The 57,671-nt window shown below is 56.1% G+C and carries 51 protein-coding genes (3 of these 51 only partly in view); 31 read left to right on the top strand and 20 right to left on the bottom strand.

What is annotated here, in order from left to right:
* The 5 genes from JAO32_RS10730 to JAO32_RS10710 form a co-directional block, all read right to left on the bottom strand.
* A protein-coding gene (locus tag JAO32_RS10730) for a penicillin-binding transpeptidase domain-containing protein (protein WP_334240153.1) crosses the window boundary here: on the bottom strand, positions 1 to 2,289 show its 5' portion. 30 nt of this gene lie to the left of the window's left edge; only the first 2,289 of its 2,319 coding nucleotides appear in the window; its start codon is at positions 2,287 to 2,289; its stop codon lies beyond the left edge, outside the window.
* Positions 2,290 to 2,388: 99 nt separating this feature from the next.
* Complete coding sequence (locus JAO32_RS10725) at positions 2,389 to 2,904, bottom strand: septum formation initiator family protein (RefSeq protein ID WP_334240151.1); 516 nt, start codon at positions 2,902 to 2,904, stop codon at positions 2,389 to 2,391.
* A 299-nt stretch (positions 2,905 to 3,203) separates the two neighbouring features.
* Positions 3,204 to 4,172, bottom strand: a complete 969-nt coding sequence (gene rsmH, locus JAO32_RS10720; RefSeq protein ID WP_334240148.1) for a 16S rRNA (cytosine(1402)-N(4))-methyltransferase RsmH — start codon at positions 4,170 to 4,172, stop codon at positions 3,204 to 3,206.
* 39 nt (positions 4,173 to 4,211) lie between these two features.
* Positions 4,212 to 4,652 (bottom strand): division/cell wall cluster transcriptional repressor MraZ, encoded by a 441-nt coding sequence (locus JAO32_RS10715; protein ID WP_334240145.1) that lies wholly within the window; start codon positions 4,650 to 4,652, stop codon positions 4,212 to 4,214.
* A 455-nt stretch (positions 4,653 to 5,107) separates the two neighbouring features.
* Complete coding sequence (locus JAO32_RS10710) at positions 5,108 to 5,650, bottom strand: DUF2127 domain-containing protein (RefSeq protein WP_334240143.1); 543 nt, start codon at positions 5,648 to 5,650, stop codon at positions 5,108 to 5,110.
* A 140-nt stretch (positions 5,651 to 5,790) separates the two neighbouring features.
* On the opposite strand from JAO32_RS10710, the gene JAO32_RS10705 reads away from it, so the two are divergent.
* Positions 5,791 to 6,342 carry a fasciclin domain-containing protein gene (locus JAO32_RS10705; RefSeq protein WP_334240142.1) on the top strand — a complete coding sequence of 184 codons (552 nt, stop codon included), beginning with the start codon at positions 5,791 to 5,793 and terminating at the stop codon, positions 6,340 to 6,342.
* Positions 6,343 to 6,596: 254 nt separating this feature from the next.
* Here the strand turns inward: JAO32_RS10705 and JAO32_RS10700 are convergent, their stop codons facing one another.
* From JAO32_RS10700 to JAO32_RS10690, 3 genes are read right to left on the bottom strand one after another with little or no spacing between them, the layout of a single operon-like run.
* Entirely contained in the window at positions 6,597 to 7,277 is a 681-nt protein-coding gene (locus tag JAO32_RS10700) for a Fe2+-dependent dioxygenase (protein ID WP_334240139.1), read from the bottom strand.
* 39 nt (positions 7,278 to 7,316) lie between these two features.
* Entirely contained in the window at positions 7,317 to 8,009 is a 693-nt protein-coding gene (locus tag JAO32_RS10695; RefSeq protein ID WP_334240138.1) for a tetratricopeptide repeat protein, read from the bottom strand.
* Entirely contained in the window at positions 8,010 to 10,739 is a 2,730-nt protein-coding gene (locus JAO32_RS10690; protein ID WP_334240136.1) for a TonB-dependent receptor, read from the bottom strand. It lies immediately after the preceding gene.
* Between the two features lie 280 nt (positions 10,740 to 11,019).
* Between JAO32_RS10690 and JAO32_RS10685 the strand changes: the two genes are divergently transcribed.
* Entirely contained in the window at positions 11,020 to 11,565 is a 546-nt protein-coding gene (locus JAO32_RS10685; RefSeq protein ID WP_334240134.1) for an SRPBCC family protein, read from the top strand.
* Here JAO32_RS10685 and JAO32_RS10680 read toward each other — a convergent pair.
* From JAO32_RS10680 to JAO32_RS10670, 3 genes are all read right to left on the bottom strand, one after another.
* Positions 11,562 to 13,013 (bottom strand): GGDEF domain-containing protein, encoded by a 1,452-nt coding sequence (locus tag JAO32_RS10680; protein ID WP_334240132.1) that lies wholly within the window; start codon positions 13,011 to 13,013, stop codon positions 11,562 to 11,564. The genes JAO32_RS10685 and JAO32_RS10680 overlap by 4 nt on opposite strands.
* 114 nt (positions 13,014 to 13,127) lie before the next feature.
* On the bottom strand, positions 13,128 to 15,017 hold the full coding sequence (dxs, locus tag JAO32_RS10675) for a 1-deoxy-D-xylulose-5-phosphate synthase (RefSeq protein WP_334240130.1): 1,890 nt from the start codon (positions 15,015 to 15,017) through the stop codon (positions 13,128 to 13,130).
* 82 nt (positions 15,018 to 15,099) lie between these two features.
* A complete protein-coding gene (locus tag JAO32_RS10670; protein ID WP_334240127.1) occupies positions 15,100 to 16,518 on the bottom strand; it encodes a dicarboxylate/amino acid:cation symporter in 1,419 nt (472 codons plus the stop codon).
* Positions 16,519 to 16,576: 58 nt separating this feature from the next.
* On the opposite strand from JAO32_RS10670, the gene JAO32_RS10665 reads away from it, so the two are divergent.
* The gene (locus JAO32_RS10665) at positions 16,577 to 17,110 is read left to right on the top strand and encodes a YybH family protein (protein WP_334240125.1); all 534 of its coding nucleotides are present in this window, start codon (positions 16,577 to 16,579) and stop codon (positions 17,108 to 17,110) included.
* Positions 17,111 to 17,119: 9 nt separating this feature from the next.
* Positions 17,120 to 19,537 (top strand): PAS domain S-box protein, encoded by a 2,418-nt coding sequence (locus JAO32_RS10660; RefSeq protein WP_334240123.1) that lies wholly within the window; start codon positions 17,120 to 17,122, stop codon positions 19,535 to 19,537.
* Positions 19,538 to 19,559: 22 nt separating this feature from the next.
* Here the strand turns inward: JAO32_RS10660 and acs are convergent, their stop codons facing one another.
* Entirely contained in the window at positions 19,560 to 21,530 is a 1,971-nt protein-coding gene (gene acs / locus JAO32_RS10655) for an acetate--CoA ligase (RefSeq protein WP_334240122.1), read from the bottom strand.
* Between the two features lie 88 nt (positions 21,531 to 21,618).
* Here acs and JAO32_RS10650 point away from each other — a divergent pair, with 88 nt between their 5' ends.
* Positions 21,619 to 21,816: a hypothetical protein gene (locus tag JAO32_RS10650; protein WP_334240120.1), complete on the top strand. Its 198-nt coding sequence runs from the start codon at positions 21,619 to 21,621 to the stop codon at positions 21,814 to 21,816.
* Here the strand turns inward: JAO32_RS10650 and JAO32_RS10645 are convergent, their stop codons facing one another.
* Together JAO32_RS10645 and galE are read right to left on the bottom strand one after the other, a co-directional pair.
* Positions 21,817 to 22,377 carry a DUF421 domain-containing protein gene (locus JAO32_RS10645; protein ID WP_443082588.1) on the bottom strand — a complete coding sequence of 187 codons (561 nt, stop codon included), beginning with the start codon at positions 22,375 to 22,377 and terminating at the stop codon, positions 21,817 to 21,819.
* 23 nt (positions 22,378 to 22,400) lie between these two features.
* Complete coding sequence (galE, locus tag JAO32_RS10640) at positions 22,401 to 23,378, bottom strand: UDP-glucose 4-epimerase GalE (RefSeq protein ID WP_334240116.1); 978 nt, start codon at positions 23,376 to 23,378, stop codon at positions 22,401 to 22,403.
* 495 nt (positions 23,379 to 23,873) lie between these two features.
* Between galE and JAO32_RS10635 the strand changes: the two genes are divergently transcribed.
* From JAO32_RS10635 to JAO32_RS10625, 3 genes are all read left to right on the top strand, one after another.
* The gene (locus JAO32_RS10635) at positions 23,874 to 24,890 is read left to right on the top strand and encodes a TonB family protein (protein WP_334240114.1); all 1,017 of its coding nucleotides are present in this window, start codon (positions 23,874 to 23,876) and stop codon (positions 24,888 to 24,890) included.
* Positions 24,891 to 24,999: 109 nt separating this feature from the next.
* Entirely contained in the window at positions 25,000 to 26,952 is a 1,953-nt protein-coding gene (locus tag JAO32_RS10630) for a hypothetical protein (protein WP_334240112.1), read from the top strand.
* Between the two features lie 153 nt (positions 26,953 to 27,105).
* The gene (locus JAO32_RS10625; protein WP_334240109.1) at positions 27,106 to 27,720 is read left to right on the top strand and encodes an outer membrane beta-barrel protein; all 615 of its coding nucleotides are present in this window, start codon (positions 27,106 to 27,108) and stop codon (positions 27,718 to 27,720) included.
* 74 nt (positions 27,721 to 27,794) lie between these two features.
* Here JAO32_RS10625 and JAO32_RS10620 read toward each other — a convergent pair whose 3' ends face one another.
* On the bottom strand, positions 27,795 to 28,397 hold the full coding sequence (locus JAO32_RS10620; protein WP_334240107.1) for an outer membrane protein: 603 nt from the start codon (positions 28,395 to 28,397) through the stop codon (positions 27,795 to 27,797).
* 152 nt (positions 28,398 to 28,549) lie between these two features.
* The gene (locus JAO32_RS10615; RefSeq protein ID WP_334240106.1) at positions 28,550 to 29,473 is read right to left on the bottom strand and encodes a LysR substrate-binding domain-containing protein; all 924 of its coding nucleotides are present in this window, start codon (positions 29,471 to 29,473) and stop codon (positions 28,550 to 28,552) included.
* A gap of 121 nt (positions 29,474 to 29,594) precedes the next feature.
* On the opposite strand from JAO32_RS10615, the gene JAO32_RS10610 reads away from it, so the two are divergent.
* From JAO32_RS10610 to ilvB, 6 genes are all read left to right on the top strand, one after another.
* Positions 29,595 to 30,761, top strand: a complete 1,167-nt coding sequence (locus JAO32_RS10610) for a 2-isopropylmalate synthase (RefSeq protein WP_334240104.1) — start codon at positions 29,595 to 29,597, stop codon at positions 30,759 to 30,761.
* Positions 30,762 to 30,848: 87 nt separating this feature from the next.
* Entirely contained in the window at positions 30,849 to 31,949 is a 1,101-nt protein-coding gene (gene leuB, locus JAO32_RS10605; RefSeq protein WP_334240102.1) for a 3-isopropylmalate dehydrogenase, read from the top strand.
* Between the two features lie 68 nt (positions 31,950 to 32,017).
* A complete protein-coding gene (gene leuC, locus JAO32_RS10600; RefSeq protein WP_334240100.1) occupies positions 32,018 to 33,442 on the top strand; it encodes a 3-isopropylmalate dehydratase large subunit in 1,425 nt (474 codons plus the stop codon).
* Positions 33,442 to 34,074 carry a 3-isopropylmalate dehydratase small subunit gene (gene leuD / locus JAO32_RS10595; RefSeq protein WP_334240098.1) on the top strand — a complete coding sequence of 211 codons (633 nt, stop codon included), beginning with the start codon at positions 33,442 to 33,444 and terminating at the stop codon, positions 34,072 to 34,074. The genes leuC and leuD overlap by 1 nt, the downstream gene beginning before the upstream one ends.
* An 18-nt stretch (positions 34,075 to 34,092) precedes the next feature.
* Positions 34,093 to 35,793: a dihydroxy-acid dehydratase gene (gene ilvD, locus JAO32_RS10590; RefSeq protein WP_334240096.1), complete on the top strand. Its 1,701-nt coding sequence runs from the start codon at positions 34,093 to 34,095 to the stop codon at positions 35,791 to 35,793.
* Between the two features lie 84 nt (positions 35,794 to 35,877).
* Complete coding sequence (ilvB, locus tag JAO32_RS10585) at positions 35,878 to 37,656, top strand: biosynthetic-type acetolactate synthase large subunit (RefSeq protein WP_334240094.1); 1,779 nt, start codon at positions 35,878 to 35,880, stop codon at positions 37,654 to 37,656.
* 9 nt (positions 37,657 to 37,665) lie between these two features.
* Here the strand turns inward: ilvB and JAO32_RS10580 are convergent, their stop codons facing one another.
* The gene (locus JAO32_RS10580) at positions 37,666 to 38,118 is read right to left on the bottom strand and encodes a transposase (RefSeq protein ID WP_334240091.1); all 453 of its coding nucleotides are present in this window, start codon (positions 38,116 to 38,118) and stop codon (positions 37,666 to 37,668) included.
* 35 nt (positions 38,119 to 38,153) lie between these two features.
* On the opposite strand from JAO32_RS10580, the gene JAO32_RS10575 reads away from it, so the two are divergent.
* From JAO32_RS10575 to JAO32_RS10555, 5 genes are all read left to right on the top strand, one after another.
* Positions 38,154 to 38,729, top strand: coding sequence for a GNAT family N-acetyltransferase (locus JAO32_RS10575; RefSeq protein WP_334240089.1), 576 nt, complete (start codon positions 38,154 to 38,156; stop codon positions 38,727 to 38,729).
* Positions 38,730 to 38,735: 6 nt separating this feature from the next.
* Entirely contained in the window at positions 38,736 to 39,359 is a 624-nt protein-coding gene (ilvN, locus tag JAO32_RS10570) for an acetolactate synthase small subunit (RefSeq protein WP_334240087.1), read from the top strand.
* Between the two features lie 88 nt (positions 39,360 to 39,447).
* Complete coding sequence (ilvC, locus tag JAO32_RS10565) at positions 39,448 to 40,470, top strand: ketol-acid reductoisomerase (protein ID WP_334240085.1); 1,023 nt, start codon at positions 39,448 to 39,450, stop codon at positions 40,468 to 40,470.
* Between the two features lie 149 nt (positions 40,471 to 40,619).
* Positions 40,620 to 41,258, top strand: a complete 639-nt coding sequence (locus JAO32_RS10560) for an NAD(P)-dependent oxidoreductase (protein WP_334240083.1) — start codon at positions 40,620 to 40,622, stop codon at positions 41,256 to 41,258.
* Between the two features lie 79 nt (positions 41,259 to 41,337).
* Positions 41,338 to 42,357 (top strand): zinc-dependent alcohol dehydrogenase family protein, encoded by a 1,020-nt coding sequence (locus JAO32_RS10555; protein ID WP_334240081.1) that lies wholly within the window; start codon positions 41,338 to 41,340, stop codon positions 42,355 to 42,357.
* A 1-nt stretch (position 42,358) separates the two neighbouring features.
* Here the strand turns inward: JAO32_RS10555 and JAO32_RS10550 are convergent, their stop codons facing one another.
* Positions 42,359 to 43,978 (bottom strand): DHA2 family efflux MFS transporter permease subunit, encoded by a 1,620-nt coding sequence (locus JAO32_RS10550; RefSeq protein WP_334240079.1) that lies wholly within the window; start codon positions 43,976 to 43,978, stop codon positions 42,359 to 42,361.
* Positions 43,979 to 44,080: 102 nt separating this feature from the next.
* Here JAO32_RS10550 and JAO32_RS10545 point away from each other — a divergent pair, with 102 nt between their 5' ends.
* The 7 genes from JAO32_RS10545 (at position 44,081) to JAO32_RS10515 (ending at position 50,154) form a co-directional block, all read left to right on the top strand.
* On the top strand, positions 44,081 to 44,665 hold the full coding sequence (locus JAO32_RS10545; protein WP_334240077.1) for a TetR/AcrR family transcriptional regulator: 585 nt from the start codon (positions 44,081 to 44,083) through the stop codon (positions 44,663 to 44,665).
* A gap of 143 nt (positions 44,666 to 44,808) precedes the next feature.
* Positions 44,809 to 46,320: a sensor histidine kinase gene (locus JAO32_RS10540; protein WP_334240074.1), complete on the top strand. Its 1,512-nt coding sequence runs from the start codon at positions 44,809 to 44,811 to the stop codon at positions 46,318 to 46,320.
* A gap of 90 nt (positions 46,321 to 46,410) precedes the next feature.
* Positions 46,411 to 47,325, top strand: coding sequence for an alpha/beta hydrolase (locus tag JAO32_RS10535; RefSeq protein ID WP_334240072.1), 915 nt, complete (start codon positions 46,411 to 46,413; stop codon positions 47,323 to 47,325).
* A gap of 63 nt (positions 47,326 to 47,388) precedes the next feature.
* Complete coding sequence (locus tag JAO32_RS10530; RefSeq protein ID WP_334240069.1) at positions 47,389 to 47,781, top strand: GntR family transcriptional regulator; 393 nt, start codon at positions 47,389 to 47,391, stop codon at positions 47,779 to 47,781.
* Positions 47,778 to 47,924 carry a hypothetical protein gene (locus tag JAO32_RS10525; protein ID WP_334240067.1) on the top strand — a complete coding sequence of 49 codons (147 nt, stop codon included), beginning with the start codon at positions 47,778 to 47,780 and terminating at the stop codon, positions 47,922 to 47,924. The genes JAO32_RS10530 and JAO32_RS10525 overlap by 4 nt, the downstream gene beginning before the upstream one ends.
* 14 nt (positions 47,925 to 47,938) lie before the next feature.
* Complete coding sequence (locus JAO32_RS10520; protein ID WP_334240065.1) at positions 47,939 to 48,688, top strand: ABC transporter ATP-binding protein; 750 nt, start codon at positions 47,939 to 47,941, stop codon at positions 48,686 to 48,688.
* Complete coding sequence (locus JAO32_RS10515; RefSeq protein ID WP_334240063.1) at positions 48,685 to 50,154, top strand: hypothetical protein; 1,470 nt, start codon at positions 48,685 to 48,687, stop codon at positions 50,152 to 50,154. Before JAO32_RS10520 ends, JAO32_RS10515 begins: the two co-directional genes overlap by 4 nt.
* 15 nt (positions 50,155 to 50,169) lie before the next feature.
* Here the strand turns inward: JAO32_RS10515 and JAO32_RS10510 are convergent, their stop codons facing one another.
* Both JAO32_RS10510 and JAO32_RS10505 read right to left on the bottom strand, forming a co-directional pair.
* Complete coding sequence (locus JAO32_RS10510) at positions 50,170 to 50,865, bottom strand: CDGSH iron-sulfur domain-containing protein (RefSeq protein WP_334240061.1); 696 nt, start codon at positions 50,863 to 50,865, stop codon at positions 50,170 to 50,172.
* Between the two features lie 151 nt (positions 50,866 to 51,016).
* On the bottom strand, positions 51,017 to 51,301 hold the full coding sequence (locus JAO32_RS10505; RefSeq protein WP_047489308.1) for a DUF427 domain-containing protein: 285 nt from the start codon (positions 51,299 to 51,301) through the stop codon (positions 51,017 to 51,019).
* Between the two features lie 354 nt (positions 51,302 to 51,655).
* Here JAO32_RS10505 and JAO32_RS10500 point away from each other — a divergent pair, with 354 nt between their 5' ends.
* Complete coding sequence (locus tag JAO32_RS10500; RefSeq protein ID WP_334240058.1) at positions 51,656 to 54,196, top strand: chemotaxis protein CheA; 2,541 nt, start codon at positions 51,656 to 51,658, stop codon at positions 54,194 to 54,196.
* The gene (locus JAO32_RS10495) at positions 54,193 to 54,657 is read left to right on the top strand and encodes a chemotaxis protein CheW (RefSeq protein ID WP_334240056.1); all 465 of its coding nucleotides are present in this window, start codon (positions 54,193 to 54,195) and stop codon (positions 54,655 to 54,657) included. Before JAO32_RS10500 ends, JAO32_RS10495 begins: the two co-directional genes overlap by 4 nt.
* A gap of 29 nt (positions 54,658 to 54,686) precedes the next feature.
* Positions 54,687 to 56,501 carry a methyl-accepting chemotaxis protein gene (locus JAO32_RS10490; RefSeq protein WP_334240054.1) on the top strand — a complete coding sequence of 605 codons (1,815 nt, stop codon included), beginning with the start codon at positions 54,687 to 54,689 and terminating at the stop codon, positions 56,499 to 56,501.
* 92 nt (positions 56,502 to 56,593) lie between these two features.
* Positions 56,594 to 57,671 carry the 5' portion of a chemotaxis-specific protein-glutamate methyltransferase CheB gene (cheB, locus tag JAO32_RS10485; RefSeq protein WP_334240052.1) on the top strand. It continues 2 nt past the right edge of the window, so only the first 1,078 of its 1,080 coding nucleotides appear in the window; it begins with the start codon at positions 56,594 to 56,596; the stop codon is cut by the window's right edge — 1 of its three bases falls inside, at position 57,671.
* Positions 57,666 to 57,671 carry the start of a CheR family methyltransferase gene (locus JAO32_RS10480; protein WP_334240050.1) on the top strand. The gene runs 852 nt beyond the window's last position, so only the first 6 of its 858 coding nucleotides appear in the window; it begins with the start codon at positions 57,666 to 57,668; its stop codon lies beyond the right edge, outside the window. Before cheB ends, JAO32_RS10480 begins: the two co-directional genes overlap by 8 nt.

The raw sequence follows: 57,671 nt of genomic DNA, 5'->3' as shown, positions 1-57,671 counted from the left end.
TCCGATCGGCACCATGGTTCCTGCAGCAGGAACCTGTTCACGCGCCAGTCCGCTGCCTACAGGTTGCACACGCAGACCTGCGGCCGATGCTTTTTGAATGACGGTGCGCAAACCACCATCCAATACAGGCACTGCCACCTTTGCACTGGCGTCTACAACGACTGCTCCATCTGGACGCGATGTGCTTTGTGGCTGTGGAACGGCTTTGGGAAGAGGCTTGGTCTCCGCCTCATCTGTCATGAGAGAGGAACCGCCGTGATCGCGGAATGCCTTCATGATCTTGTCTGGCAGCGCAGCGAAGACGCCCTTCTTCTCTGGAACGGAAGTTTGTATGGGGGCTGCTTTCGCTGTTGCCGTGGCGACGGCTGCATCGTTCTTCTGCTTCAGAGGATCATCGGCCGGCAGCGTGTTCAGTTCTTCGTACAGCGCATTCAAATCGGCTGGATCTTCATTCGGCGTGTCCGTCGAGGCGAGCTCCATCTTTGGCGCTGATGGGTCTTTCTTTGCAGGCTTTAGCGGCTGATCGTGCGGAACGCCGAGGTACTCCAACACCTGTTGCGCAACTTCTGCAAATACAGGTGCACTGGTGGTGCCACCGTAACGTGTGCCCACCTGCGGATCGTCGATGACCACTGCGACCGAGATGGCTGGGTTGTTCACCGGCGCAAAACCAGCGAAGCTGGCGACCGTTCTGGAATGCGAGTAGGTGTGCGTTACAGGATCAATCTTCTGCGCGGTTCCTGTCTTACCGCCGGCGCTGTATCCGTTCAGTGCAGCCTCAGAGCCTGTACCCTCTGTAATCGTTCCATGCATCATCATCCGCATCTTGGCTGCGGTAAGTTCGGTGATGACACGGTGCGCGCCGTCCGGAAGTTTTTCCGGGAGCTGCGTGGAAGGATGATATGCAGCGGGTTGAAGCTGGCCGTCACCCTTGGAGTGTTCCGTTTCATTCAGCAGGATGTGCGGCGGAAGATAGGTTCCGCCGTTGGCGATGGAAGATACCATCGTCACAAGCTGAATGGGAGTCACAGCAACTTCATGGCCGATGGCGATGGAGAGGATGCTGGTGGCTTCCCACTTACGCGGTGCACGCAGCAGTCCGCGCGTTTCGCTGGGAAGCTCTACACCGCTGCGATCACCAAAACCGAAGCCACGAATGTAGTCATAAAACTTTTGATTACCCAGCTTCAGCGCCATCTTTGCAGCGCCAACGTCACTGGAGTGCTCCAAGGCAAACTGAACCGTGACACGGCCGAAGTGATCCGACTTATCGTCGTGCAGCGTACGTCCGAACATGGTCATCGCGCCGCCCTGGCAATCGACGATGTCAGTTGGCTGTACGCCCGCTCCATCCAAGGCGGCTGCGTAAGTTACAAGCTTGAAGGTTGAGCCCGGTTCATAGACGTCGCTGACGGCGAGGTTCTTCAGAATCGCGGGGTCCTGATGCTTCAGATCATTCGGGTTGTAACGTGGCGAAATAGCAAGAGCAAGAATCTGGCCCGTGTGCGGGTCCTGCACCACGACCGTGCCGTGCGCAGCCTTCATCTTTTCCATCTGCGCATCCAGTGCGCGTTCCGCAATGTACTGGATGTTGGTGTCGATGGAGAGAACAAGGTTCTGGCCGGGCAGAGGCTCGCGTTCATCGCTGGTCAGTGCGTGGCGCTTCGCGTCGACGGCCGTTAATACGTGTCCCGGTGTGCCGTGCAGATCATCTTCAAACTCGCGCTCCATGCCACCAAGACCGATATCGTCAATGCCTACGTAACCCAGTGTTTGTGCGGCAAGATCGGTGTTGGGATAGAAGCGCTTGAATTCTTTCTGGGTGTAAACACCTTTCAGATTCAGTTCGCGGATGCGCTGTATCTGCTCCGGCGTTAGCTTCCGCGCAATCCATGCGAAGTTACGCGAAGCATTGAGGCGCGCAAGGATAGCTCCCCGCGACGTGAAGGTATCCGTTGGATCTGTGTGAACGATGCCGGAAACAAGCTCTGCTACGTTAGCTCGGTTGTCGCCTAATTCACTTGGTACGGCGTATACCGACTCCGCAAGAACAGTGACGGCAAGTTCGCGCAGGTTGCGGTCATATAAAACACCGCGACGCGGAGCTACTTCAAAGGTGCGTTGCTGTTGTTTTGCTGCGCGCTCTGTCCAGTCGTGATGACGAATGACCTGCAGCCACACCAGACGCAATCCGATGACACCTGTCCACGCCATGAAAAAAATCGCCATCCAGACGAACCGGATGCGACGGATGGGAGCGGTCAGTGGCTGGCGTGAGGAGGAATTCATCGTTGCTTCCGGCCTTGGTGGTTCAGGGAGAGAAAGTTGTAATAACTTCTCCCCCTCAACTATGTCAGCGAAAGCCCCGAATACGTGCGGCTTTCTTAGTTACTGGAGAATCGCGGGAGATACCTGCGCTTCTGCAAGTACCGGCGCAGAACTCGAGAAGGAACCATCCGGGCGAACCACCTGACCGGGCTGCGGCGTATCCAGGCCAAGCTGGCGCGCAATGCGGTCAATGCGATCCGGATCCGAAAGCTGTGCTTCCGTGAGGTGAAGCTGGCGATTCTCTTCACGAAGCTTTTCCACCTGCAGCTTCTTCGCTTCGATGTTGTAACCCACTTCAATGGACGAGAAGTGCTGCCACACATACGTCATGACCAGAAGAAACAGAATGCTCATGGCGACGGTGAATGAGCGCATTTCCTTACGGCGCTCAGGGTCGTCCGCCTTCACGATGCGGCTGTTATCCAGATGCTTGGTGAAGAAGATTTCTGGCGTGGGGCCGCGGCGCGCGCGACGCTGCTGTTCGAAGACCGTGCGATTGTGATCGCGAAACGACTCGGCGCGTTCGCGCTGTGCGCGGCCTACAACCATACCCGGTGCTGTCATCGTTCCTTCCATCGCTGCCCTCTCCATCTCCGGATTCCCTTAAGTCAGGGAAGGAATCCAGCTTGATTCCCACTTACTTATCTCTGGACGAAGACCGCTTCCTTCCGCTATGGAGGACGTCTTATTACCAGAGCTGATTCGGTAGCTTGCACTTACCGAATCGATGTTGTGCCGCGCACTCTTTCGTCCTTGTCCCCTGAGCGAAATCTGCTCTAACGACAGGGGTGAAAGGGTGCTACTTACTTCTAAGTGGATTTCCTGCGGAGTTATTCACATTGTCCACAGGTTTATCCACAATTTCCTCAACCGACTTATCTGCTAGGACGATATCCCCGACTACTTCCACCTTGCGGAGGTATCTTCCTTGTAACTTCTGAACGTTCTGGTTTGATACGTTCAGCAACTCGTAACTTCGCACTGCGCGACCTAGGATTGCGTCGCTCTTCTTCTTCACTCGCAACCACTGGCTTACGGGTGATGATGTTCCAAATACCTTGCTGCGCACCTTCACGCAGCGCATCTTTTGCAATGCGATCTTCCAGCGAATGAAAGCTGATGACCGCGAGTCTTCCACCGAACTTAAGAAGAGATGGCGCGCTTTCGAGCAGCGACCGGATCTCTCCGAGTTCGTCATTCACGCGAATCCGGATAGCTTGAAAGGTTCTTGTCGCAGGATGAATCTTGTCGGATTTCATTGCTGGGGCAGCGGCAGATATTACTTTGGCTAATTCCGCCGTAGTAAGTATCGGCCGCGCCCTCACAATGGCTCTGGCGATTCTCCGCGACCTCCTTTCCTCTCCGAATTCGTAAATCAGATTGGCGAGTTCTTCTTCGTCCGCCTGATTTACCACTTGCCCGGCAGTTTCACCGCTGCGCGTATCCATACGCATATCCAACGGTGCGTCCTGCCGAAAACTGAATCCTCTGTGCGCCTGATCAAGCTGAAGGCTGCTGACGCCGAAGTCTGCGAGCAAGCCATCGAGCGATGCACGCTCAATCTCTTCTGCTGCCGACGAGAATGCTCGCGGGATCAACCGCAGTTGCGGCATCTCCGCCCCAAGTTCCTCACGCAGCGCTTCAAGATTGGCCTTTGCAATCTCCATGGCCTGCGGGTCGCGATCAAATGCGATCAGCGTTCCCTGCGGTCCCAGCCTGCGCGCAATCGCGCTGGAATGTCCCGCCAGACCCAGCGTGGCATCCGCGTACGTTCCACCGCGGCGCACATTGAGAAGGTCTAAAACCTCTTCGAAAAGAACCGGCACATGTTGCGGATCGCTCATTTCTCCGCCTCCATGCGCGCCCACTCAGGGCGAAAACTTCTACAGACCCAGGTCCGCCAGGGTCGTCAAATCTGCCTCGCTCAATGGCTCGGCGTCGAGCTTGGCCTTGAAGTCGTCATGGTTCACAACTTCGAGGTATGTCTGCGCTCCGAGGACCACTACTTCCGCGGTCACCTTCGCGCTTTCACGCAAAATCTGCGGCAAGAGGAGGCGCCCTGCGGCATCCAGCTCTGCCATCTGGCCGTAATAGTTCGTTACGTCCAGAAACTTCTTGCGGGCGGGGTTCAGGCTGGGAATCTGCTCCAGCTTTGCCTCGACCTTTTCCCACTCGCGGATGGGGTAAATTTCCGCGCGCTTGCCATCTTTACTGGTGATGTAGAACTGCGGTCCGTAGGCCTCGTCCACACGGCGCTTGAACTCGGCAGGCAGCTTGAGCCGCCCCTTCTCGTCCACGCGTGCTGTGTGATTTCCCCGGAACATCGGTTCGTTTCACCCTTCGTCGTACCGCCTGTGGTTCCAAAGGCTGTTTTTCGGTCCACAGGAAGCCTAGAATCGCTTCAGGTGAGGAGAGATGGAACACTTTCATCCACTTTTTCCCACCACAGCCCACATCGTCTCTCTTAGCGAGGCGAAACACAAGAGAGAAATTGAAGGATTTTTCCTCTTTGCTGGCGTGTTTGTGGAAAATCAAACCTGTAGATAGGTTTTCAAAAACACCACAATCAGTAGTAGTAATTTCGGTGGTTCCGTACGCTGGAAGCTACTTGTGGAGATGCTCATCGGCATAGTAACGCCCAGTTTTGTGTGCTTTTGGAGTGGTTCGCGCACAGAACCGAGCGTTTTAGGAATGCTTTCGGAGCGTCCCGGGTGTGAAAACGAGCTGTTTTGCCTCTCCAGTGGGAGCTAGTGGGAGGCTTTCCGGCTCACTCGACTTTCTAGGCGCTTCCCTTGCGGCGCTTCTTACGCTGCAGCATCCAGACCAGGTATGCCACGACCGCGAGGTTCACGAACAGAATGGAGAAATGCCAGAGTGTGGGAGCACGATAGATTTCGAAGCTCTCCCAGGGCAGGAACGAGACTGACAGCCAGAGCGTGACGAATTCAGCCCAGACACGGCGGCGCAGCAGGCCGTAGGCCTCAGTGCAGCACAGCATGGCGTAGAGGACACTGCCGAGGCTGATGAGGCGCAGCTTGTGGTGTGTGACGAGCGCGACCTTATCCGTAATGAAATCGACGACACGGCTTTCCGGATCGAAGTGCAGTTCGCGGAAGATCCTGTCGACGGTATCGCCCAGGTCGTGGTGAATGAAGTGCAGCGCGCCGAGGCTGACGCCGAGAAAGAAAATCGCCTTGGCGAGTTTGAACAGGCCGATGATATACAGGCCAGAGTCGCGCGCCTCCAAATGATGGGAGGAATGCGGTGCTTTGTGGTTGTCCTGCTGCACCGTCGCCCGCTGTAAATTCACGTCCACTCCCATAGTTGAAAGTTCGCGCCGAGCATTGTCAATGTCTCGAAGAGAATGCATTTGCATGGGTATACGCATGGGAACGAAGTTTCGCGTTAAAAACAGATGACACAAAGATGATGAAAGACATCTGAAATAAAGCGGAGATGGGGATGAAGACATTCACAGGAATGGCCGTGGCACTGGTCTGCATGAGTTGCAGCGTGCATGCAGCCACGCAGAAGAGTACGGAGGTGGGTGGCGTTCAGATGCTGTCGAAAAGTTCGATTGCAGAGAACGCTGCGGCGTCACCCGTTCTGACCATGTTTGCAGCGGATCTGAAAAGCGCTGGATTGCAAGACAAGCTAAACGACAAAGGCCCTTACACGGTATTTGCGCCGACAGATGATGCCTTTAAGAAACTGCCTGCAGGCACGGCGGATGGCTTGCGGAAGCCGGAGAACAGCGCCGATCTAACGAAGGTGATGACCTATCTTGTGGTGCCGGGGAAAATCACGTCTGCAAAGCTGAAGAAGATGGTGCACAAAGGACACGGCACCGCCACGCTGACGAGCATGGAAGGTGAAGCCATCACCGTGAAGACTGCCGGTGATGTGATTACGCTGACGGATGAGAAAGGTGATTCTGCCGTAATTCTGACTGCGGACGTGCCACAGAAGAACGGCTTGATTCACATTGTGGATGGGGTATTGCTACCGAACTGATCATCCTGGATTTCCTTTGTGAGTGGAAGTGAGTTGAGCGGAATGCGTTCGTTCGGCTTCACTCAGGATGACGCACTTCGTGCGTAAGATCGCGCCGAAGCGCGATGCCCAGGTTAACTTCGCGAACCTGGGGCACCCTATGACTAAGTTTTGTTTGTCAGAAACAGCGAGGAGCCGGCGCCGTGAGGGCGGCGTTCCGGCTCCTCGCTCTTTGTTCACGCAGAGGCCAATCGGCGCGAACAAACGTGGTGCGGCTACAGCTCAACCCACTGACGTAACAGGTTGTGATACACGCCTGTCAGCTCTACTACGGACTCGTGATTGGGTACGTCGCGGTTGAGCTTTTGAATGGATACGTCCAACTGCAGCAGCAGCGAACGCTGGTCGTCGCTACGCACCATGCTCTGCATCCAGAAGAAAGAGCAGACACGGGCGCCACGCGTGACCGGACGGACGTGATGCAGGCTGGTAGAGGGATAGAGAATTGCATCGCCTGCGGGCAGCTTCACGCTCTTGCTACCGTAGGTGTCTTCAATGACAAGCTCGCCGCCGTCGTACTCATTGGGCTCGCTTAAGAAGAGCGTCATGGAAAGATCGGTGCGAACGTATTCGCCGGTGCTGTTGATGCGGCGGACGGAATTGTCTACGTGATTGCCAAAGGACTGGCCGCCTGCGTAACGATTAAAGAGCGGCGGGAAGATCTTCTTAGGCAATGCTGCGGAGACGAACACAGGATTGCGGTTTAGCGCTGTCAGGATTTCCTTGCCGATCTCAATGCCAACAGGATTTGTTTCCGACAACTGCATGTTGTCTTTTACCTGCGCGGATTGGTGTCCGGCGGTGACTTTGCCATCGACCCAATCGGTAGCGTCGAGCATGTCGCGGAAACGTTTGACATGTTCGGCGGTGAGAACTTCGGGAACCTGTATCAGCACAGCATGAACCTCAATTCAGCGGAGTAACAAAACGCGCACCTAGGCGTTCTGCGGCTCCGGGAGTGTATTGGCGAATGCGTGCAGTGCAGGCACAGGCCATTGCAAAAGAAAGTGCTTCATCTTTGTGATGAAAGCGGGTGTCGCGGTTTCAGGAACTTTGCTGAACCACTGAATGGCACCGGGAATGTCGCCATCGGTGATGAGCATGCGCGCATGATTGAACTGGCCACGGAAATCACCACCTTCCGCAGCGCGCAGATAATGCTCGCGAGCGATGGCCATGTCCTTCTTGACGACCCAGCCATCTTCGTAAAAACCACCCAGGATGTTGATGGACTTCACGTGATTTAACGCGGCGGCTTTGCGCAACCAGTGGAGCGCTTCCACCTTGTCTTCTGGCACGCCACTACCCAGCGTGAGCAGCGTGGCCAGGTTATACATGCCCCAGTCGAGTCCCTTCTCCGCAGCTTTGCGAAACCAGGGAGCAGCAAGCGCAGCACTGGGCGCCACGCCCCATCCCTGATCGAGACAACGGCCCACCATGTTCATGGCCATCACGTCGCCGCCTTTGGCAGCGCGTTCAAACCAGTGCAGTGCAGATGTTGCATTGCGCTGGACAAGCCTGCCATCCAGCAGCAGTTGCCCATACATGACCTGGGCCTGGGGCACGCCGCGTTCTGCTGCGGCGCGTACCAGGTCCAGATCGGCTTGTGTGGGTTGTTCCTGCATCATTTACCAACGCACGTTCAAGGTAAGGCGACCCTGGCGGGCAGGAGCCAGCGCAGCATAGTGCGTGGTGTATGCCTGCAGGAAGTACGTCTTGTTGTTCAGGTTTTGAATGTTGCCCTGCAGTTCAATGTGCGGATTGAAGCGGTACGAGCCGTAGATATCCACGCGAGCGTAGCCGGGAACCCACTTGGTGGAGTAGATGGTTGCAGGATTATCTGCGCCGTATACCTTGCCCGAACCGTACACACCGCCGCCCAGATTCAGCTTGTGAGTTACCTGGTAGTAGCTGGTAATGCTGAAGCTGTGCTCCGGCGTGTTGGGGAAGCGACGGCCATCCTGCAGACCTGCTGCCGTGCCCGCACCACCTGCGTTGGTGAGGATGGCTTTCATGAAGGTATAGCCGCCAAAGATCTGCCATTTGGCGCTGGTGTATCCCGTCATGCTGATGTCGATGCCACGGTTCCTGCGTGTACCGGCTGCGGCAATCGAGCTATCTGCCAGAGTGATGCGCACGTTCTCAGTGTTCGACTGGAAGAAGGCAATGGTAGCGAGAGCCTTGGTGCTGAAGACTTCCCACTTTGCACCAGCTTCCACAGAGCGCGTTTTCTCCGGCGGCAGCGCCTGGTTCACGATACTGGTGATCGCCGAACCATCCTGGCCCTGCGACAACGCGTTACCCGGCGGCGTGGACGAACTGCTGACCGAACCATAGATCGTTCCCGGCTTCACAGGCTTGTACGTTACGCCCGCCTGATAGTTCACCAGGTTAGCCGTCGTTGCGAAGGTGCACGGCACCGTAGCGGTGGGTACGCACGTGAGCACGTTGCGATAGGTCGAATCGTAATGGTCGTAGCGAACACCAACCGTTGCCTGCAACTGCTCCAGGAAGCGGATCGTGTCGAAACCATAGGCTGACTTCGATGTGCTGATCTGGCGAGTCGGAGCGTTGTTCTTCACAATTGCGTTTGTGTAGTTCGTCTGCGTGAAGTTCTGTGTTGTGCCCACCTGCGTTGGAATCACCGTCTGCACACCCACGAACCGATCATCAACTGTCGGGTTCAGGAAGTCTTCGCAGTAATAACCGCTGGCAGCCCCCGGCCCCACAGGACAACGGCTGGCGCTGTACGCCATACGCGTGTTGGTATTTGGGTTCAGCAGGAAGTAGCTAGGAATTGCGGGGGTAATGGACGATCCGCTCAAGCTGCCGACCGTATATGAAGTGTTCCAGCTACGCTCACGCGAGAACTCGCCACCAGCGGCATACGTGTGCTGAATGCCACCCGTCTTCACACGACCCGAGAGATCGGTCTGATCGATCGCCGTATCCACATTTGTGACACGGTTCAGCGCACGCCGATACAGCAAGCCGTAGTAGATGTTGCCCTGGCTGTCATCCGCCTGCGAGCTGACGTAGTCCTGTCCCGACTTGCCCCAGCGATAGCTGTTGCGCAGAATCGTGTTCTCGCCCAGGTTGTACTCTGCACGGCCAAACACGGTCTTCACTTTTTCGTTGCGGAAGTCGCGGCCACGGAAGCCGTAGAAGTTTTTGCGGTTCACGATCAGCGGCTGACCATCACCCACCTGGTACACACGCGCACGGCCATCCGGACGACCAATGTTCGTCGTGGTGTTGTAGTAGTCCGTCGGGTTGTTGTACGGGATACCCGGATCAGGAATATCGTGCGAATCGAGTTCGTAGTAGTTCAGGAACACACGACCACGGGGCGTGATGTTGAACAGCAGCGACGGCGCAAAGCCATACCGCTTGTTGTTCACGATGTCGCGACCAGCCACATCGCTGTTCTGCCACATGCCATTGAGGCGACCCGCCATCCAGCGGTTGAACTTCGTGCTGGCATCAAATGCACCGCGGAAAAAGTTCGCCGTGCCCGGACTGTAGTAGCCGCTCAGGAAGGTCTCGCGGCGAGCCATCTTACTATTCAGGTTGATGCTGCCGCCGGAAGCTGCACGTCCCGCATAACCACCGCTGGGCCCCTTGGCAACTTCAATCGACTCCAGATCAAACACTTCGCGCGACTGAGCACCGATGTCACGCATGCCATCCACGAACGTGCTGCTCTGCGAATCGACACCGCGGATGAACGGACGATCGCCCGTCGGGTTACCACCCTCACCCGCGCCAAAAGCAATGCCAGGAACCGTACGCAGCGCTTCGACCAGGCTGGTGGAGGCTGTGTTCTCAATGACATTTTCAGGGATGACCGTGATGGTCTGCGGCAGATCGCGCAGAGGCGCCGTGTACTTCAGCGACGGCATCTCCGAAGTAGCAGTGACGGTAACATCCTGACCAGCCGCATGGAGGCTCAACTGAACGTGATCCGTCGAAATAAAGTCGGCGGAAATGTTTGTTCCCTTCAGAACGTTGGTGAGCGCTTCTTCGGTCGTGCGTACGCCCTGGACACCCGGCGAGGGCAACGCGGCATATTTCTGCGGCACCGCAATCGTAAGACCGGTGGCCTTCTCCAGAGCAGCAATCACCTCTGCCAGAGTTCCGGCCGGGATATCGAACTTATGAACTTCCTGGCTGGCGCGCGCCTTCTGATCTTCAGCTGAAGCATCCTCCGTGGACGGCTTCACTGGTTTGCGGTCATCCTTGTCCCAGTCCGTGGGAGTGGAAGCCTCCGACTGCAAAGTGCCCATGGCAAACATGGCAAGAGTGCCGGTCAGCATCAGCTTTCCGCGCAGACGAGTAGAATCTTCGTTCTTTTTCATTTCTGATAACGCTCCGGGGCTCGGGCGGCCTGAGACGCCCTATAAAAAATCGTGCGAAGTCCCTCAACAACGCGCTACGGACAGAAACGGGACAAACGAAACCACACCCAATAACGCGGGGCCGGAATCTACGACCGCTCAAGTCCGATATGAAAAAGATTACATGAAGTAGGACTATCTGAGTCCATTATTTTTCGGACTCAATCGGTCCTTGATCGATTACCGATCTTCGGCCCTGGTTTTGGTGGAAACTTCTTTATAGAAGAGGCAAAGAAAGTTCATGCACATTTACGAAAGCAGTCAGTGGCTTCCCTTCCCGGTTCCAATGGTGTTCGCGTTTTTGGCAAATCCGCAGAATCTGCCGCCGCTGATGCCTGCGTGGCAGCAGGCGCGCATTGAGGAGTTGCGGCTGATTGCACCGCCTGCCCCTCCGGCGGGTTCACCGGGCCGATTGGGAACGGGTGTGGGCACGACCATGATCCTGAGCTTCCGGATGCTGCCGCGCCTTCCTTTTCGGATGAACTGGCACGCGGTGATCACAGAATTTGAATGGAACAGCCACTTCTACGACCGGCAGACTGCCGGCCCGTTTTCGCACTGGCGGCACCGTCACAGCGTGAAGGAAGAGATTCGAGATGGTGTGACAGGGACGCTGGCGAAAGATCGCGTGGAATATGAACTGCCACTGGGGCCGCTGGGCGATCTGCTAAACAGTGTGGCTGTTAAGGCGCAGATGCAACGGATATTTGACTACCGCCAGCGGCGCATGGAGGAGTTAGTGCCGCAGTTTGTGGAGACCCTGGCGAAACGTCGAGGGAACGCTTAAACCTGCAGCCAGCTGCCGGAGGATTTATCCGCAGCGACAAAGACGGTTGAGGTGTGCGCGATTTCCACGCGGTTACGGCCCTTCTGTTTTGCCATGTACAAGGCCTGATCTACGCGCTGCAAGAGCAGTTCATAATCCAGATCGTCAGAGAAAGGTGCAATGCCGAGGCTGGCAGTGACCTGGATGTGGTTGCCCGTGGGGAGCGCGATGACCATTTCCTGAATCCGTTGCCGGATGCGCTGCGCCACTTCTTCTGCGCGTGCGAGCGTGCAATCAACCAGAACCAGGACGAACTCTTCACCACCGTAACGGAAGGCAAAGTCAGACGGGCGGGCAGTGTTGACAATGACCTCCGCTGCCTGACGCAGAACCGTGTCTCCACACTGATGCCCGTACTGATCGTTGACGTTTTTGAAGTGATCCAGATCCAGCATAAGAAGGCAGAATCCATGGTCTACCCCACGCTTCTGCAGTGCGATTTCGCGTGCGAGAAGCGATGGAAGAAAACGGCGATTGAGAAGCTGGGTGAGCGGATCGCGCCCGTTTTCTGCCTCAAGTCGAGCATCAAACATGCCGCTGAGAGAGAACTTGATACAGGAGATTTCTTCCTGAATGCGACGCATCCATTCGCTGATGACAGCTCGTTCCGCTTCCGCGGACTGCGCCAATCCCGGGATCAGGTCGGAGTCCAGACGATTGATAGCTTCGACGATCTGATCCATCTCAGAAGCACCTTCAAACAGAAGGTCCGCCTTGTGATTTACCCAGAGGCCAAAATCTGACTTCCAAAGGCGAGGGAGACGTCCGGAAGTATCGCCCTGATGAAAAGCAGTAAGTAAGTTGTGTCCCCATTCCATCAGCGAAGCGCGCTGGCGTTCGCGCTCGGTGGCCAGGTTCTGTCCAAGCGCCTGCAGACGGTAAGCCTCGTCCATGCGAGCGTGCGTGGCAACGCTGGTCTGGTAGCTGACTTCGCGAATCTCCACGGAGTAATCCACCAGGTTGATGACGGCTCGCATGCAGTCTGCGAAGCGCTGCGTAGGCAAATTTTGAAGCGAAAGGTAATGCAGGAACCATAGCTTGAGTTTGCGCATGGCGCGCGACAGAGCGTATGCGGGCAGGCCTATGCGCTCCATCATGGCGCCTACCTCAAACTGACGTTCGCAGTAGGTATCTGTTGTGATGTTCTCCAGAGTCAGTAGTTCTCCAACCCAGCGCATGAAGATGTCAGTCAATTTGTTGCGTGCTTCGTCGGTACTGACAACGGCAGCGATGCCCTCGTCGTTCGTGATGTAAGCAAGATAACGCCTGCGGAGATCGTCCTGATGCTCGTTGAGGATTTGCTGCAGCAGCGGGCGAACCTCAGGGGGCATTTCTGCAATGTGGCGAGCCCATGCACCCGCAATTTGTTTCGCTAACTGAACATCCTGTTGGTGCGGTTCCATCATCATCGTGCAGCAATACCACCGGTGGCGAATGTCATAAAACCAAACTGATGTCGAGTAATAACACGCTCTTGCGATAAAAGTCGCAATACGACGTCAATGTGATTTTACGAGATGGAACTAATGTGCTGCGAGACGAGTTTGCAGTAGTGCCTGGACGTAGGGCTCTGCCTGCTCTAAGGCGGCTTTGGCGCTAATACCGTACTTCTCGCGCAAAGCATCGACCTTGCCGTGTTCAATGAACTGATCGGGCCAGCCGATACGAACCATGGGAGTGTTGATCTCTGCAGCGCTCAACGTCTCCAGTACAGCAGAACCATAGCCGCCGGAGAGCACGTGATCTTCAAACGTGACTACCAGACCACAGGAGCGGCCGTAGCGCTCAACGCATTCACGGTCGATGGGCTTCACAAAACGCGGATTGATGACGGCGACGCTGAGGCCGAGGCGACGTAGCTGTGCGGCCATATCCTTAGCCATGGGCAGCAGTGCGCCAAGGCCAAAGATAGCAACGTCAGCACCTTCTTCAATGACTTCTGCCTTGCCAATTTCGAGTGCCACCGGCTGCGCTTTTACAGCAGTTCCCGGTCCGGTGCCGCGCGGGTAGCGAACAGCAGATGGGCCGTTGTGCAGTAGCGCTGTCTGCATCATGTCAGCGAGTTCGTCTTCATCCTTAGGCACCATGTGCACAAGGTTTGGAATGCAACGCAGATAGCTGATGTCGAAGAGGCCATGATGCGTTGGACCATCGTCGCCGCTGAGACCGCCGCGATCCATGCAGAAGACGACCGGGAGTTCCTGCAAGGCGACGTCGTGCACGATGGGATCGAAGGCACGCTGCAGGAATGTGGAGTAGATGGCACAGAAAGGCTTGTATCCCTTGGTGGCCATACCTGCGGCGAAGATCACCGCGTGCTCCTCTGCGATGCCCACATCGAAGTAACGACCGGGATGATACGGGCGGAAGAGATCGAGCGCAGTGCCGTTGGGCATGGCCGCAGTGATCGCAACAACCTTCGGGTCATTGTTCGCAAGCTTAACCAGTGTTTCCGCGAAGATTTCCGAGTAGGTCTTCTGACCTGCGGCGCTTGTTTCGCCTGTTTCCGGATCGTACGGACCAAGGCCGTGGAACTTCTTCTGCTTGTCCATGGCGGGCTGGAAGCCGCGGCCCTTCTGCGTAAGCGCATGCAGCACCACAGGCTTGTTCTGCGCCTTGAGGAACTGGAAGGTGGCGACGAGCAGCGGAAGATCGTGGCCGTCAATGGGGCCGTAGTAGTCCAGGCCAAACTCTTCAAAGAGCATGGACGGACCGAGCAGACCCTTGACGCTCTCCTCTGCCTTGCGCTGCAGATGCTTCGCCGTCTTGCCACCGAAACGTTCAATCAATTCCGATGCGCGGTCGTGCAGATACGTGAAGCGCGGGTGCGTGACGATCTTGTGGAAGTAGCCTGCGATAGCGCCGACGTTCTTGTCGATGGACCACTCGTTATCGTTCAATACGATGATGAGGCGCTTGGTCTGCGCAGCCACATTGTTCAGCGCTTCATAGCTGATGCCGCAGGTGAACGCCGCATCGCCTGCGAGGGCGACGATGTGTTCACTGCCACCATTGAGATCGCGTGCGACGGCCATGCCCAGCGCGGCGCTGAGTGCGGTTCCTGCGTGACCTGCGCCGAAGCTGTCGTGATCGCTCTCTGTGCGGAGCATGAAACCATTCAAGCCGCCGGGCTGGCGGATGGTATCGAAGCGATCCTCGCGGCCGGTGAGCAGTTTGTGCACATACGCCTGGTGGCTAACGTCAAAGACAAACGAATCCTTTGGCGTGTCAAAGACGTAGTGCATGGCAATGGTGAGTTCCACCACGCCGAGGTTAGGGCCAATGTGGCCGCCGGTGCGCGCTACGCTTTGAATAAGACGCTCACGAATCTCCTGCGCCAGTTCCGTCAGTTGCGGAATGGTCAGTTTCTTTACGTCGGCCGGAGATTTGATCGTCGAGAGATGGTCGCTCATGTTTCCTTGCGGGTAGGACGCCGCCGCGCCGGATGGGGTTTCGGCAGCTGGCAGCGAATATTTCCGCCTTTACCGATTGTAATTATTCCTGCATCGCAGCGATAACGGCAGGTGCCGGGATTTCCTCAAAGAGGGCTCCCTCCCACCGGGCGACCACCGCCGAGGCAAGGCAATTTCCCACCACATTGATGGCGGTACGGCCCATATCCATGAGCGCGTCGATGCCCAGCAGGACGAGGATGGGCTCGCTGGGAAGGCGTAGAGTGCCTGCCGTGGCCAGCAAAACCACCAATACCGCACGCGGCACACCGGCTACGCCCTTGGAGGCGAGCATCAGCGTGCCCATCATGAAGATCTGCGTGCCGAAGCTGAGCGGAACGTTCGCCACCTGCGCTACGAACACCATCGCCATGGCGAGGTACAGCGTGGAACCGTCGAGATTGAACGAATAGCCCGCGGGGATGACGAAGGAGAGAATGCGGCGCGGAACGCCGAATGCCTCCATCTCTTCCATGGCGCGAGGGAGAGCGGCTTCGCTAGTTGCCGTGGCGAATGCTATGGCTGCGGGACCGGAGAGATGTTGCAGGAGGCGTCGCAGCGGCAGTTTGGCCAGCAGTGCCACCGGCAAAAGTACGAAGAGGATGAAGAATAGCGCCGCGCCGTAAAACACCAGCAGCAGTTTTCCGAGATGAACCAGTACGCCCGGCCCCATCTTTGCAATGGTGTACGCCATGGCCGACATGACACCGAGTGGCGCGGTGTACATGACGATATTGGTGAAACGAAACATGGTTTCGCTGAGGCCTTCGGTGAGGCGAAGGACTGGTTCCGCCTTGTCGCGCGGCGTCATGGCCAGCGCCATGCCGAAGATGGCTGCGAAGACCGCCACCTGTAGCACCTGTCCCTCTGCGATGGACTTGGCGAGATTCTCCGGGAAGACGTGTTCCAGAAACTCCTGCCAGTGCATGGGTGCGGCAGAAGGAACGGATCCTGCAAGTTCGGCGGGCAACGCGAGGCCTACCCCGGCCTTCGAAATGTTTGCTGCGGCAAGACCCACCACAAGCGCGATGGTGGTGAGCACTTCAAAGTAGAGCAGGCTCTTCCATCCCATGCGGCCCACGCTTTTCAGGTCGCCGTGACCGGCGATGCCGCTAATGAGCGTGGCAAGAATTAGCGGCGCAACGATGGTCTTTACCAGCCGAAGGAAGATGTTGGAAAGAAAGTGCGATCCGATGGCGATGGAAGGAGCGTCAAGCCCCAGTTCCACTCCGGCGACCATGCCCACAACGATCCAGGGTGTGAGTCGCGGACGGATAAAAGCAGCCCATCCGGCCAGCAATAAAACGCCGCCGACGCGTAGCACCAGACCAACGGTATGCGCCGTGCCATTCGCCGCTACGAGTGCAAAGCCCACGGTAAGAGCCAATGCGGCAAGCACCCACAGTGCAATTTCTGTGCGGATGGAGCGCATGGAGGTATTCAGGCTGTTATCGGAGGGCATCCCCCACACTCTACCTGTTTCTGGCGGCTGCGGGTAAAGTGAAACATTGAGGATTCCCATGCTGAAGACGATTTCCGCATTTGCATTGCTCCTTCTACTGCCTTTAACGGCAGCGGCACAGCTTGATCCTCTGTCAAAGAAGGCGCAGACGAACAATCCTGTGACCCAGCCGACGCTGTCGCCGGGAACTGTTGAATTGCTGGTGCTGGATTCGAAATTCAGCGATGAGACCGTGAAAGGCGGCGGCAAAGTGTTCTCAAGCTGGTTTGCGGACGATGCCCTGACGCTGAATAACGGCAAACAACCGACGTATGGCAAAGCGAATATCTCCGCATCAGCAAACTGGAACCCAAGCGACTACGAATTGAAGTGGCAACCACTGGGCGCGCAGATGGGACCAAGTGGCGATATGGGATTTACGTGGGGTCACTATGACGGTCGCGGCAAGGATAAGAACGGCGCGGAGGTTATACTCTCTGGCCGATACATTACCGTCTGGAAGAAGGTCAACGGCCAATGGAAAGTAGCGTTGGATGCCAGCGCGAATGAGCCCGCTGATGCGGGAGAATGCTGCAGACTGCCCAAGCCGTAGCACCTTTTCATGAAGACGACTCGACTTCAACGCGACCCTATTCCCCGCCCCACCGTTCTACCGGAGGATCGGCGGCTGCAGTCACTGGAACGGCTGGAGATCAACAGCCTGCCTGAACCTGCGCTGGACGAGATCACCCAGCTTGTCGCGCAGATCTGCGATACAACTGCCGCTGCCATTTCGTTTGTTGAGCGCGATCGCGTTTGGTTCAAGTCGCGTGTGGGTTTGCCTTCACGCACCATGCCTCGGCCGGAAGCACCGTGCGATGAAACGGTGCTGGGCGATGACATTTTTCAGATTCCCGATGCCGCAAACGACGGGCATTATCCGAACGGCTATATCCCTGTGGGCAGTGGAGCGTATCGCTTCTATGCGGGTGCTCCGCTGCGGACTGCGGATGGCCAGGTCGTTGGAACACTCTGCGTATTTGATGAAGAGCCGCGCCGGCTGAACGAGATGGAAGCTGCCACGCTCCGTGTGATGGCTCGTCAGGTGATGACGCGTCTGGAATTGAACCTGACGACGCGCATGGCGGATCGTGATGCGCGTTCGCGCCAACGTGTGGAGTCGGCGTTGACGGTGGAACGCAACTTCGTATCTGCTGTGCTGGACACGGTGGGCGCGCTGGTTGTGGTGCTGGATACTGCCGGACGCATTGTGCGTTTCAATCGCATCTGCGAAACGATCTCTGGTTTCTCTCTTAGCGAAGTTGTTGGGCGTGCGGAGTGGGACACGCTGGTTCCACCGGAAGATCGCGAAACCAACATTGCGACATACCAGCAGTTGCGCGATGGGCATTTCCCTTTTGCGTATGAGAATCGCTGGCTTACGCGCGATGGTTCCATTCGCCGTATTCAATGGACCGCGACGGCGCTGCCAGATGCGCAGGGTGAAGTGGCGTTTCTCATTGCGACGGGCATCGACGTTACGCTACAGCGCGAAGCGGAACTGACGTTGCGTGAGAGCGAGGCGCGCTACCGTACGTTGATTGAAGGTTCACTGGGTGCAGTATTCACGCATGCGCTGGACGGCACGCTGATTTCCATTAACACCTATGGCGCGGAGCACCTGGGCTATGCGATTGAGGAGATGACGAATCGTCCTTTGACTGCCTTCATGCCTATACAACAGCAGAAGGAATTTGAAGACTACCTGCAAATTCTGGCTGAAACGGGTGAGGCACAAGGAACCTTTGAGTTCAGTCATCGTGACGGAGAAGTACGGGTGCTGGCTTATCGAAACCGCCTGATTGAAGCCACCACTCGTGAGCACTACGCGCTGTGTTTCGCCGTAGACATTACAGAGAAGGTGCATGCCGAGGAACGGCTTTCTGCGCTTACGCGGCAATCCAATTCCATCCTGGATTCTGTCGGCGACGGCATCTTCGGCACGGATCTGAATGGCATTACGACTGTGTGCAACCCTGCTGCGGCGCAGATGCTGGGATATCGCACAGATGAGATTGAGAGCAAAATCCTGGGGAAGAGCCTGCACGCGCTCACGCATCACACGCATGCGGATGGATCGCCATACGCAGAAAACGATTGCCCCATCCTCAACTCTATCCATGATTCGAAGACGGTACGTGTGAGTACGGATGTCTTCTGGCGCAAGGACGGCACCAGTTTTCCGGTGGAGTATGTTGCGTGCCCCATGATCGACAATAGCGGTTCCACAGGCATTGTGGTGGCGTTCACGGACACGACGGAACGGCGTGCACTGGATCGCATGAAGGACGAGTTCGTCTCTACTGTGTCGCATGAACTGCGTACGCCGTTGACGAGTATGCGTGCATCGCTGGGCCTGATTGCTTCTGGCGCGCTGAAGTCACGCCCCGAAAAAGCGGAGCAGATGCTGGGCATTGCGATTGGGAACACGGACCGATTAGTTAACCTGGTGAACGATATTCTGGAGCTGGAACGGATTGGTTCCGGCAAAGCTCAACTGCACTCCAGCAATGTCGACATGTATGTATTGATGCATCGCGCGACCGATTTGCTGGGTGGTACTGCTGCGAAAAACAACATCCACTTCACCTACGGGGAACCGGGTGTGCATGTGTGGGCAGACAGTGATCGCATTCTGCAGACGCTGACGAACCTGATCTCGAATGCCATCAAGTTTTCGCCCAACGGCGGCGAGATCCACATGGAAGCGCATTACAGCGCTCCGGGCGAAGCCACGATTGAAGTGCGCGACCACGGTCGCGGCATTCCCAGCGACAAGCTGGAATTGATCTTCGGACGTTTTCAGCAGGTGGATGCTTCAGATGCGCGCGTGATGGGCGGCACAGGGTTGGGACTGGCTATCTGCCGCAGCATCGTTTCACAACATGGCGGACATATCTGGGCTGAGAGCGAGCTGGGCCATGGCGCCCGGTTCCTGTTCACACTACCTACGGAACCGAGCAGCCATCTGCACAAGTAAATTGGAGCGGCGTGAGGAGTGATTACTCCTCGTCCTTCTCCTTCAGTTTGGCAACCACGCTGAAGTCTTCGAGCGTAGTGGTGTCACCCTTTACGTCGCCTGTTGCAGCCAGTTCGCGCAGCAGACGGCGCATGATCTTGCCGGAACGCGTCTTGGGAAGCGCCTGCGTGAAGCGAATCTCATCAGGACGCGCGAGCGCACCAATTTCTTTCGCAACAAACTTCTTCAGTTCGTCCTCAAGAACCTTGTCCACTTCAATGCCGTCGCAGACAGAAACGAAAGCAACAATGCCTTCGCCCTTCAGATCATCGGGACGGCCAACAACCGCGGCTTCGGTCACCTTGGTATGTGCCACCAAGGCCGATTCGATTTCCATGGTGCCCAGACGATGTCCGCTGACGTTCAACACGTCATCCACGCGGCCCATCAGCCAGAAGTAACCATCTTCATCGCGACGTGCGCCGTCGCCGGTGAAGTAGCTGCCGGGAATTTCGCTCCAGTAGGCAGCCTGATAGCGTTCCGGATTGCCGTAGATGGTGCGCGCCATGGCAGGCCATGGCTTGCGGATCACCAGCAATCCACCGTGTCCCAGAGGAACAGGCTCACCTTCCTTGGTGACAATCTCCGGCAGTACACCGAAGAATGGAAGTGTGGCAGAACCGGGCTTCGTGGCGACTGCGCCGGGGATGGGCGCAATCATGATGGAGCCCGTTTCCGTCTGCCACCACGTATCCACAATGGGGCAACGTTCGTGGCCGATTTCGCGGTGATACCACATCCAGGCTTCCGGATTGATGGGCTCACCCACCGTACCCAGCAGACGCAGCGTGGAGAGTGAGTGTTTGCGCACATGCTCTGTGCCCCACTTCATGAATGCACGGATGGCTGTGGGCGCAGTGTAGAAGATGGAAACCTTGTGCCGATCGACGATATCCCAGAAGCGATCGACTTCAGGCCAGTTCGGCGCGCCCTCATAGAGAAGAGCCGTAGCGCCGTTCAACAGCGGACCATACACGACGTAGCTGTGGCCAGTGATCCAACCCACGTCTGCTGTGCACCAGTACACGTCCTGCTCCTGCAGGTCGAAGATGTACTTCGATGTGAGGAGCGTTCCCAGGCCGTATCCCGCCGTGGTGTGAACTAATCCCTTGGGCTTGCCGGTGGTGCCGCTGGTGTACAGGATGAAGAGCGGATCTTCCGAATCCATGGGCTCTGCGGGGCATTCGCTGCTGACCTTGGCCAGCTCTTCGTGCAGCCAGTGGTCGCGGCCTTCCTTCATGGGAACCTCGCGTCCGCTACGGCGATAGACCAGCACATGCTCCACGCCGGGTGTGCGTGCCACAGCTTCATCTGCGATGGACTTCAGAGGAACTTCCTGTCCACGACGGAAGCCTGCGTCCTGCGTGATAAGCACGCGGCATTCCGAGTCGGCCATGCGGTCCGCGAGCGCGTGAGCTGCGAAGCCGCCGAAGACGACATTATGCACTGCGCCAAGTCGCGCGCAGGCCAGCACAGCCAAAACAATCTCTGGCGAGACGCCCATGTAGATGGCGACACGGTCGCCCTTCTTCACACCAAGGTTCTTCAACACATTGGCGAAGCGCTGCACTTCAATATGTAGTTCTGCATAGGTAAGCGAACGAACTTCACCCGGCTCGCCTTCCCAGATCAGTGCTGTCTTGGAAGCGCGAGCGCCCTGCGCATGACGATCCACTGCGTTGTAGCAAAGGTTCAGCGTGCCGCCAGTGAACCACTTGGCATGAGGAGCATCCCACTCCAACACGGTATGGAAGGGCTTGAACCAGTCGAGCAGCTGTGCCTGTTCCGCCCAGAAGCCATCACTGTCTTCAATGGAGCGACGATAGAGCGCGTCGTACTGCTCACGGGAACGGATGCTGGCCTGCGATGCGAACTCGGCGGGGGGTGGGAAAATGCGGTCTTCGCGAAGGGACGACTCGAAGGAAGAGGAAGCGATGGTTGTTTCAACAGCCATGCGCGACATTCTACGTTGCCAACAACACGACTGGCCATGCCGAAACTACGAATCGCCACCAATATGCTGTACTTGGTAGGCTTTCTTCATGTATGGATTTGCCATCTCCACGCTAATCGGCGTTGCCCTTGGATTTATGTTTGGCGTGGGATGCGCGCTGGCAGTGATGTATTCCATATACATGGGCGGCTACCGAGAGGCGCTACGCGACATGGCTTTAGCGATCAAGCCCAAGCGCTGGCATGAAGAACTGGCAAAAGTGAAAAAGATGGAAGCGAAGAAGTAATCACGCCTGCTTCAGCGTCTTTACTTCTTCCATCAATGCATCCAGTTTTCGCAAAATTTCCTGGTGTCGCGCGCTGGGAAAACTTTCTTCGCGCGTCTCCACGTAAAACGTGCCACCGGGCTCCAACGTACATTCCTTCACATCGGCGAATCCTCGTACGCTCTGCTTATGCAGAACTTCCACCAGTTCCTCGTGGGTGAGAATTTCATCGCGCATGGCATCTTCATCCACCTTGCCATTGCGAATGAGTGTCCTGCTGCTTCCCTGCAGAGCTTTATTAAGCTTCGGCATCGCGAAGAGAAGACGGTTCAGAGACCAGTTGGCGGCAAGCAATGCCATCGCTCCAATCAGGCCACCCAGCAGCGAATTGTCTTCACCAATGATGGCGTTCTGCACCGTGTTTGACAGCGACAGCAGAACAACCAGATCAAATGGGTTCAACTGCGCCAGTTCGCGTTTGCCAAAAACGCGGAGCAGAAGTATCAGCGTGATGTACACGATGATGGGACGGAGAATCTTCTCCAGGATGGGCAGGGGCACGTGCAACATGTCATGCAGCATGCCGCCAGCCTACATCCTTGCGGCTACTTCGAAACAGCGCGAAGCTTCTGGTGCCAATCCCATGCTGTGGCGAGAATCGCGTCGAGCTGATCGAACTTGGGAGCCCATCCCAGTTCGCGCTGAATCTTCGACGAACTGGCGACGAGCACCGCAGGATCGCCCGGGCGACGCGCTTCCACAATGACGGGGATCTCGCGACCTGTAACGCGGCGTGCGCTCTCAATCACCTCGCGCACGGTAAAGCCCTGACCATTGCCGATGTTATAGATGGCGCTCTGCTGGTTAGCGAGCGAATCCATCGCCAGAATATGTGCCTCTGCAAGATCGGCCACGTGGACGTAGTCGCGGACGCAGGTGCCGTCCTTCGTGGGATAGTCCTCACCGTAGATGCGGATGTTGTCGCGCAGGCCGAGGGCGGTATCGAGAATCAGCGGGATCAGGTGGCTCTCTGGCTCGTGTGCTTCGCCGTAACCGGGAATCGCTCCCGCCACATTGAAGTAACGAAGAGCAGCGTAACGAAGGCCCATACGCTCAGAGAACCAACGCATCATGTATTCGCTGAGGAGCTTGCTTTCTCCATAGGCGTTGGTGGGATTCAGGTCGTCCGTCTCTTCGATGGGAGCGCGCTTGGGTTCGCCATAACAGGCTGCAGTGGACGAGAACACAAGGCGCTGCGTGCCGGTCTGCTGCATGCATTCCAGCAGGGTGAGCGTACCCGCGGTGTTGTTACGGAAGTAGAGATCGGGACGCTTCATGCTTTCGCCCGCTTCGATGAGAGCGGCAAAATGCAGTACGCCATCAAACTGACCTTCGCGGAGGGTGCGGGTCAGTAAATTTGCATCTGCGATGTCGCCTTCCACAAAAGTTGCAGCCGGAGGGAGCGCTTCCTTCTTACTGTGGCAAAGATTGTCATAAACCGTCACACGATGGCCGCGTTCCAGCAGCAGGCGGCTCACTGTGCCGCCAATGTATCCGGCACCGCCGGTAACCAAATAATTCATGGATTTATCGTCACTCGCCGATGGGAATACAACGTTACCAACGATTCTTGCATAGGTATGTGTACGTTTTTGGTATTTTCACCGTCTCATCCCCTGTTGGAGTTATGGAGGGAGTTCTGGACATTGATTTTGCGTGAAAGTGAATCGGATTTTGATCGTATTCGGGTCCGGGTCGCTTATGATTTTGATAAGTTCCGGCGCTGCCCTGCCTTACACTCAATTCATCCTCCCGGATGCACCAAGTGGAAGCGCCATTCGTAGAACGAACGCGACCGTAAGAACGGCGCACACAAGAAACCTGCTCCAAACAGGTCCAAGGCGGACCCAAGACTCCGGTCATCGCCTATTGAAACTGAACTTTTGAGGATTGCACTACGTATGGCAAACAAAGTGCCTGATCACGAGCGGAATCGTGTGCCCGGGGTCCAGACTGCATCTCCGGCAGACGCACCATTCCTTTCGCAAAGGGATTTAGCCTTTAAAACTTTTGGCGTGATGGAAGATTCAGGGAAGCGCAAGAATCGCTTCCTCGCGGCATTTTTCATCAACACCACTCTAGCTGCGCTCCTCATCTGGATCAGCGTTCTAACGGCGAAACGTGTCGTGGAACAACATGTTGAGAAAACCATCACCTTCAACAACGTGAAGCCACCGGAACCACCGAAGCCGGTTCCGCCGCCGAAGCTTCCAAAGCCGCCTATCGTGAAGGTGGAACCGCCGAAGATTCAGCCGAACGTTCCGAAGATTGAGGTTCCGGAGCCGCCAAAGGTTCAGCCGCAGCCCGTTCTGAAGGCTCAGCCCATCATTACGCCTGCGCCGCCGAAGGCCGTGACGCCTCCTCCTGCGCCGAAGCCTGTGGCGATCAGCATTGCGCAAGCTGCCTCCGTGCCGAACCACGACGCGCATCCGTCTGCAGTGCGCCTGGGCAACATGACCAATCCGATCAACAACACCAGCGGCCCTGCCGTGTCGCCCGTGAACCTGGGACATAGCGGTGCGCCGGGCATGCCAGCAGGCAACACCGGCTTTGGTCCGCCGTCGAAGATTGCCATTGCTGGTTCGGGATCGCCGAATGGCCAGATGGGTGGCCACGATAGGGGCGCACAGCCCATCAAGGGCATCAGCACCGGCGTCCCTGGAGGCACTGGTCCCCTCACGGCAAAGCCTGTAGGCGCCATTGCAATCGCCAAGGGCCCCACGCCTCCGGCAATTTCTCAGACTCAGGTGAGCACCGGTCCGGCCAAGAGTGCGCCGAAGGTGATTTATAAGCCGAAGCCGGAGTACACAGAAGAAGCGCGGAGCCTGCGTTTAGAAGGCACCGTTTACATCAAAATTCACGTCTCAGCATCCGGAGCTGTTTCCGTACTGGGAGTTCAGAGCGGTCTTGGCCATGGCCTGGATCAAGCTGCGGTGAGAGCCGTACAGGGCATGCGTTTCCAACCCGCAATGGCCAATGGTCAACCGACCGATTGGGATGGCGTGGTCAACATTAACTTCCAGCTCGCCGGTTAAACAGACAGAATCTCCCACCATCCGGTAAGAGATTCTGATCCAATTTCCGGTTAGATTTTGTACGCTGAAACAGTTCCCTACCCGGGACTTCATAGGAGCCGTCCAAACCATGAGGAACCTTCGCAGGTCTTGCATCGCGGGTGTTGCCGCTACGCTTCTTACCGCATCGGCGATGCCGGCACTGGCTGCTTTTCCGATCCTGAGCAAGAAGAAAAAAGATGATCTACCCGCACGCAAGCTAAGCCCGGCACAGTCCGCTCTCCTGGACAAGGCCATTGCTCGCGAGCAGGAAGTCATTAAAGTCATTCAGGAACGCGCGCCGCTCGTTGAGACTTACATCCAGAACATGAAGCCCGATCCGGCGCTTCTGCAGGTCCCCGTCTCCGATCAGCACTTCCTGGGTCGCGTGGAGTTCAAGAAGGTTCTCAACGGAGAAACCTACGAAACCACGGATAACCACAAGGCAAAGGGCAAGATGGGATTCTTCAAGAATTCCTTCTCCTACATCACCACCCTCAACAAACAGTTCCATCTGCAGTTTAATGAGGTGGGCTTTGTCCAGATGATCCTGGTGGATGCCCACGGATTCGACAAGACGAACTACAACTTCGGCTTCGTGCGCAATGATTTTCTCGGCTCGGTCCCCACGATGGTGTTCGACGTGGAACCCGCCAAGGGCAACACCCGTGGCCGCTTCTTTGGCCGCATCTGGGTAGAGCGCCGGAATGGCAATATCATCCGCTTCAACGGTTCCTTTGCCGGTAGCGAACGAGACTTCCGCGAGTACTACCACTTCGATTCCTGGCGCACCAATGTGCAGGAGAATCTGTGGCTGCCGACGTCGTTCTACGTAGAAGAGAGCGATTCGAAGAGCACGGAAAACACCGTGAAGTTCAAAGCAGTGAACCACGTTTGGGGATACGCTCTGAAGGTTCCCACAAGCGATGCCGAGAACGTGGATGTGGAAGTGCAGGGCGCAACCGACGTCTCGAACGATGCGCAGGATGTTTCGCCACTCGGCGCACAGCGTGCGTGGGTTCAGCAGGCAGAAGATAACGTTGTGAACCGCCTTTTCCAGGCTGGATTGCTGGATGCTCCTTCCGACTTCGACAAGATTCTGGAACAGGTTGCAGGAAATATTCTTGCCTACAACAACATTCAGGTGGCACGCCCCATCCGTGTGCGTACCCTGCTGACCGAACCGCTGGAATCACTAGCTATTGGCAACACGATTGTGCTGTCGAAAGGCCTGATCGATACCACAGCTGTACCGGGCAATAACAACGAGCAGGTGAACAACCTGTACGCGATTATTGCGTTCCAGGTAGCGCACATCCTCCAGGGACATCGTCTGGACACGAAGTATGCGTTCAACGATCGTCTGCTCTTCCCGGATACCTCAACGTTCCAGAAGATCCCGATGCACCACACGGATAAGGACAACGAAGAGGCAGCGAAGAAGACGCTGGAATTGCTGCAGCCAAAGGAACTGAACGAGGCAGCAAGCCAGTTCGGTCTGTATCTGGCACAGCTGCAGGTTCGTTCAAAGGCTCTTACTGCGTTGAACGACCCGATGGTCGGCGATTCGCTGGTCAAGGATGTAAAGACAAATACTTTCTGGCTCCAACCGCTGATCGGCAAAGGTCCGAAGCTTGACCCGAACGACCTGAAGCAGAATGCGGCCATGCCACTGTCGTCCTTCCTGCGCTTTGACCCGTGGACCGATCAGGTGGTGCAGATGCATGCATCCTACGAACCCCTGTTGTCCTCGCGCGATAAGATGCCGTTCGAAGTTACGCCGATCTACCTGAAGCTGAGCTACTACAAGCCTTCAGCGGATGCTGCGGGAGCAGGTGCAGCGGCGGCAGCCGCAGCAGGCGCTACTGCAACCACTGACGCAAACGGCAACGCCGTGAGCGCTCCGGCAGCAGGCACCGGCACAACAGCAGCACCGGCACAGGCTCAACCTTCTGCAGGAGCACCTCCAGCAGATACAACTTTGACGCCCGCCCCAGCGGCTGGCACAACGGGAACGGCGAACCCGCCGGCTCCCCGACAATAGTGGGTCGAGCCGGACGAGTGGATACCCTACTCGTCCGGCTCAGACGCGTTCCCCAAGATCGTCAAACCCAAGGCCTTCAGGTCAAACCTGTTTGCCCCTCTCTGTAAGCTCCCATGATGTGTACAAGGGCCGAGTTAAAAAAGCCCAATAAAAATGAGCTACAGCACAAAGGAGTCCCTCTTGCCGCTACGAATGCAGAAAGCTAAGTTTGCCGCGGTGCTTGCCACCGTATTCCTGTGCTCACAATTCTTTACGGCACGCGCGAATGGCCAGGCATCCACCGCCACCGCTTATCGCAACGCCGATCTTCAGGTGGGCGGATATTTCACCTTCGTCCGGCCAGACTATGGCCAAAATCTCATCGGCTATGGTGCTTACGCTACGTATGATTTTTTGCCTCATTGGGGCGCGGAATTTAACTTTCGCCAAGCAGACAGCAGAAATGGCAACTCTCTGTATGAACGTACCTACGAGCTGGGCGGACGGTACATCATCACTCGCAAGCGGGGGTTCGTTCCCTACGCGCGAGCCTCTTATGGCCGAGGCGTAATCAATTTTCCTAAGGGCGGCATCCTCTATGGTGATAACCTCGCTTACAATCTGATGGCCTTTGGCGGTGGTGTGGATTATCACCTCACGCGCGCTATAAACCTCCGCGGAGATTATGAGTACCAGCATTGGTTTAGCTTTCCTGGCGTTCCGGGCATGACCAACAGTTCCTTATCCCCGCAGGCGGTCAGCGTTGGTGTGGCATATCACTTCCACTAGTCACTGCTGAAACAATTCAGCAACAAGAAAGCCCCGGATTGCTCCGGGGCTTTCTTATTGAATTGATGAGACGTTTAGAAGTGGTATGCAACACCGAGCGTCGGCATGGAGATCACTTCGTAGCGGCCCGTGTTGTACGCGTCTGACGGCAGCTTGAAGCTGGGCGTCTTTACAACTGCACCGCGATAGCCGATGCGGATGTCGTAGCTGGGGCTGATTTCATAAGCAACACCGGCACCGAAGAAGCCGCCGAGGCTTAACTGCCGCTTGGCATCCAGCGACTGCGTGTCGTAATCGCGAATGGGCGAGAAGACGTACGCGCCAATACCGACTTCCGCGAACGGATTGTAGTTACGGTAGTTGCGGCTATACACGTAGCCAAAGGAAACTTCCTGCTGGCGCGTGTGAATCTGGTAGGTATTGAAGCTCGTATTCCGCAGCTGCGTCATGTACTGCGAGAAGCTGTAGTTGGCTTCCAGAGCGCTACGCGGTGTGAGCATAAACCGGTAGCTTGCCAGCGCGCCCAATGCCATATCTGCATTGACCTGAATACCGCGTCCGTTGACCTGGGGAGGAATATTCCCCAAAGCGCTGATGCTTACATCCTGCCGGCTCTCCTGAGCATGAGCCGCTAACGCGCCAGCGAGCAGGGCGCACATCCACATCGTCTTCTTCATTCGTATGACCAACCTCAACGTCGTTCGGTGTGGCGCCGTTCGGGCGCGCGCAGAGGACGTACAGCTTCTGATTGTACCTGTTAGGACTGCGGCACTGCCATTCGGTGAGCAGCGAATCTTGCAGAAATGAAACTTTCCTTCCGCTCGGAGGCCTAATCGCTCCGTTCTGGAAGAAAACAGTAAGACCCACCAGTGGCCTCCGAGTACTCTCGGACACCACGTAGAAACTCGATCGCGGCATGAGACAGGTTCGCCTCACGTCGATGCACCAGTCTCAGTTTACGTTCCATCTGCAGTTCTTTGACTCGAACGCGTGTCAGGGCACCGGACTGCAGCTCTCGCTCTACCGTCAGCGCAGGGACCAGTGCCACACCGTTCCCCAGCTCCACGAACCGGCGGACCGCCTCCAGGCTGGGCAATTCCACATCAATGAGAAGATTCGTACGATGTCGGCGGAAGGCCTCAAACACCTTGTCGCGTTGGGGTGACGGCACATTGTGCGCGACAAAGTGCTGCCCACCCAGATCTCGAATCGAGACCTCTTCCGTTTTCGCCATCGTGTGCCTCGGATTGACCACAAAGGCGAGCTCATCCCGATAGACCACGATCGATTTCAGGGCGCGATCCTCTGGCTTAAAGCTGAGTACTCCAATCTCAACCGAATGCAGAAGCACCTCATCCGGAATACGGCTGGCCAGACTACGCTGCACGCTGACCTTGACCCGTGGATGTACCCGCCGAAAACGATCGAGCACGGGCAGCAGATAAAGACAGGTGTATTCGTTGGCGGCAAGGTTCAGGCTGCCGCGATGCAGGCTGCGCAATTCCCCCAGGGCATGCCTTGCTTCCACACGGAGATTCAGCAGCTTCTGCGCGTATTCACGAAGGACTTCCCCTGCATCCGTAAGCGAGGCGTCACGCGCAGCCCTGTCAAAAAGCGCCTCGCCAAGCTCACCTTCCAGCTTTGAAATAGCCTGACTGACAGCAGGTTGCGTACGATGCAAACGGACGGCAGCGCGAGAAAAACTGCGCTCTTCCGCCACAGCGAGAAAGGTTTCCAGGGCAAACAGGTCCACGGCGCATCTCCGAAGAAGCCGACACTCAATCCGGCCGCTCTCTCCACTATAAGCACTTCTGATGACGCTATCACTGCATATAAGGATTCCTTATCGCTATACTGTGTCTCAGAGGAAAATCATGAGCACTGCTTCGGATCGCGTGTATTTCTTCGACACAACGCTGCGTGACGGTGAACAATCACCGGGCTGCACCATGCACCATGCGGAGAAGCTCCGCTTTGCACACCAGCTTGCATCGCTTGGCGTGGACATTATTGAAGCCGGCTTCCCCATCGCGTCTGACGGCGACTTTGAGTCTGTCCGCGCGATTGCAAGCGAAGTGAAAGGTCCGCGCATTGCCGCGCTGGCCCGCTGCAAGACCATTGACATTGAACGCGCCGGAAAAGCCGTTGAGGCGGCCGCGTCCAATCGCATTCACACCTTCATCGCATCCAGTGATCTGCACCTGGAAGCGAAGCTGCGCATCACGCGTCAACAGGCACTGGATCAGGCAGCCGAATGCGTTCGTCTGGCGAAGACCTATACCGACGACGTAGAGTTTTCCGCGGAAGATGCCACACGTTCTGATCCGGATTTTCTGATCCAGATCGTGCAGGCAGCAATCGACGCAGGCGCAACGACCATCAACCTGCCGGATACCGTGGGCTATTCCACGCCTGCGGAATACCGCGCCATGTTTGAAATGGTTCGCAGCCGTATCCCCAATGCAGACAAAATCATCTTCTCCACACACTGCCATGACGACCTTGGCCTTGCCGTAATCAACACGGTGGCTGGCCTGCAGGGCGGCGCACGTCAGGTAGAAGTGGCAATGCATGGCATTGGTGAGCGCGCAGGCAATGCCTCGCTGGAAGAGGTCGCAGCCATCCTGAAGATTCGTAACGACGTGTTTCCATACACCAATCATCTGGTGCTGGATCAGATTGGACCGACAAGCCGCATGCTGGACGAGATCATTTCGTTCACACCTTCGCCGAACAAGGCGATTGTGGGCAAGAATGCGTTTGCGCACGCCAGCGGCATTCATCAGCACGGCGTGCTGGCCAATCCGCTGACATACGAGATCATGTCGGCCGCGCACTTTGGTGTGAACTCCAACACGATTGTGCTGGGCAAGCACAGCGGACGCCGTGCGCTGGAACATCGCCTTAAGGAACTGGGATTCAACCTGAACAAGGAAGAACTGGATCAGGTGTACACGCGCTTTACTGCTCTGGCTGATCGCAAGAAAGATATCTACGATCAGGACATTGCAGCGCTTGTGCCGCAGGCAGCTACTGTTTAATTCCTTCTCCTAGCCACTTCATCACGCGCAGGTACCATGCGTTCCGGTGCGATTCGCAACCATTTTGCAAGGAAAGTTTCGACCACGATGAATCTGAAGATTGCACTCCTCGCCGGTGACGGCATCGGCCCGGAAGTTACCAACGAAGCAGTGAACGTGCTGAACACCGTTGCAGCCGCTGGTGGACACACTTTTACCTACAAGTCGCTGCTGATCGGCGGCGCGGCGATTGATGCGCACGGAACACCACTGCCGGAAGAGACGCTGAAGGAAACGCTGGCCAGCGATGCTGCGCTCCTCGGCGCTGTAGGTGACAACAAGTTCAATTCCCTTCCGCCCAGTGAGCGTCCGGAAGCAGGTCTGCTAAAGATTCGCGCAGAGCTTGGCGGCTTTGCGAACCTGCGTCCTGCAACGGCGTACAAGGCACTTGCCGACAACTCCCCGCTACGCCCTGAAATCACCGCAGGCGTGGATATTCTCTTTGTCCGTGAGCTTCTTGGCGGACTTTACTTTGGCCAGCCGCGCGCATGGGACAAGACCACGGACCGCGCGCACAACACGATGGTCTATACGCGTCATGAAGTGGAACGTGTTGCCAAGATCGCATTCGATATCGCTGCAAAGCGCGATAAGAAAAAGGTCACCAGCGTTGACAAGGCAAACGTGCTGGAGTGCTCGCAGTTGTGGCGTGCCGTTGTGACGGAAGTTGCGAAGGATTATCCCACTGTGACGCTGGAGCATCAGTTGGTGGATTCCATGGCGATCCACTTGATGAACCGTCCGCGTGACTTCGATGTGGTGCTTACGGAGAATCTATTCGGCGACATCCTCTCTGACGAGAGTGGCGTCATCACCGGATCGCTGGGCATGCTGCCCTCTGCAACGCTTGGCGGCAAGGTGAATCTGTACGAACCCGTACATGGCTCCGCACCGGATATTGCAGGCCAGGGCAAGGCAAATCCGATTGGCGCGATCCTTACCGCTGCGCTGGTTCTGCGTCATTCCGCTGGTCTGGATGCTGAAGCAAAGATTATTGAAGACGCTGTCGTGAAGGTACTGGAAGCGGGCTATCGCACCACCGATATTGCACGCGGCGACATTGCCGGACAGCAAACTGTCAGCACGTCGAAGATGGGCCAACTGATTCTGGATCAGGTTACGGCTGAACTTGGAGCTGCAGCTTCCTAAACCCGGCTTCTTCGAAGCCGCACACAACATTCAGCAACACCGGGCTTTTGCCCCAGAGGTAAGCCACAATGTCCGCACCAAAGACACTGTTTGAAAAAGTTTGGCAGCAGCATCTGGTTGCAGAACCGGAAGGCGAACCTGCCATCCTGTACATCGATCTGCAGCTTGTACATGAAGTAACTTCGCCACAGGCTTTTGATGGTCTGCGCATGACAGGCCGCAAGCTGCGCCGTCCAGATCGCCACATTGCAACCGTGGATCACAACGTTCCCACCACCAGTGCGGCCGATCGCCTTGTCATTGCCGACCAGATCAGCGCTGCGCAGGTAAATGCGCTGCGCAAGAACTGCAAGGAATTCGGCATTGAGTTCTTCGATGTGCAGGATGCCTCGCAGGGCATTGTGCACATGATTGGGCCGGAGCTTGGAGCAACCAAGCCGGGCATGACGATTGTGTGTGGCGATTCGCATACGTCCACGCACGGAGCTTTCGGCGCGCTGGCGTTTGGCATTGGCACCAGCGAAGTAGAGCATGTGATGGCTACTCAGACGCTGTCGCAGCCCAAGCCGAAGACCTTCCGCATCACCGTGGATGGCGAGCTTCCCTTTGGCGTCACGGCGAAGGACATCATCCTGGACATCATTGGCCGCATTGGCACCGATGGTGCAACCGGCTATGCGATTGAGTATGCAGGTTCCGCTATCCGTGCGCTCAGCATGGAAGGCCGCATGACGGTGTGCAACATGAGCATTGAAGCTGGCGCTCGCGCTGGCATGATTGCGCCGGATGAAACGACCTTTGCGTATCTGAAGGGTCGCCGTTTCTCGCCGGAAGGCAAGGCCTGGGAAGAAGCTGTGGCGCACTGGAAGACGCTGCCCACGGATGAAGGCGCTGTCTTTGATCGCGAATTGTTTATCGATGCCGCGACACTCGCTCCTGCAGTCACTTGGGGGACATCGCCCGGGATGCACGCCACCATTGATGGCAAAGTGCCAACGCTGGATGATGCACCGACAGAGGCTGATCGCAAGAGCTTCGCCAAGGCCTACGAATACATGGATCTGAAGCCCGGTACGCCGATGGAAGAGATCAAGATTGACACCGTCTTTCTTGGCTCTTGCACGAACGGCCGCATTGAGGATCTACGCGCCGCTGCGGAAGTTATTAAGGGACACCACATTGCCACGAAGGTTCGTGCGATGGTCGTTCCCGGTTCACAACATGTGAAGAAGCAGGCCGAAGAAGAAGGTCTGGATGTGATCTTCAAAAATGCAGGCTTTGAGTGGCGCGAACCCGGTTGCTCCATGTGCCTGGGAATGAATCCGGACATTCTGCAACCCGGTGAGCGTTGCGCCTCCACATCGAACCGCAACTTTGAAGGTCGTCAGGGACGCGGCGGACGCACGCATCTTGTTTCGCCGGAGATGGCCGCTGTTGCCGCAATTACCGGGCACTTCACCGACATTCGTAAGTGGAAGAAGGAGGCGCGCTAATGGAGCCAATCAACGTACTCACCAGCAAAGCGATGCCGTTGCCGCTGCCCAACATCGACACGGATCAAATTATTCCGAAGCAATTCCTGAAACGCATTGAGCGCACTGGCTATGGCGACTTTCTGTTCTACGACTGGCGCTACAACCTTGACGTTCCGGATGATGTTTCGCCGAACAAAGAGTTCGTGCTGAACAAGCCGGAGTATCAGGGCGCTGAGATTCTGATTGCGGAGAAGAACTTTGGCTGCGGATCGTCGCGTGAACACGCTGCGTGGGCGATCTTTCAGTACGGCTTCCGCGCAGTGATTGCCCCCACATTCGCAGACATCTTCTTTTCCAATGCAGGTAAGAACGGCATCATCCTTGTGCGCCTCAGCGAAGAGGACGTCACCGCGCTGATGACGCATTGCACCGAAGATCCGAATAACAAGGTCACGGTGAATCTGGAAGCGCAGACCGTCACCGACGAGCATGGCTTCTCTGCACACTTTGAGATTGATCCCTTCCGCAAGTACTGCCTGCTGAATGGGCTTGATGACATCGGTCTGACGCTGCGTCATGTGGATGCGTTGAACGATTTTGAAGCGAAACACGATAACGAATTCTGGTCCGCGCCTAAAACGGCTGCATAACTACAGAAAGAGAACGAAGTGAGCAACGAACTCGATCCCGGCAAACGTAATTCCATCGTCCTTACTGAAGGCCCCAATCGCGCGGCTGCGCGCAGCTACTTCCGGTCCGTTGGTTTTTCCAAGGACGATCTACATAAGCCCATCATCGGCATTGCAAACACATGGACCGAAGTGGGTCCCTGCAACTTCCACCTGCGCCAGGTGGCAGAGGCCGTAAAGCAAGGCATTCGCGAAGCAGGCGGCACACCGATGGAATTCAATACCATCACCGTGCACGACGGCATCACCATGGGTACTGAAGGCATGAAGGCTTCGCTGGTGTCGCGCGAAGTCATCGCCGACTCCATTGAACTGGTAGCACGCGCTAACAGCTTTGACGGCTTGGTTTGCATTGCGGGCTGCGACAAAAACATGCCCGCTGCCATCATGGCGCTTGGCCGTCTCGACATCCCTGGCCTCATGCTATACGGCGGCAGCATTGCACCCGGCAAGCTGCCGCAGCCAGATGGCACGGTGAAGGAAATCACCATCCTTAGCGTGTTTGAAGCTATCGGCTCGCACGCTGCTGGCACCATCAACGATGATCAGCTTGAAGCCGTAGAAGCTGCTGCATGCCCCGGCCCCGGCGCTTGCGGTGGTCAGTTCACGGCAAACACCATGGCCATGGCTGGTGAGTTCCTTGGCATCTCACCGATTCAGATCACGGGTGTTCCTGCCATGTCGCCAGAGAAAGCTGCGGCATCGCGCGAAGCTGGTCGTCTGGTGATGGATCTGGCACGTAAGAATCTAAAGCCGTCGCAGATTGTGACGCGCAAGGCAATCGAAGATGCCTATGCTGCGGTCTGCGCCAGCGGTGGAAGCACCAATGCAGTGCTGCATCTTTTGGCTATTGCACACGAGTACAAGATCCCTTTCACCATTGATGACTTCAATGCCATCAACGAGCGCACACCGCACATCTGCGATCTGTCGCCCGGCGGTAAGTATGCGGCGAAGGACTATCAGGATGCAGGTGGCTCGCGCGTATTGGCACAGCGTTTGCTGGATGCCGGTTTGATTGACGGCAACAACATCACCGTAACCGGCAAGTCGATCCGCGAAGAAGCGAAGGCTGCCCACGAGACACCGGGTCAGCCTGTGATCTATCCCATCGACAAGCCTCTCAAGGAAACTGGCGGTCTCGTGATCTTGAAGGGCAATCTTGCACCGGAAGGTTGCGTGATCAAGGTTGCAGGTCACAACCGCCTATTCCACCAGGGCCCGGCGCGCGTTTTCGATCGCGAGGATGATTGCTTCGCAGCAGTGGAGCGGGGCGAGATTAAGCCGAATGACGTCTGCGTGATTCGCTACGAAGGTCCGAAGGGTGGGCCGGGTATGCGTGAAATGCTCGCCGTGACTGCGGCCATCAAGGGCATTCCAGAACTGAGCGAAACAGTTGCACTTTTGACCGACGGGCGTTTCTCCGGCGCAACGCGTGGACTCATGGCAGGTCACGTTGCTCCCGAAGCTTACGACGCTGGTCCCATTGCCTTCGTGCAGGAGGGCGATCTAATCACCTTCGACATTAATAATCGTCAGCTTCGCGTGGAGATCAGTGACGAGGAACTGGCAAAGCGTAAGGCGAACTTCGCGAAGCCTGAACCACGTTACAAGCGCGGTGTCTTCTCGAAATATGCCAACACGGTAAGCTCCGCCAGCCTTGGCGCAGTGACCAATTAGCTTTCCTAACGAAGTACTTATGAACCATGGGTGTGCCTGTGAATGCAGGCACACCACAGCAAGGAACCAGCAGGAGCCGCACGCATGAGCGACACAGCGAACACTGCCCATCACGCCCCCACTCTCACCGGATCAGAAATCCTGTGGGCCACACTTGCGGGTGAGGGCGTCACCACGGTCTTTGGCTATCCCGGCGGAGCCATTCTTCCCATCTATGACGCGCTGCGCAAGTTTCCCACCATTCACCATGTATTGGTGCGGCATGAGCAGTCCGCATCGCACATGGCCGATGGGTACGCACGTGCCAGTGGCAAAGTAGGCGTATGCATGGCCACCAGTGGCCCCGGTGCAACGAACCTTGTTACGGGTCTTGCCACTGCCATGCTCGACAGCATTCCCATGGTTGCCATCACGGGCCAGGTTGCTTCCAAGGTGCTGGGCAGCGATGCGTTTCAGGAAGTAGACATCACTGGCATCACACTGCCGATTACGAAGCACAACTTCGTCGTCACCAAGGCAGAGGATATTGCCGCAGTTGTTCGTGAAGCCTTCCAGATTGCGCGCAGTGGGCGCCCTGGCCCCGTATTGGTGGACATTACGAAGGATGCGCAGCAGGCTGCGTGCACGTTCGATTTCGAGAGGTCGAAGCCGCGCGCTTATCGTCCGCACCCCATGTTGAAGGCCGACTCGGAAGAGATGCAGCAGGCGATTGAGCTGATGCGTGCATCTTCCCGCCCTGTGATTCTTGCAGGTCACGGCATCATTCATTCCGAAGCGGAGGCTGAAGTGCTGGCCTTTGCAGAGCGCCACAAAATTCCTGTCGCAACCACTCTGCTTGGCCTTGGTGCCTTCCCTGCCTCACATCCGCTGGCGCTGGGCATGATGGGTATGCACGGTGAATCGTGGGTGAACAATGCAATTCAGAACGCGGATCTTCTGCTCGCATTCGGTATGCGCTTTGACGATCGCGTGACCGGCAACCTGGCTCACTACGCACCCAACGCGAAGAAGATTCACATTGAGATTGATCCCAGTGAGATCAACAAAAATGTGCGGGTCGATGTCGCCCTCATCGGCGACTTGAAGCAGGTGTTGCAGACGATGGCTCCGCTGATCGACGCAACCGGTGCGCCAGCAACGCAGGATGCCACGAAGCAATGGCGTGAAGAGATTCGTGCGATGAAGGGCGACGCCAGTGTGCGTGACATCATCAACCTGCCCGACAACGGCCATCTATATGCCGCGCATGTCATCAATGACATCTGGCAGGAGGCGAAGGCGGCAGGACGCCTGAGCAACACCATCATTGCAACCGACGTAGGCCAGCACCAGATGTGGGAAGCGCAATACTTCAAGCATGAAGACTCGCGCTCACTCGTCACCAGCGGGGGCCTTGGCACCATGGGGTTCGCTTTGCCTGCGGCCATTGGCGCGAAGATCGCATGCCCTGAGAAGGATGTGTGGATGATTGCCGGTGACGGCGGCTTCCAAATGACCGCTGCCGAGCTTTCCACCATTCAGCAGGAAGGTCTGCACATCAACATCGCCGTCATCAACAACGGCTTCCTGGGCATGGTGCGTCAGTGGCAGGAGGCGTTCTATGACAAGAACTATTCCTGCTCGCCGATTCTGTCTCCAGACTTTGTGAAGCTTGCCGATGCGCATGGTATTCCTGGCGCGCACGTCACCGAGCGCAAGGATGTTGTGCCGACCGTTACGAAGGCACGCACCGGTACTTCGTCATACCTGATCAACTTCGCTGTTGAGAAGGAAGATGGCGTGTATCCCATGATTGCGCCCGGATCCGCTTTGCATGAAATGGTGCGCCGTCCGAACCCGTTGATTGAAACCAGCGAGGACTAAGCGTTGCATTCACTTCCACACAAAACGCTCGTCGAAGCCGACATCGTACTTCGCGAACATCGCCAGCAATTCCTGCTGGAAGGTTCGCGTGCGATGGATGTCTTCCTGCGTTTGCACGTAGTGGATGAGTGCATCACGGTCTGCAAGGCCTACCGAGAAGACCATGTAACTCTGCTGCCACTTGAAGAAGGCGTTCGGTTCACCGCTCTGACGAACGACGGGAACCGTGACCTTCTTCAGATGATCGACGAGTTTGTGCACGGTCATCTTGCGCGAAAGGAACAGTGCGACGTGAATATGGTCGACTGTTCCTCCTACCGCAAGGCAGATGTTCTCAGAATGACTGAGCCTGTCGCGAATGGCCGCATGCACAGCGGCGCGAAGCGCATCGTCCTTCAGCACCGGCTTCTGCCGCTGTGTGCTGAAGATCACGTGCAGCAACACATGATCAATGATCTGCATGGTGGCACGAGTATAGCTGCGGAGAGGGTGGCAGCGTGACCACTACTTTCCAGATTGAGACTGACCGGCTGCTGCTCCGTCCACTGGACGAAAGCGACCGCGATGACTTCGCCGCCATGAACGCCGATGCGGGCGTGATGACCTACTTCGTTTCACCGATGACACGCGAAGAGAGCGACGCAGCATTCACACGCTACGTCGCACACTTTGAACAGCATGGATTTGCCTTCCTCGCTGCGCGTGTACGTTCCACCGGCGAATTTGCAGGCATCATCGGTATGCAGGTGATGCGCTTCGCTGTACCGAATCTGCCTCAGCCTGCGGTTGAAATTGGATGGCGTCTGAACCGCGTGCAGCATGGCCGTGGCTACGCCACCGAGGGCGCACGCGCCATCGTCCGTTCGGCATTTCAAGAACATGGCCTCGCTGAAGTCGTCGCGATTACCGCCGTAGACAACAAGCCATCGCGTCATGTCATGGAGAAGCTTGACATGCATCATGACGCATCACTGGACTTCGATCACCCCAACGTTCCCAGCGGTCACGCCCTTCAGCGGCATGTTCTTTACCGCCTCGCTAACCCGCGCAACACAACCCGAGAAGAGGTTTAACGCACTATGCTTCACACCTTCATCGCACACGTTGATAACCGGCCCGGCGTCCTTACGCGCGTGGCTTCCCTGTTTCGCCGCCTGAACATCAACATTGTTTCGCTTACCGTAGGCGAGACGGAACGCGAAGATGTTTCGCGCATGACCATTGTTTGCGATGCTCCTGAAAACGCGGCCTTCCGCGTGAAGGCATCGCTGTACAAGCTGGAGATTACGCGCGATGTGGATGAAGTAGGCCGCAGCGAAGCAGTCATTCGTGAGCTTTGCCTGGTTAAGGTAGCCGCCGGCCCCAACGCGCCGCACGGTGTGCATTCACGCACGCAGATCTTCGAACTGGCACAGGTCTTCCGCGCGCGCATTGTCGATCTTGCACCGGAGAGCGTCATGCTGGAGATGACCGGCAGCGCCAGCAAGATTGAAGGACTCATCCAGGTACTGCGCGAAAGCTCGTACGAAATTCTTGAGGTAAGCCGCACCGGTCGCATGGCCATGCGTCGTGGCCATCACAGCGGCAAGGTGATGAAGGCGCTTGGCAGCAAGGCACATCAGACCGTTTTTCAGGTTAGCGATCCCGGCGAGTTGGACCCCATGGACGCGCTGCCAAATCAATTCGCGGAACACGATGTTTAAGCCATCGGAAATTCCGATAACACCATCACGCACGCGTCGCTAGCGACGACTACACTTTTAGATACACGGCAAAGGACGAATAAACATCATGGCAAAGACTTACTACGATCAGGACGCAGACCTTTCCCTTATCCAGGCGAAGAAGGTCGCCATCATTGGTTATGGCTCGCAGGGCCACGCACACGCGCTGAACCTGAAGGACAGCGGCGTGGATGTAAAGATTGGTCTTCGCGCAGGTTCCAAGGGCGCGGAGAAGGCAAAGGCTGCAGGCCTGGAAGTGCTCTCCGTGGCCGACGCTGCAAAGTGGGCTGACGTGATCATGGTTCTGGTTCCCGATCAGACCGCAGCCGCTGTGTACAAGGAAGTGGAACCGGGCCTGAGCGCAGGCAAGACGCTGATGTTTGCTCACGGCTTCAACATCCGTTTCCGTACCATCACGCCTCCTGCAGATGTTGACGTGTCGTTGGTTGCGCCGAAGTCACCAGGCCACCGCGTGCGCGAAGTATTCACCGAAGGTGGTGGTGTTCCGGGTCTCGTGGCTGTGGAGCAGGATGCCAGCGGCAATGCACTCGCACTCGCTCTGTCGTATGCCAAGGGCATTGGCTGCACCCGCGCAGGCGTTCTGCAGACCACGTTCACCGAAGAGACTGAGACCGACCTCTTCGGCGAGCAGGCTGTTCTCTGCGGCGGTACCGCTGCTCTGGTGAAGGCTGGCTTTGAAACGCTGATTGAAGCAGGCTATCAACCGGAATTGGCTTACTTTGAAGTGCTGCACGAGCTGAAGCTCATCGTCGACCTGATGTACCGCGGCGGCCTGGAGTACATGCGTTACTCTATCTCTGACACGGCAGAGTGGGGCGATTATGTAACCGGACCGCGCATTGTGACGCCGGAAGTGAAGAAGGCCATGAAGTCTGTGCTGGATGACATTCAGTCTGGCGCGTTCGCGAAGCGCTTCATTGAAGACCAGAACAGCGGTCGCAAGGAATTCGAAGCTTTCCGTCAGCAGGACCGCAACCACCCCATCGAGAAGGTCGGCGCAGAGCTCCGCAAGAGCATGCCCTTCCTGGATCCCGTGAAAGTGGAAAACGGTACGGTCGTAAAAGCATAAGCGCTTCAACTACAAGGAATAGAATGGTGGGCCGCGGGAGAATTTCTCCGCGGCCTATCTTTTGGGACTCGTAATGAATCCTTCGACATCGAAGTACATCTGATTGTTTGTAAGCGCAGAGAATGTGCTGCTGCGAAAGGAGTTTCGTCATGAAGGTTGTTCTTTACGGTGCAACAGGAAAATCCGGCAAGGTGATTTTGAAGGAGTTGGTGGATCGCGGTCACACGGTTGTTGCCGTGGCTCGCAATCCGCAAAACGTAGACAAGCAGGCGAACGTGAGCGTGGTGCAGGATGACCTGACGAACGTCGCCAAAACCGCACAGATTCTGAAGGATGCGAATGCAGATGCGGTTGTTTCCGCTCTTGGACCACCGTTGGATAACACGGACGCACTGCTGCCCATCTCTGCAAACCTGGTGGAAGCGATCAAGCAAAACAACGGACCGCGCCTGCTGGTGGTTGGTGGCGCTGGCGGATTGTTCGTGGCTCCCGGCGTAACGCTGCGTGACAGTGGCTACCTGCCCGAGGCGTGGCTTCCCATCGTGGATACGCACATCAAGCTGTACAACAGCCTGAAGAATTCCACTGGCATCACCTGGACGTACTTTGCTCCTGCGGGCTTCTTCGAGCCCGGCGAGCGTACTGGCAAGTTCCGTTTGGATACGGACAATCTCGTTGCAGACGCGCAGGGCACCAGCCGCATTTCGTTTGACGACTACGCCACCGCGCTGGTGAATGAGCTGGAAACGCCGAAACACCTGAACCAGCGTTTCACCGTCGGCTACTAAAGCAAACATCCACAACGAATCCAGGACGCCTCATCACTTTCGGTGAGGCGTCTTTCTGTCTTCACGCATCCAAGTGAACATGACTGCCACCGCACTTCGCCTGAGTGGAGACTTCTCCATTGACGCATTGACCTTTGATGACGTGACGCTGCCCGAGCCTGCACCCCATGACGTGCTGGTGAAGATACACGCGGTGTCATTGAACTATCGTGATCTGATGCTGGTGCAGGGGCGATACGACCCGCATGTGCAAAAGCCGCGGATTCCCTGCTCTGATGGCGCAGGAGAGGTGATTGCCGTTGGCTCTGCAGTCACTGCATTCCGCAAGGGCGATCGCGTGGTGGCGCCGTTCTTTCTCGATTGGATTGATGGTCCTGTAACGGCTGCAGCACCCGCTTCGGCATTGGGTGGAGCAATCGACGGCACACTGACAACGCACCAGATTTTCCCGGAACGCGCTCTCGTCGCTATTCCCGAAAAGCTAAGTTACACAGAAGCTGCCACGTTCCCATGCGCTGCAGTTACGGCATGGCATGCGTTGGTGAGCACAGCGAACATCGGTCCGCAGGATACGGTATTGCTGTTAGGCACGGGTGGCGTCAGCATCTTCGGTCTTCAGATTGCAAAGCAGCGCGGCGCACGCATCCTCATCACCAGCAGTTCCGATGACAAGCTGGGCCGAGCACTCGCTCTGGGTGCTGACCATGCGATTAACTATCGTCATCATCCTGATTGGGACAAGCAGGTACGAGATATCACCGGTAAGGTTGGCGCGACGCATGTGTTGGAAGTTGGAGGCGCAGGCACACTGCCGCTTTCACTTCGCTCCGCGGCCATCGGCGCTCAAGTGAGCGTTATTGGTGTGCTCACAGGACTGGAACAGCCTTTGAATATTGGCCAGATCCTGATGAAGACACTTCGGGTTCAGGGCATCTATGTGGGATCGCGTGCCATGCTTGCAGAGTCATTAAAGACGTTTGCGGACAACGACATCCATCCTGTAATTGACCGCACATTTGAATTTGCACGAGCAAAAGAGGCATTTCACGCACTCGAAAAGGCCGATCATTTTGGCAAGATCGTAATCACCATTCCGTAACTTAGTGCGCTCCACCTCCGCCACCGCCCACGCGGAAGTTATGGACAAGGAACAGAAGCGGTACAGCAGCCAGAGTCATAACGCCAATGAGAAAGAAGCAATCCATAAAGGCTAGTAACTGGCTCTGCGCCTGTAACTGCGCATAGATGCGTGCATACGCAGCTGAGACTGCATCCGCATGCGAGAAGCCGTGCGTCTGCAAATAAGCCGTAGTTTGTTGCACAGCATTTTGCAATGCCGCTGAAGAGCCGTTCAACCATGCACCGACGTTGCTTTGGTGCAGGTTCTCGCGGCGTTCCGCAAGCGCGGTGGCAAAAGCAATTCCGAAAGAGCCACCCCAGTTACGAAAGAAATTGGTCAGGCTAGAGGCACGATTGTTCTGGTCTGGCCTCAGCTCTGAATAAGCCAGCATGGTTAACGGCACAAAGAAGAATGCATAGCCCAGGCCCTGAAATGCGCGTGCCCATGCATAATGCGCGTAATCCGTCTGCAGAGTAAAGCTGCTGTAGTGGAGGAACGACAAGCCAACAACAGTGACCGCGCCAAACAGAAGTACGCGTGGATGAATGATGTGTCGCTGTACAAGTTGCGCACCCACAGGAGCGAGGACGGTAATCACAAACGCGCCAGGTCCTAAAACAAGTCCAGCATCAATAGCGCGGTATCCATAAAGCGATTGCAGTATTTGCGGTATCAGGGTGGTGGATGCAAATAGACCCACGCCAAACAGGAAATAGAATGCACACGCGATGGCGAAATTCCGCACCTTCAATAGACGGAAGTCAATCACCGGGTCAGTTTGCCGCAACTCCCATATCACTGCAGACCCAAGACAAAGGACCGCAGCGATTGCCATCCACACAATGAACGGTGAGCCAAACCAGTCTTCAATCTGGCCTCGGTCTAGCAGCACTTCCAGCGCAGCCGATCCAAGTCCGATAAGGGCAATCCCCACACCATCCACCTTCAGTCGTCCATCGGGTCCATGAACCGTTGCGCGTTCTGCGGCAAAGCTTTCCGGATCATGCACAAAGCGGCTGGTAAGAAAAAGCGAAAGAATCCCGATGGGGATGTTGATGAGAAAGACCCAGCGCCAGTCATAGTTGTCCGTAATCCATCCACCCAGAACTGGGCCAATGGCCGGTGCAGTGACAATGGCGACTGTATAAAGCGCAAAGGCTGATGCACGTTTCGCGGGTGGAAAGGTATCCACAAGAATGGCCTGCTCCACGGGAGCCAGCCCGCCACCTCCCACTCCCTGCAAAATACGCGCCATCAGCATGAACGGCAGGGTGGGAGCAATGCCGCACAACAGTGACGTCACAGTAAACAGTGCAACGCAGGCCATGTAATAGTTTTTGCGGCCAAAGACACGGCTAAGCCATGCCGACATGGGAAGCACGACAGCATTAGCCACCAGATAGGTCGTCAACACCCAAGTCACTTCGTCGAAACTCCGACCAAGGCCACCCGCGATATGCGGCAATGACACATTCGCAATCGACGTATCCAGCAACTCCATAAAGGTGGCCAGGGTGACGGTCAGCGCCACGACCCACGGATTTACAGCAGGCCGCTTTGCATTAGGCTGTGAAGGAACGGCCACAGCTTCGGAGTTCATTTTGAGGCATCTCCCATAAAAGACCGTACGGTCTCTTTCCTGCATCTGATGAAATAGAGGAAGAGACCGATTCGTCTTTTTTAGGAATGGCAGGAGGATCGTATGACAAAGGGTGAAGAGACGCGGCAACGCATTGTGGAGCTGGCTGCGCCTTTGTTCAATCAGCGAGGCTACGCCGGCTGTTCCGTTGCGGACATCATGGAAGCGACTGGGCTGGAAAAGGGTGGAATCTATCGGTACTTCGGATCAAAAGAAGATCTTGCAGCGGAGGCTTTCAAATTCTCTGTTGCAGAAATTCGAAAATTGCGTACGGATGATCTTGACGGCGTCCCAGGAGCAATAGGCAAGCTTCGATACATTATGGATCGTTTCGTAAGCGAACCATCTCCCATGAAAGGAGGCTGTCCGCTAATGAACACTGCCATTGATTCGGACGATGGCAATGCAGCATTGCGCGATCTGGCGCGAGATGCGTTTGCGGATTGGAGACGTCGTATGGCCGCGATTATCCGCCAGGGTATTCGCGATGGAGATATCAGCAAGTCGACTGATCCTGCTGAACTTGCGGACACGATCATCGCTTCATTAGAAGGGGCACTTATGTTGACCCGGCTGGACGGCAACAAACGGGCACTAAAGCATGTTCGACAGTCCATGGTGTTGCTGTTAACCGCACACTCAACGTGACTTGATGGCGCACCACGACTAGAACAGGGAACCTTCCCCTCGCTGCTTACGTTTCACCATTGAATCGAAAAAAGTAGCCGTTCGCCGCAATCTGCTGGTGCAACGCAGCTTATCCGATATCCTGAAGACTCAGGAGGCGAACCATGGCAACCGCCGCAGTCGCCAATCCGGCAAACGGTGCCCTTTCTGGGGATGACCTGATTTTTGCGCAGCTTGCGCCGGAGCAGCCCACCAGCGTTCCCGATCGTGTCGCGGCGCTGCGTCGTGTAAAGGCTCTGGATACTCTCAGCCACGACGATCTTGTATGGCTGGCCGAACACGGCACAGAACGCAAAGCCTACGATGGCACGCTCATCTTCCACGGCGGCGCTCCGGTTCACCACATGACCATCCTTCTGCAGGGTGAGGTGCATGTGCGCCGTGCCAGCGGCCCTGTGGCATTCTTCATTGGCCGCAGTGGCGCCGTCACTGGCAAGCTCCCCTTCAGCCGCATGAAGAGCTACGGCGGCGACGGCTATGCTGCTGGCGAAGTATGGACACTGGATTTTGAAGAGAGCTCTTTCCCGGAAATGCTGCAAGCTGTTCCGGGACTCACGCAGATCGTGGTTTCCACTCTGCTGGATCGCACACGCGAAGTCACGCGCATGGAACAACAGGCGGAGAAGCTGAATGCGCTCGGCAAGCTGGCTGCGAATCTGTCGCACGAACTGAACAACCCTGCTTCTGCAGCTCGGTCCGCCGCAAACAATCTGTGGACGGAACTACGCAACTACGGCTACCAGAAGTTTCGGCTCGGCGCGCTTTGTATTGGTGGCGATACCAAGACTGCATACAACGAGTGGATCGCGTCCATGCAGCATCTGCTGCAACCCGATGGACGTCCGCAGCGGTCGGATGCAGTGGATGTTGCTGCGCGCGAAGATGTTCTCCTGCGCTGGATGGAAGCGCACCAGATAGAAGACGCATGGCGTATTGCTCCTGTGATTGCCGAAACGATCATTGAGACATCGCATTTGGACGCACTTGCAAATGTGCTTCAGGGAGAAGCTCTTACCGTTGCATTGGCGTCGTTTGCTTCTGGCATGAATGCTGAGCGCATGACGGATGCGGTCATCGACTCAACGCGCCGCATCTTTGAACTCATCACCGCGATCCGCGGCTATTCCTATATGGATCAGGCTCCCATCCAGGAGATTGATCTGCGGGAAGCGCTGGACAACACACTGGCCATGCTCAATTCGCGCCTGGGTTCCGTGGAAGTAGATCGTTGCTATGGTGAAGAAGTCCCGCAAATCCTGGCCTACGGTGGCGAGTTGAATCAAGTGTGGACTGCACTGATTGAAAACGCACTGGACGCTATGGCGCTGTGCGAAAGAGCATACGCGCCTAAGTTGACGCTCCGTACATCGCTTAGCGGCAGCACGGTACTTGTCGAAGTCTGTGACAATGGCCCCGGCATTGATCCGGAAATCCGCTCGCGCATCTTCGAGCCTTTCTTCACGACAAAGGGCATCGGACAGGCGCTTGGACTTGGGCTGGATACAGCAAACCGTGTTGTAACCAAGCACAAAGGTCAACTCAGCGTGCTGCATAGTAAGCCCGGTGATACCTGCATCCAGGTGCGTCTGCCCATTGAGCAGACCGGCGCCTATTAAACTTCCTTCAAACTTTCCCATCTCTGCTATACCCTTCCGGTGATCTCGCAGGTGGCCTAACGCCGCTGCGAAATTACCGGAGAGTTAGTCATGCGTCTTGCACGTTGGGTTTGTGCCGTTTCACTGTTCACGTTCTTGCCTTGTGCAGCATTCAGTCAACAGCACACACTTCCGCTGTGGCCCAATGGCAACCCTGAACCTTCAACGATCACTGGCCCCGAGACGGATCCCACCACTGACTCCAATCGCATCGTCTCCGGCAAGGTAACGGTTCGGATCACGAATGTGAGTAAGCCGACACTCTCCGTATATTTCCCACCAAAGGAAAAGAACACTGGGGCCGCAGCGTTAGTATTTCCCGGCGGAGCTTACATACGGCTCGCATGGAATCTGGAAGGAACAGAAGTTTGTGATTGGTTGAACTCCATCGGCATGACGTGCCTGCTGGTGAAGTATCGCGTGCCGGAGACAGGCCACTACCCGGACAATGTAGAAGACCTGGAAGACGCGCAACAAGCCATGCGCATCGCGCGTGCTCACGCTGTGGAATGGGCCATTGATCCGCAGCGGATTGGAGCGATTGGATTTTCCGCAGGAGCACATCTTGCCGCAGCACTTAGCACCCATTCGGATTTCCAGGGAAAGAACGTTCCACCATCCACGGCAGACGCCAAACCCAACTGGCAGATGCTGCTGTATCCAGGTTGGCTGAACGGTGCTGATGGCAAGGTAAATCCCACGGTAAAACCAGTGGCCGATACACCTCCAACGTTTCTGGTGATGGCAGAAGATGATTACACCGCACACGTCGAAAACGCTCTGGTGTATTTTCAAGCACTGAAGGACGTGAAGGTTCCCGCAGAACTGCATCTGTTTACGCAGGGCGGGCACGGATTTGGCTTGCGTCCAACAGCACTTCCCATCTCACGTTGGCCCACACTGGCGGAAGCGTGGCTGCATACCATCCACATTCTCGGCACACCCGGTCCAGTTCCTCGCCCATAACGCTGCGTCGCTTGCAAAATAAACTCTTGTCATGCACGGTGTACTAGTTGTACTAATACACGCGTGACACCGTTTCGCGTACGCTTGCAGCCCGGCCAGCCCATCCATGAGCAAGTGGTTTATGCTGCAACGCGCGCGATTGTGGCAGGGCAACTTCGCCCCGGCGACCTATTCCCTTCCGTGCGTGCGCTTTCCCGCGATCTTTCTATCAATCCCAATACTGCTCACAAAGTCATCAGCCAGTTGATTGCCGATGGCCTGCTACAGGCTGTGCCGGGTATCGGAACGGTCGTCGCAGAGCCTCCGCGCTCAACTGCTTCACAACGCACGGACTTGCTAGGCAAGCAGATGGAAGAGCTTGTGGTGGAAGCCAAGCGTTTGTCTATTCCGCTGGAAGATGTAACCGCTGCACTGGAAAAACACTGGAACCGACTCTTTTCCGGAGATACCGAATGACATCGGATGCCGCTATTCAGACACACCAACTCACCATGCGCTTTGGTAATCACACTGCGCTTGCTCCTCTGAATCTGACCGTCCCGCGAGGATCGGTATATGCGCTGGCAGGCCACAACGGCGCAGGAAAACCACTCTACTGAAGGTTCTGCTGAACATGTTGCGCCCGACCAGTGGCACGGCAACTCTGCTTGGGACACCCAGTACACAACTGGACAGCACGATGTTCACGCGTGTGGGCTACGTGGCCGAAGGACAGGAGATGCCGGACTGGATGACCGTGCGCGGTTTCATGGATTACCTGCGTCCTTTCTATCCCACATGGGAAGAAGGATCGCTGCTACGCGATCTTGATTTGCCGGACGATCGCCGCATCCGTGAGCTTTCACGCGGTATGCGTATGAAGCTGGCGCTGGCCAGCGTGCTTGCCTTTCGCCCCGAACTTATCCTGATGGATGAACCCTTCTCCGGGCTTGATCCGCTAGTGCGTGACGAACTAACACGCACACTGATTGATCGGCTTGCTACAGAAGATGGAACACCGCCAACCGTGTTGATCTCCACGCATGACCTTGCCGAGATTGAACCCTTTGCCACGCATGCAGCGATGCTGCATAACGGCCAACTGATGTTCGCAGAGCCTTTGGATGTGCTGCTGGATCGCTTCCGCGAGATCACCGTCACACTTGCCGACAGCACGCAGATAGCGCGCACATTCCCGCGGGATTGGATGTGCCCGGAAAGCTCTGGCGCAGTGGTGCGGTTCGTTCATGCCAACGGAAGTTCTGAATCACTGCCGCAAGAGATTCGCAGCGCATTGCCCTCCACGCAGTCGATTGAATCCACATCCATCGGACTGCGTGAGATCTTTCTGGCTGTAACCCGCACACAACGGAGCGCCGCATGACACAGGCACTGCACATCTTTCGCAAAGACCTTCGCCATCAGAGAGTTGATCTTGCAATCTACGCTGGTTTGCTTGTTCTGACGGGGCTTCTGGTGCCTACTGGTTGGCCCGGGCACCATTCCTGGTCCACCAACGACATGTTGCCGTTGGTGCACACGTTATTGCAGATAGCTATACCCGTCTTCTGGCTGGTGATGATTGCGCGACTTGTCCACGAAGAGGCAATCGTAGGTGACAAGCAGTTCTGGACAACGAGACCTTATCGCTGGAACAGTTTGCTTGGTGCCAAGCTGCTGTTTGTATTGGTGTGCATTGCGCTACCCCACTTCGTGATGCAGTGGTGTTTAGCCTTCTACGCAGGCGTATCGCCGTTTCAATCTGGATTTCCGTGGTCGGCAACAATGCATTTACTCATCGTGTGGATTCCGATGTTCCTGTTTGCATGTATTACCTCTACGCTTGTCTCTACTTTTTTCACCACATTAGGAAGTGTTGTGATCTGGCTGGTGATGCTGGCACTCGTCATCGGTAGAAATGGTCCTGAAGCCGATGCTCCTTATGCACGACTGATCTTCAGTGTTCTCTTTGCCGGCATCTTCGCATTCCTGCTGGTGTTGCTGTATCGCACACGGTCATACCAGTTGGGCCGCATCCTGATGGGATCCTCAGCAGTACTGTTTCTGCTGATGATCTTCTTCGTATCGAAGATGTCTCCCGCATCGCTTGGTACGCTACTGCTAAAGGCACGTTACCGCGAAGGCGCTGCACCACAGCTTCACCTGCATTACGTTCCGGGACTGTTTTCGGGACATAACAACCAGAACAGCTCCTGGCTGCTTGCGATGTCTGTTCCGATTGAACTTCTTGGTTTGCCGAATGGAAATCGGCTGCACAATGCGGCGATGCAGTATCACCTGGAGGCGGGTAGGTATCGGTATACCTCACCGTGGCGTCCCACCGCGCTTACGCCGGAAGGCATGACGTTCCGTGTACCGACGGAGGTGATGGAGCATGCGGGTCATGCAGATGCTCACCTTACAGTCTCTCTGGCTGCCGAGGAGATCGCTCCCGGTACGTCCCAGACCACTGCTATCCGCGATCTCTTCGCCATTCCCGGCGGCGGTAGCTGTGATGCCATCAATCCGCCCCACGAAGGCCGCTCTGCCAGAACGAGTGTCGTCTGCCATTTTGCCTACTCGGTTCCCTATCCGATCGAGATTGACGCCACGATGGCGTCTGGTTGCCCCATACCCAAGGTACCGATGCAGATCCCGACCTATGACGGAGGCACAGGCTTCGATCCGTTGACGCACTGGCCTGTGAATTTCGGCCCGCGCGGCATCACCGGAGCGACCAGAGACTGCATAGTGCAGTCGCTCACCACGACGGTCTATCGCCCGGTAACGCGCTTCCGCACTTCGCTGGATATTCCATCCATTCGGCTCGCTGACTATCTCGGCCACTGAGGATGACCAACGCGTTTACGAATCCTGGAATTTGATCGCCGCATGCGTGCCATCGCAGAACGGTTTGTTCTTGGACTCACCGCAACGACAGAGCGTGACGCGATTGCGCACCTCATACTCAAATCCATCTGCAGAGGTCACCTGTATTCCTCCGCGCAGCCAGAGTGGCCCACTGCATTTCTGTTCCGGATCTTCGACCAGACCTATCGATATTGGCAACGCATGTTCGACAGGTTGGCCTGTGGCTTTGTCCCAGGCGACGAGGCGTCCTGAAGGGCAGTTATTCACCTGGCGGATGAACAACTCCTTGATGTGAGGATGATCGGTTCGTTCGACCTGGTTCCAGACCTGACCGTTTGGATCGCAGAAACGGGCAAATGCGCATTGGCTTTCTGCATCGGTGAGTTGAAGCACTGGACCATCCAGCACCTGCGCCTGATCGAGATAGGCTTCACGGCTTGCAGTTTCCGTCCCTTTAAATTTGACCTTTGCATGTGTGCCATCACAGAAGGGTTTTGATCCCGAGTGGCCGCACCGACACAGCGCATACGTCTCATGATGTGGAATAGCCTCGCCTTCCCGCCACTCCTCAGAACCGCCCTTAGCATCTGTGATGATGGTCTGTTTGCTGAGAGGAATGTCGCCTGTGACGATGTATGGACCGTTTTCAGAGACAGTGACGCTTACCTTACTCTTCGCCGTCGAAGTCATGGATCGGCTCCCTATGGATTTTCCTGACGTGGATCGTTGCTGAAACGTGTGCGCACGACAGCCTTCCGTGGCATCAATATATTCTCGAATGGCCTGAAAAGCACAAAGGCGGCCCTCAGGCCGCCTTTGCTAATAGCAAAATGCTCCGATGCTACTTGGAGACTTCTACACCGCGCCAGAAGGCGATGTGGTGTTTTACCTGACGTGCTGCCGGCTTGGGATCGGGGTAATACCAGGCCGCGTCGGGATTCTCTTGACCGTCGACCAGCAGCGTAAAGTAACGCGCCTGGCCCTTCCACGGGCACGAAGATGAAGTGGAGCTGGGGCGGAGAAACTCGCGCTTAACCGTCTCCTCAGGGAAGTAAACGTTGCCTTCTACGGTTTCGAAGCTTTCGCTTTCGGCCACCGTCTGGCCATTCCAAATTGCCTTTGCCATTGCTGACTTTCTCTCCAAAGAAATCGATCAGGTCAAACTCAAACAGGAACCCGTCGGGATGCGCAGCACAGCCCATAGTTCGGGCCTTGTACTAAGGTAACAGCCTGTGGATTAGATGGAAAGCGGCCACATCAGGATTCAGCCCCGGGCGCCCACCTCTAGTTCATCTAAACCATTATTTATAAACAGTTTAGATAAACCATTTCGAGTCTGCATCCCAAGCCGGTGAAAGACCAAGTGAATGCGTTTACCTAAAACGAGATCAGCTGCAAGGATTAATTCTGTCCGTGCTTCATACAATCCACGATTCCGCCGATAGGGAGGAGGTAGTCAGTGAACTAAGCCGGAGCAACCGTGGAATTGGAAGAAGAGGTACGAGAATTTCTCATCGAATGCGCTGAAGGCCTCGTCCATCTGGATCAGGAGATTGTGCAGCTCGAACAATCACCTGACGACAAAGCTCTCGTCGCCAGCGTTTTTCGCACCTTCCACACCATCAAGGGAACGTGCGGATTTTTCGGCTTCATGACGCTGAGCGCGATCACGCACGTGGCCGAAAACATTCTGGATCAGGTGCGGTCCGATCAGCGTCCGCTCAATGCCACGCTTACAGGTCTTCTACTGGAAAGCGTTGACGCAATTAAGGCAATCATCAACTCCATTGAGACCACTGCAACTGAGGGTCCACTCGATTACGCTGACCTTCGCGCACGCCTTGAATTTGCATTGCATGACATGGCTCTTATCGCCGCGGCGCCTCTACCGGAAACCACGTTGCCGTGTACACCAACATCAACCACAGATACGGTTGTGGCCGCGCCTGTGCCACCTCCAGCCCCTGCTGCAGAAGATACCGAGGCACACAATCGCGCAGCCTGTGTTGACACCACCATTCGTGTAGATGTTGGCCTGCTGGATAAGCTGATGAACCTTGTCGGTGAGTTGGTGCTTTCGCGCAATCAACTGCTGCAGGGGACATCACAACAGGACACATCGCTGCTGCGCACAGTGCAACGCTTGAACGTCATCACCAGCGAATTGCAGGAAGGCGTTCTGAAGACGCGTATGCAGCCGATCGGCGTCGTCTGGAACAAACTTCCACGTGTGATCCGCGACCTGGCTACAGAGTGTGGCAAGAAGATTCATCTTGAGATGCAAGGGGCCGAGACGGAGCTCGACAAGACCATCATTGAGGCCATCAAAGACCCACTCACGCACGTTGTTCGCAACGCCTGCGACCACGGCGTGGAAACACCAGAGGCACGTCTGGCTGCGGGCAAGCCTGCAGTCGGCGAAGTACTTCTTCGTGCTTTCCATGAAGGTGGACATGTTCACATCGAGATCACTGACGATGGACGCGGCCTTGATCCGGAAAAGCTGAAGCTGCGCGCCCTCGCCAAAGGTTTGATCCGTCAGGATCAAGCAGAGCAGATGGATGAGCGCGAAGCCATTCAACTTGTTTTCTTACCGGGCTTCTCCACGGCCGAGCAAGTCACCAGCATCTCAGGCCGCGGCGTTGGTATGGACGTCGTGAAGACCAACATTGAAAAGATCGGCGGCATAGTCGACATTGCCAATCGCACAGGCATGCAGGGTTCCACGGTCCGCATTAAGATTCCTCTCACGCTCGCCATCATTCCTGGCCTGATCATTCACGCACAGTCTGCAGGAGAAGAACACCGCTTCGTCATTCCACAGGCAAACCTCTTGGAACTGGTTCGTCTGGAGCAGGATGCAGGCCGTACCGGGATTGAGTATGTCCACGGAACACCGGTCTTCCGTCGTCGTGGACAACTGCTGCCGCTTACTTATCTCAATCGCGTTCTTTGCCTTGAGGGCGAAGAATTTCCTACAACGCCTGTGATCAACATCGTTGTGGTGCAGGCAGAAGAACGACCCTTTGGCATTGTGGTGGATGGCATCTTCGACACGCAGGAGATCGTCGTCAAAGCGCTCGGTCGTCGTTTGAAGGGCCTCACCTCATACCTGGGCGCAACCATCATGGGCGATGGCCGTGTTGCTCTCATCCTTGATATCCCTGGTCTTGCCCGCTTGAGCGGCATGGCATCACAGGGCCGCGACACACGGCGATTGGACAACACTACAAAGAAGAGTGGTGAGGATCCGCAAAGCTTCCTCGTGTTTAGCGCAGGCAACTATAAACGTGTTGCAGTCCCCCTCGCACTCGTCTCACGTCTGGAGCAAATCGAGTCTTCACGTATCGAGCATGCGTCTGGTCGTTCCGTGATGCACTATCGCGGACAGATCCTTCCATTGCTGCACCTCGCATCACTATTGAATGACCAACACGCTTCAGAGAGTATGCCGGATGCAAACGCACAACTCATCGTGGTTGGCGAAGGTGTGAGGCAGACAGGCGTCATCGTCGATCACATCATCGACATCGTCGAAGAAAGCGTAACTTTCCGCAGGCGTAGTGAGCATACCTGCCTTTTGGGTTCAGCAATTGTTGGTGGATCGATCACAGACATTTTGGATGTGGCCGCCATGCTTACGATGGCATCCGACAGTACTCAAGTCACCGAAGCCAGGACAGTGTTAGTCATTGGCGAGTTCGCGTCCTGCACCTCAATGCATCGCAGCTTTCTTGAGATGAGTGGTATCCGCGTTTGCGAGGCCCATTCGTTCGAGCAAGCGCTTGCACTTGCAGAAATATGTGAACCGGCAGCAGCACTCCTCGTTTCAAACAACATGCCGGATAACTCCACCCGTTTTATCACTGTTGCTCGTAACGGCGGCATAGCGTTGATTTCCATTGCAGACAAACATACCCTCCCCTCAGATCACTTTGACGCCAACTTCAGCATGAATCAACGCGAGGAACTTCTTCACTTCCTGACAACGATGCCGGTAGCGGCAGGGAGTAAACAATGAACATCACCCAAGAGCGCCGTAAGGTTCGCGGAGAATCCGTACAGTTCGCAACCTTTCATGTTGAGAATCTCTTCTTCGGTATCGAAGCCGTTCGCGTGCAGGAGGTACTTCGCTACCAGGAGATGACGCCGATCCCTCTTGCTCCCAAGGCAATTCGCGGTCTCATCAACCTTCGCGGCCAGACCGTCGCAGCCGTCGACACGCGATGCACATTGGGTCTGCCTCCGCATCCTGGGCCTGGCGGGCCGATGAACATCATCATCCAGACGGACGACGGTCCAATCAGTCTGCTCGTCGACAGCATTGGCGATGTTCTTGAAGTTCCTTTGAATTCCTATGCACCTGTGCCCGATAACGTTCCAGCACATCAGCGCGAGCTGATTGCTGGAGTGTATCGACTGAAGGACCGCCTCATGCACCTGCTGCGCGCGGAACGTTTTTTAGAAGTCGCCTGTCATTAACTTTCTTACTCAATTCACGGAGATCCATCATGGCAACAGCAAGCCGCATAACCGATATCGCCGGAAATTCTCCGGTGCCTGTACGCAAACCCTCAACCACGCAAAAGGCAGAGAAGAACGCAAATCTACAGGATGCCTTTGATGCCATTGGTCGCTCACAAGCCGTCGTGGAATTTGGTCTGGACGGCATTGTGCAGATGGCGAATCCCAACTTTCTCTTCTGGACGGGCTATCGCCTTGATGAGATTGTCGGCAAACATCACAGCATGTTCGTTGATCCTGCAGAAGCACAGGGCCACGAGTATCGCGGCATGTGGGCTGCGCTGAACCGCGGCGAAACGCAGACATCCATCTTCCGCCGCTTTGGCAAGCAAGGGCAGGAGTTCTGGCTGCAAGGTTGTTACATGCCGATTCTGGATAGCAACGGGCTGCCGTACAAAGTGATGAAGGTTGCCCTGGATATTACAGAAGCCATGCGTCGCAATACCAATTACCGTGGCCAGGTAGAAGCTGTGAGTCGCACGCAGGCAGTCATTGAGTTTCAGTTGGATGGAACCATCATCACGGCAAATGACAACTTCCTGAACACGATGGGCTACACGCTGTCTGAAATCAAAGACCATCACCACAGCATGTTCATGGGCAAGGATGCAAAGAATAGCGCGGCATATCGTGAATTTTGGGCAGCACTTGCGCGTGGCGAGTATCAGAGCGGTGAGTACCAGCGCTTTGGCAAGGGCGAACGTGAAGTATGGATCTATGGATCGTACAATCCGATCTTCGATGCGAATGGTCGGCCTGAGCGTGTGGTGAAGTTCGCTACGGAAGTCACTGCAACAGTACTTGCACGTAAAGAACACGAAGCTCACCAGGAGGCTGAGCGGCAGCGCGGTATTGAGCTTGAAGCAAAGGTGCGCGAGATACTGCATGTGGTGCAGATGGCGCGAGATGGAAACCTTACGGGCGTGATCGCCGTAGAGGGCACAGATGCCATTGGCCAGATGGGCGCCACGCTGCGTGACTTCTTCTCTGATCTCCGAGATCGCATTCAGGCCATTGCTCGTGCAGCAGGTTCTCTCAGCTCCTCGTCAGAAGAGCTTTCCGTCATCAGTCAGCAGATGGCAAGCAATGCGGAAGAAACAGCGACACAAGCATCGGTCGTATCTACTGCCAGCGACGAAGTCTCACGCAACGTTACCGTCGTCGCTGCTGGGAGCGAGGAGATGCAGGCCTCCATCCGCGAAATTTCGAAGAGCGCAAATGAAAGTGCTCGTGTTGCGCACACCGCTGTCACAGCAGCGAATGCAACAAACCAAACCATCCAGAAGCTAGGTCAGTCCAGCATTGAGATCGGTAAGGTCGTCAAAGTCATCACATCCATCGCACAACAGACCAACCTGTTGGCGTTGAATGCCACCATTGAAGCTGCTCGTGCTGGCGAAGCAGGCAAGGGTTTTGCCGTTGTCGCCAACGAGGTGAAGGAACTGGCGAAGGAAACCGCGAAGGCTACGGAGGAAATTGGCCAGAAGATCGAAGCTATCCAGTGCGATACGAATAGCGCTGTTCATGCGATTGAAGAGATCACGCAGATCATTAATCAAATTAACGATGTCTCCAGCACCATTGCCTCCGCAGTGGAAGAGCAGACCGCAACCACCAACGAAATTGGCCGCAGCGTGAATGATGCTTCGCGTGGTGTCAGCGAGATTGCAGTGAACATCGCAGGCGTCGCTTCGGCCGCTCAAGGCACAACCGCTGGTGCCGCTGGAACGCAGACCGCCGCCAAGTCACTTCACAACATGGCTAGCGAACTGCAGAACCTCGTCTCCCGATTCACGCTATAGCTGCATTGCCGACGTGGAAAATCTTCCACGTCGGCTCCCCCTCGACCTCACAGCTGGAAAGGGCATGACCGGTGATCGCAGAACCTATCGCCATGCGAAAGCAAAACTCAACAGATAAGATCAGCATTCTTATCGTCGACGACTCAGTGGTTGTTCGACGGATACTGATACGCGCGCTTGAAGAAGAGTTCACAATCTGCGGCCATGCAGCTTCCGCCGAGATCGCGATTGAGAAGATCGCGCAGCTTTCCCCGGATCTGCTGATACTCGACATCCACATGCCTGGCATGAGTGGCCTACAGTTGCTGCCGATTCTGCGCGAGCGATATCCCCGCCTGCGTGTCATCCTCTTCAGCAGGTCATCACCTGAGTCCATCAGTGGATGTATCGATGCGCTGGTTCATGGTGCTACAGATTTCCTCATGAAGCCTTCCGATGACGTCTCGTTGTCGGACTCCATTGAGTCGATCCATGAACAGCTTTGCGAAAAGATTCGTCTGCTCTTTCCTGGCCGTAGCTTGAAGCCAGCAACAGAATCGAATCGCTCGTTCATGTCACCTACTTCACTGCTGAAGCGCCCGCAGCGAGATCGAGAAGTGCTTGCTATCGGTGTCTCAACCGGCGGTCCCACTGCGCTTACAACTGTGCTGCAGCAACTCCCGCATAACTATCCTCTGCCTATCGTCATCGTGCAACACATGCCACCCGTCTTCACACATCTGCTTGCCACCCGCATCCGTTCGGTCACTGGAATGGACATTGTCGAAGCAGAAGAAGGCATGAAAGTAACACCAGGCAAGGCCTTCCTTGCGCCCGGAAACTTTCATATGCGCGTGGTTCGCGATAGCGACGGAGCATACATTTCTCTCAACCAGGGTCCGATGGAATGCTCGTGCAGGCCAGCGGTCGATGTTCTCTTCCGATCAGTTGCAGAGGTCTATGGTGGCGCAACCATCGCAACAATACTCACGGGCATGGGCCAGGACGGACTACGTGGGGTGCAGGAACTACATCGTCTTGGCGCGCACGTCATCGTGCAAGATGAAGCATCCAGCGTGGTGTGGGGCATGCCGGGAGCGGTCGCACAAGCACAGCTAGCCCACGAAGTCTTAGACGTTAACTCGATCGCCGATGCAATTCAGCGCCAATCAGGGAGGAGACAAAATGCCT

The sequence above is a fragment of the Terriglobus sp. ADX1 genome (assembly GCF_036877645.1).
GTDB lineage: Bacteria > Acidobacteriota > Terriglobia > Terriglobales > Acidobacteriaceae > Terriglobus.
Note: the sequence above shows the minus strand (reverse complement) of the source record. Positions and strands in the feature narration are given on the sequence as shown.

Bases quoted from the DNA above. Each gene is read 5' to 3' on its own strand.
- JAO32_RS10685 (WP_334240134.1), top strand. From the start codon at position 11,020: ATGCACATTTACGAAAGCAGTCAGTGGCTTCCCTTCCCGGTTCCAATG.
- JAO32_RS10690 (WP_334240136.1), bottom strand. From the start codon at position 10,739: ATGAAAAAGAACGAAGATTCTACTCGTCTGCGCGGAAAGCTGATGCTG.
- JAO32_RS10620 (WP_334240107.1), bottom strand. From the start codon at position 28,397: ATGAAGAAGACGATGTGGATGTGCGCCCTGCTCGCTGGCGCGTTAGCG.
- JAO32_RS10710 (WP_334240143.1), bottom strand. From the start codon at position 5,650: ATGGGAGTGGACGTGAATTTACAGCGGGCGACGGTGCAGCAGGACAAC.
- JAO32_RS10635 (WP_334240114.1), top strand. From the start codon at position 23,874: ATGGAAGATTCAGGGAAGCGCAAGAATCGCTTCCTCGCGGCATTTTTC.
- JAO32_RS10660 (WP_334240123.1), top strand. From the start codon at position 17,120: ATGAAGACGACTCGACTTCAACGCGACCCTATTCCCCGCCCCACCGTT.
- JAO32_RS10610 (WP_334240104.1), top strand. From the start codon at position 29,595: ATGAGCACTGCTTCGGATCGCGTGTATTTCTTCGACACAACGCTGCGT.
- JAO32_RS10725 (WP_334240151.1), bottom strand. From the start codon at position 2,904: ATGGAAGGAACGATGACAGCACCGGGTATGGTTGTAGGCCGCGCACAG.
- JAO32_RS10550 (WP_334240079.1), bottom strand. From the start codon at position 43,978: ATGAACTCCGAAGCTGTGGCCGTTCCTTCACAGCCTAATGCAAAGCGG.
- ilvB (WP_334240094.1), top strand. From the start codon at position 35,878: ATGAGCGACACAGCGAACACTGCCCATCACGCCCCCACTCTCACCGGA.
- leuB (WP_334240102.1), top strand. From the start codon at position 30,849: ATGAATCTGAAGATTGCACTCCTCGCCGGTGACGGCATCGGCCCGGAA.
- leuD (WP_334240098.1), top strand. From the start codon at position 33,442: ATGGAGCCAATCAACGTACTCACCAGCAAAGCGATGCCGTTGCCGCTG.
- JAO32_RS10625 (WP_334240109.1), top strand. From the start codon at position 27,106: ATGAGCTACAGCACAAAGGAGTCCCTCTTGCCGCTACGAATGCAGAAA.
- JAO32_RS10630 (WP_334240112.1), top strand. From the start codon at position 25,000: ATGAGGAACCTTCGCAGGTCTTGCATCGCGGGTGTTGCCGCTACGCTT.
- galE (WP_334240116.1), bottom strand. From the start codon at position 23,378: ATGAATTATTTGGTTACCGGCGGTGCCGGATACATTGGCGGCACAGTG.
- leuC (WP_334240100.1), top strand. From the start codon at position 32,018: ATGTCCGCACCAAAGACACTGTTTGAAAAAGTTTGGCAGCAGCATCTG.
- JAO32_RS10670 (WP_334240127.1), bottom strand. From the start codon at position 16,518: ATGCCCTCCGATAACAGCCTGAATACCTCCATGCGCTCCATCCGCACA.
- JAO32_RS10680 (WP_334240132.1), bottom strand. From the start codon at position 13,013: ATGATGATGGAACCGCACCAACAGGATGTTCAGTTAGCGAAACAAATT.
- JAO32_RS10520 (WP_334240065.1), top strand. From the start codon at position 47,939: ATGTTGCGCCCGACCAGTGGCACGGCAACTCTGCTTGGGACACCCAGT.
- JAO32_RS10540 (WP_334240074.1), top strand. From the start codon at position 44,809: ATGGCAACCGCCGCAGTCGCCAATCCGGCAAACGGTGCCCTTTCTGGG.
- rsmH (WP_334240148.1), bottom strand. From the start codon at position 4,172: ATGAGCGATCCGCAACATGTGCCGGTTCTTTTCGAAGAGGTTTTAGAC.
- JAO32_RS10515 (WP_334240063.1), top strand. From the start codon at position 48,685: ATGACACAGGCACTGCACATCTTTCGCAAAGACCTTCGCCATCAGAGA.
- JAO32_RS10505 (WP_047489308.1), bottom strand. From the start codon at position 51,301: ATGGCAAAGGCAATTTGGAATGGCCAGACGGTGGCCGAAAGCGAAAGC.
- JAO32_RS10490 (WP_334240054.1), top strand. From the start codon at position 54,687: ATGGCAACAGCAAGCCGCATAACCGATATCGCCGGAAATTCTCCGGTG.
- JAO32_RS10650 (WP_334240120.1), top strand. From the start codon at position 21,619: ATGTATGGATTTGCCATCTCCACGCTAATCGGCGTTGCCCTTGGATTT.
- JAO32_RS10645 (WP_443082588.1), bottom strand. From the start codon at position 22,377: ATGCTGCATGACATGTTGCACGTGCCCCTGCCCATCCTGGAGAAGATT.
- ilvN (WP_334240087.1), top strand. From the start codon at position 38,736: ATGCTTCACACCTTCATCGCACACGTTGATAACCGGCCCGGCGTCCTT.
- JAO32_RS10580 (WP_334240091.1), bottom strand. From the start codon at position 38,118: ATGCAGATCATTGATCATGTGTTGCTGCACGTGATCTTCAGCACACAG.
- JAO32_RS10665 (WP_334240125.1), top strand. From the start codon at position 16,577: ATGCTGAAGACGATTTCCGCATTTGCATTGCTCCTTCTACTGCCTTTA.
- JAO32_RS10525 (WP_334240067.1), top strand. From the start codon at position 47,778: ATGACATCGGATGCCGCTATTCAGACACACCAACTCACCATGCGCTTT.
- ilvC (WP_334240085.1), top strand. From the start codon at position 39,448: ATGGCAAAGACTTACTACGATCAGGACGCAGACCTTTCCCTTATCCAG.
- JAO32_RS10555 (WP_334240081.1), top strand. From the start codon at position 41,338: ATGACTGCCACCGCACTTCGCCTGAGTGGAGACTTCTCCATTGACGCA.
- JAO32_RS10560 (WP_334240083.1), top strand. From the start codon at position 40,620: ATGAAGGTTGTTCTTTACGGTGCAACAGGAAAATCCGGCAAGGTGATT.
- JAO32_RS10715 (WP_334240145.1), bottom strand. From the start codon at position 4,652: ATGTTCCGGGGAAATCACACAGCACGCGTGGACGAGAAGGGGCGGCTC.
- JAO32_RS10545 (WP_334240077.1), top strand. From the start codon at position 44,081: ATGACAAAGGGTGAAGAGACGCGGCAACGCATTGTGGAGCTGGCTGCG.
- JAO32_RS10535 (WP_334240072.1), top strand. From the start codon at position 46,411: ATGCGTCTTGCACGTTGGGTTTGTGCCGTTTCACTGTTCACGTTCTTG.
- acs (WP_334240122.1), bottom strand. From the start codon at position 21,530: ATGGCTGTTGAAACAACCATCGCTTCCTCTTCCTTCGAGTCGTCCCTT.
- dxs (WP_334240130.1), bottom strand. From the start codon at position 15,017: ATGAGCGACCATCTCTCGACGATCAAATCTCCGGCCGACGTAAAGAAA.
- JAO32_RS10705 (WP_334240142.1), top strand. From the start codon at position 5,791: ATGAAGACATTCACAGGAATGGCCGTGGCACTGGTCTGCATGAGTTGC.
- JAO32_RS10695 (WP_334240138.1), bottom strand. From the start codon at position 8,009: ATGATGCAGGAACAACCCACACAAGCCGATCTGGACCTGGTACGCGCC.
- JAO32_RS10495 (WP_334240056.1), top strand. From the start codon at position 54,193: ATGAACATCACCCAAGAGCGCCGTAAGGTTCGCGGAGAATCCGTACAG.
- JAO32_RS10510 (WP_334240061.1), bottom strand. From the start codon at position 50,865: ATGACTTCGACGGCGAAGAGTAAGGTAAGCGTCACTGTCTCTGAAAAC.